This is a genomic window from Seinonella peptonophila (genome assembly GCF_900129355.1).
In the GTDB taxonomy this organism is placed as follows: Bacteria; Bacillota; Bacilli; order Thermoactinomycetales; family Thermoactinomycetaceae; genus Seinonella; species Seinonella peptonophila.
In genome coordinates this window covers 57,672-115,342 of the sequence record NZ_FQVL01000007.1, presented here as the reverse complement: position 1 = coordinate 115,342, position 57,671 = coordinate 57,672, and the positions used below count along the sequence as shown (strand labels likewise).

55 protein-coding genes, 2 tRNA genes and 2 pseudogenes (1 of these 59 only partly in view) are annotated in these 57,671 nt (G+C 39.4%); 16 read left to right on the top strand and 43 right to left on the bottom strand.

Annotation, left to right across the window (positions count from 1 at the left end; genetic code table 11):
- From folP to cysK, 3 genes are all read right to left on the bottom strand, one after another.
- Window positions 1-254, bottom strand: partial view of a dihydropteroate synthase gene (folP, locus tag BUB71_RS12280; protein WP_422785141.1) — the beginning only. The gene continues 589 nt to the left of window position 1, outside the view; only the first 254 of its 843 coding nucleotides appear in the window; the start codon lies at window positions 252-254; its stop codon lies beyond the left edge, outside the window.
- A gap of 358 nt (window positions 255-612) precedes the next feature.
- Window positions 613-762, bottom strand: coding sequence for a hypothetical protein (locus BUB71_RS19620; RefSeq protein ID WP_175552361.1), 150 nt, complete (start codon window positions 760-762; stop codon window positions 613-615).
- Between the two features lie 51 nt (window positions 763-813).
- Window positions 814-1,743 carry a cysteine synthase A gene (cysK, locus tag BUB71_RS12275; protein WP_073155124.1) on the bottom strand — a complete coding sequence of 310 codons (930 nt, stop codon included), beginning with the start codon at window positions 1,741-1,743 and terminating at the stop codon, window positions 814-816.
- Window positions 1,744-2,569: 826 nt separating this feature from the next.
- On the opposite strand from cysK, the gene BUB71_RS19120 reads away from it, so the two are divergent.
- Entirely contained in the window at window positions 2,570-2,944 is a 375-nt protein-coding gene (locus BUB71_RS19120; RefSeq protein WP_139279087.1) for a hypothetical protein, read from the top strand.
- 64 nt (window positions 2,945-3,008) lie between these two features.
- Here BUB71_RS19120 and hslO read toward each other — a convergent pair whose 3' ends face one another.
- The 20 genes from hslO to BUB71_RS12165 all read right to left on the bottom strand — a co-directional run bounded on the left by hslO (window position 3,009) and on the right by BUB71_RS12165 (window position 22,200).
- On the bottom strand, window positions 3,009-3,878 hold the full coding sequence (gene hslO, locus BUB71_RS12260; protein WP_073155121.1) for an Hsp33 family molecular chaperone HslO: 870 nt from the start codon (window positions 3,876-3,878) through the stop codon (window positions 3,009-3,011).
- Window positions 3,871-4,653 (bottom strand): type III pantothenate kinase, encoded by a 783-nt coding sequence (locus tag BUB71_RS12255; protein WP_073155120.1) that lies wholly within the window; start codon window positions 4,651-4,653, stop codon window positions 3,871-3,873. The genes hslO and BUB71_RS12255 overlap by 8 nt, the downstream gene beginning before the upstream one ends.
- Before the next feature lie 66 nt (window positions 4,654-4,719).
- Window positions 4,720-6,687, bottom strand: a complete 1,968-nt coding sequence (gene ftsH / locus BUB71_RS12250; RefSeq protein ID WP_073155119.1) for an ATP-dependent zinc metalloprotease FtsH — start codon at window positions 6,685-6,687, stop codon at window positions 4,720-4,722.
- A gap of 33 nt (window positions 6,688-6,720) precedes the next feature.
- Window positions 6,721-7,263, bottom strand: a complete 543-nt coding sequence (gene hpt / locus BUB71_RS12245) for a hypoxanthine phosphoribosyltransferase (protein WP_073155118.1) — start codon at window positions 7,261-7,263, stop codon at window positions 6,721-6,723.
- A gap of 113 nt (window positions 7,264-7,376) precedes the next feature.
- The gene (gene tilS, locus BUB71_RS12240) at window positions 7,377-8,786 is read right to left on the bottom strand and encodes a tRNA lysidine(34) synthetase TilS (RefSeq protein ID WP_084731513.1); all 1,410 of its coding nucleotides are present in this window, start codon (window positions 8,784-8,786) and stop codon (window positions 7,377-7,379) included.
- Window positions 8,787-8,883: 97 nt separating this feature from the next.
- A complete protein-coding gene (spoIIE, locus tag BUB71_RS12235; RefSeq protein ID WP_073155117.1) occupies window positions 8,884-11,334 on the bottom strand; it encodes a stage II sporulation protein E in 2,451 nt (816 codons plus the stop codon).
- Between the two features lie 403 nt (window positions 11,335-11,737).
- Window positions 11,738-12,232, bottom strand: coding sequence for a ribonuclease FAU-1 family protein (locus tag BUB71_RS12230; protein ID WP_073155116.1), 495 nt, complete (start codon window positions 12,230-12,232; stop codon window positions 11,738-11,740).
- A gap of 300 nt (window positions 12,233-12,532) precedes the next feature.
- Window positions 12,533-12,609 (bottom strand) — tRNA-Met (locus BUB71_RS12225).
- Between the two features lie 4 nt (window positions 12,610-12,613).
- A tRNA-Met gene (locus BUB71_RS12220) sits at window positions 12,614-12,689 on the bottom strand.
- A 114-nt stretch (window positions 12,690-12,803) separates the two neighbouring features.
- Window positions 12,804-13,178 carry an FtsB family cell division protein gene (locus BUB71_RS12215; RefSeq protein ID WP_073155115.1) on the bottom strand — a complete coding sequence of 125 codons (375 nt, stop codon included), beginning with the start codon at window positions 13,176-13,178 and terminating at the stop codon, window positions 12,804-12,806.
- Between the two features lie 5 nt (window positions 13,179-13,183).
- Window positions 13,184-13,681 (bottom strand): spore cortex biosynthesis protein YabQ, encoded by a 498-nt coding sequence (gene yabQ, locus BUB71_RS12210; protein ID WP_073155114.1) that lies wholly within the window; start codon window positions 13,679-13,681, stop codon window positions 13,184-13,186.
- Complete coding sequence (gene yabP, locus BUB71_RS12205; RefSeq protein WP_340148299.1) at window positions 13,678-13,983, bottom strand: sporulation protein YabP; 306 nt, start codon at window positions 13,981-13,983, stop codon at window positions 13,678-13,680. Before yabP ends, yabQ begins: the two co-directional genes overlap by 4 nt.
- A 40-nt stretch (window positions 13,984-14,023) precedes the next feature.
- Window positions 14,024-14,287, bottom strand: a complete 264-nt coding sequence (locus BUB71_RS12200) for an RNA-binding S4 domain-containing protein (protein WP_073155112.1) — start codon at window positions 14,285-14,287, stop codon at window positions 14,024-14,026.
- A 70-nt stretch (window positions 14,288-14,357) separates the two neighbouring features.
- A complete protein-coding gene (gene yabN, locus BUB71_RS12195) occupies window positions 14,358-15,806 on the bottom strand; it encodes a bifunctional methyltransferase/pyrophosphohydrolase YabN (protein ID WP_073155111.1) in 1,449 nt (482 codons plus the stop codon).
- A gap of 361 nt (window positions 15,807-16,167) precedes the next feature.
- The gene (locus BUB71_RS12190; protein ID WP_073155110.1) at window positions 16,168-16,671 is read right to left on the bottom strand and encodes a GNAT family N-acetyltransferase; all 504 of its coding nucleotides are present in this window, start codon (window positions 16,669-16,671) and stop codon (window positions 16,168-16,170) included.
- Window positions 16,649-17,686 (bottom strand): phosphotransferase, encoded by a 1,038-nt coding sequence (locus BUB71_RS12185; protein WP_073155109.1) that lies wholly within the window; start codon window positions 17,684-17,686, stop codon window positions 16,649-16,651. The genes BUB71_RS12190 and BUB71_RS12185 overlap by 23 nt, the downstream gene beginning before the upstream one ends.
- 301 nt (window positions 17,687-17,987) lie before the next feature.
- Window positions 17,988-18,758: a nucleotidyltransferase domain-containing protein gene (locus BUB71_RS12180; protein ID WP_073155108.1), complete on the bottom strand. Its 771-nt coding sequence runs from the start codon at window positions 18,756-18,758 to the stop codon at window positions 17,988-17,990.
- Between the two features lie 842 nt (window positions 18,759-19,600).
- Entirely contained in the window at window positions 19,601-20,347 is a 747-nt protein-coding gene (locus tag BUB71_RS12170; RefSeq protein ID WP_084731507.1) for an MBL fold metallo-hydrolase, read from the bottom strand.
- A gap of 164 nt (window positions 20,348-20,511) precedes the next feature.
- Window positions 20,512-20,688 carry a hypothetical protein gene (locus tag BUB71_RS19615; RefSeq protein ID WP_175552360.1) on the bottom strand — a complete coding sequence of 59 codons (177 nt, stop codon included), beginning with the start codon at window positions 20,686-20,688 and terminating at the stop codon, window positions 20,512-20,514.
- Window positions 20,689-21,300: 612 nt separating this feature from the next.
- Window positions 21,301-22,200, bottom strand: a complete 900-nt coding sequence (locus tag BUB71_RS12165) for an alpha/beta hydrolase (RefSeq protein ID WP_175552359.1) — start codon at window positions 22,198-22,200, stop codon at window positions 21,301-21,303.
- A 604-nt stretch (window positions 22,201-22,804) separates the two neighbouring features.
- On the opposite strand from BUB71_RS12165, the gene BUB71_RS12160 reads away from it, so the two are divergent.
- Complete coding sequence (locus tag BUB71_RS12160; RefSeq protein ID WP_073155105.1) at window positions 22,805-23,485, top strand: CPBP family intramembrane glutamic endopeptidase; 681 nt, start codon at window positions 22,805-22,807, stop codon at window positions 23,483-23,485.
- A 242-nt stretch (window positions 23,486-23,727) separates the two neighbouring features.
- The gene (locus tag BUB71_RS12155) at window positions 23,728-24,351 is read left to right on the top strand and encodes a hypothetical protein (protein ID WP_139279085.1); all 624 of its coding nucleotides are present in this window, start codon (window positions 23,728-23,730) and stop codon (window positions 24,349-24,351) included.
- A gap of 328 nt (window positions 24,352-24,679) precedes the next feature.
- Here the strand turns inward: BUB71_RS12155 and BUB71_RS12150 are convergent, their stop codons facing one another.
- From BUB71_RS12150 to BUB71_RS12145, 3 genes are all read right to left on the bottom strand, one after another.
- Entirely contained in the window at window positions 24,680-25,795 is a 1,116-nt protein-coding gene (locus BUB71_RS12150) for a slipin family protein (protein WP_073155103.1), read from the bottom strand.
- A gap of 167 nt (window positions 25,796-25,962) precedes the next feature.
- Window positions 25,963-26,115: a hypothetical protein gene (locus BUB71_RS19610; protein ID WP_175552358.1), complete on the bottom strand. Its 153-nt coding sequence runs from the start codon at window positions 26,113-26,115 to the stop codon at window positions 25,963-25,965.
- A 411-nt stretch (window positions 26,116-26,526) separates the two neighbouring features.
- Window positions 26,527-27,933 (bottom strand): catalase, encoded by a 1,407-nt coding sequence (locus BUB71_RS12145; RefSeq protein ID WP_084731501.1) that lies wholly within the window; start codon window positions 27,931-27,933, stop codon window positions 26,527-26,529.
- 511 nt (window positions 27,934-28,444) lie between these two features.
- Here BUB71_RS12145 and BUB71_RS12140 point away from each other — a divergent pair.
- The gene (locus BUB71_RS12140; protein WP_073155101.1) at window positions 28,445-28,948 is read left to right on the top strand and encodes an HXXEE domain-containing protein; all 504 of its coding nucleotides are present in this window, start codon (window positions 28,445-28,447) and stop codon (window positions 28,946-28,948) included.
- Between the two features lie 566 nt (window positions 28,949-29,514).
- Here BUB71_RS12140 and BUB71_RS12130 read toward each other — a convergent pair.
- Window positions 29,515-30,069 (bottom strand): dihydrofolate reductase family protein, encoded by a 555-nt coding sequence (locus tag BUB71_RS12130; protein ID WP_073155099.1) that lies wholly within the window; start codon window positions 30,067-30,069, stop codon window positions 29,515-29,517.
- Window positions 30,070-30,376: 307 nt separating this feature from the next.
- Between BUB71_RS12130 and BUB71_RS12125 the strand changes: the two genes are divergently transcribed.
- Window positions 30,377-31,435, top strand: coding sequence for a hypothetical protein (locus BUB71_RS12125; RefSeq protein ID WP_073155098.1), 1,059 nt, complete (start codon window positions 30,377-30,379; stop codon window positions 31,433-31,435).
- A 337-nt stretch (window positions 31,436-31,772) separates the two neighbouring features.
- Here the strand turns inward: BUB71_RS12125 and BUB71_RS12120 are convergent, their stop codons facing one another.
- Together BUB71_RS12120 and BUB71_RS12115 are read right to left on the bottom strand one after the other, a co-directional pair.
- Window positions 31,773-32,996 (bottom strand): MFS transporter, encoded by a 1,224-nt coding sequence (locus BUB71_RS12120; RefSeq protein ID WP_073155097.1) that lies wholly within the window; start codon window positions 32,994-32,996, stop codon window positions 31,773-31,775.
- Window positions 32,997-33,177: 181 nt separating this feature from the next.
- Window positions 33,178-35,769 (bottom strand): hypothetical protein, encoded by a 2,592-nt coding sequence (locus BUB71_RS12115; RefSeq protein ID WP_139279084.1) that lies wholly within the window; start codon window positions 35,767-35,769, stop codon window positions 33,178-33,180.
- Between the two features lie 911 nt (window positions 35,770-36,680).
- Here BUB71_RS12115 and BUB71_RS12110 point away from each other — a divergent pair.
- A complete protein-coding gene (locus BUB71_RS12110) occupies window positions 36,681-37,163 on the top strand; it encodes a hypothetical protein (protein ID WP_073155095.1) in 483 nt (160 codons plus the stop codon).
- Between the two features lie 124 nt (window positions 37,164-37,287).
- On the opposite strand, the gene BUB71_RS12105 is transcribed toward BUB71_RS12110, so the two are convergent.
- On the bottom strand, window positions 37,288-38,289 hold the full coding sequence (locus BUB71_RS12105) for a hypothetical protein (protein WP_073155094.1): 1,002 nt from the start codon (window positions 38,287-38,289) through the stop codon (window positions 37,288-37,290).
- Between the two features lie 381 nt (window positions 38,290-38,670).
- Here BUB71_RS12105 and BUB71_RS12100 point away from each other — a divergent pair, with 381 nt between their 5' ends.
- From BUB71_RS12100 to BUB71_RS12080, 5 genes are all read left to right on the top strand, one after another.
- Entirely contained in the window at window positions 38,671-39,231 is a 561-nt protein-coding gene (locus tag BUB71_RS12100) for a LemA family protein (RefSeq protein ID WP_073155093.1), read from the top strand.
- A gap of 18 nt (window positions 39,232-39,249) precedes the next feature.
- Entirely contained in the window at window positions 39,250-40,131 is an 882-nt protein-coding gene (gene htpX, locus BUB71_RS12095; RefSeq protein WP_073155229.1) for a zinc metalloprotease HtpX, read from the top strand.
- 630 nt (window positions 40,132-40,761) lie between these two features.
- Window positions 40,762-41,109, top strand: coding sequence for a metalloregulator ArsR/SmtB family transcription factor (locus BUB71_RS12090; protein WP_073155092.1), 348 nt, complete (start codon window positions 40,762-40,764; stop codon window positions 41,107-41,109).
- Entirely contained in the window at window positions 41,106-41,582 is a 477-nt protein-coding gene (locus tag BUB71_RS12085) for an SRPBCC family protein (RefSeq protein WP_073155091.1), read from the top strand. The genes BUB71_RS12090 and BUB71_RS12085 overlap by 4 nt, the downstream gene beginning before the upstream one ends.
- Before the next feature lie 237 nt (window positions 41,583-41,819).
- A complete protein-coding gene (locus BUB71_RS12080) occupies window positions 41,820-42,404 on the top strand; it encodes a dihydrofolate reductase family protein (protein WP_073155090.1) in 585 nt (194 codons plus the stop codon).
- A 226-nt stretch (window positions 42,405-42,630) separates the two neighbouring features.
- On the opposite strand, the gene BUB71_RS12075 is transcribed toward BUB71_RS12080, so the two are convergent.
- The 3 genes from BUB71_RS12075 to BUB71_RS12060 form a co-directional block, all read right to left on the bottom strand.
- On the bottom strand, window positions 42,631-43,824 hold the full coding sequence (locus tag BUB71_RS12075) for an acyltransferase family protein (protein ID WP_073155089.1): 1,194 nt from the start codon (window positions 43,822-43,824) through the stop codon (window positions 42,631-42,633).
- Window positions 43,825-44,429: 605 nt separating this feature from the next.
- Window positions 44,430-44,825 (bottom strand): Rid family detoxifying hydrolase, encoded by a 396-nt coding sequence (locus BUB71_RS12065; RefSeq protein WP_073155087.1) that lies wholly within the window; start codon window positions 44,823-44,825, stop codon window positions 44,430-44,432.
- Between the two features lie 74 nt (window positions 44,826-44,899).
- On the bottom strand, window positions 44,900-45,454 hold the full coding sequence (locus tag BUB71_RS12060) for a helix-turn-helix domain-containing protein (protein WP_073155086.1): 555 nt from the start codon (window positions 45,452-45,454) through the stop codon (window positions 44,900-44,902).
- Window positions 45,455-45,725: 271 nt separating this feature from the next.
- Between BUB71_RS12060 and BUB71_RS12055 the strand changes: the two genes are divergently transcribed.
- Complete coding sequence (locus tag BUB71_RS12055; protein ID WP_073155085.1) at window positions 45,726-47,006, top strand: MFS transporter; 1,281 nt, start codon at window positions 45,726-45,728, stop codon at window positions 47,004-47,006.
- 221 nt (window positions 47,007-47,227) lie between these two features.
- Here BUB71_RS12055 and BUB71_RS12050 read toward each other — a convergent pair whose 3' ends face one another.
- Window positions 47,228-48,025, bottom strand: coding sequence for a hypothetical protein (locus BUB71_RS12050; protein ID WP_073155084.1), 798 nt, complete (start codon window positions 48,023-48,025; stop codon window positions 47,228-47,230).
- A gap of 338 nt (window positions 48,026-48,363) precedes the next feature.
- Between BUB71_RS12050 and BUB71_RS12045 the strand changes: the two genes are divergently transcribed.
- Both BUB71_RS12045 and BUB71_RS12040 read left to right on the top strand, forming a co-directional pair.
- A complete protein-coding gene (locus BUB71_RS12045; protein WP_073155083.1) occupies window positions 48,364-48,744 on the top strand; it encodes an NUDIX hydrolase in 381 nt (126 codons plus the stop codon).
- A gap of 71 nt (window positions 48,745-48,815) precedes the next feature.
- Window positions 48,816-49,025, top strand: a complete 210-nt coding sequence (locus tag BUB71_RS12040; RefSeq protein ID WP_245815616.1) for a GntR family transcriptional regulator — start codon at window positions 48,816-48,818, stop codon at window positions 49,023-49,025.
- An 88-nt stretch (window positions 49,026-49,113) separates the two neighbouring features.
- Here BUB71_RS12040 and BUB71_RS12035 read toward each other — a convergent pair whose 3' ends face one another.
- Window positions 49,114-50,430 carry a hypothetical protein gene (locus tag BUB71_RS12035; RefSeq protein ID WP_073155081.1) on the bottom strand — a complete coding sequence of 439 codons (1,317 nt, stop codon included), beginning with the start codon at window positions 50,428-50,430 and terminating at the stop codon, window positions 49,114-49,116.
- A gap of 631 nt (window positions 50,431-51,061) precedes the next feature.
- Here BUB71_RS12035 and BUB71_RS12030 point away from each other — a divergent pair.
- Window positions 51,062-51,307 (top strand): annotated as a pseudogene (locus BUB71_RS12030) (winged helix-turn-helix domain-containing protein); the annotation flags it as partial.
- A gap of 341 nt (window positions 51,308-51,648) precedes the next feature.
- Here BUB71_RS12030 and BUB71_RS20005 read toward each other — a convergent pair.
- From BUB71_RS20005 to BUB71_RS11990, 8 genes and pseudogenes are all read right to left on the bottom strand, one after another.
- Window positions 51,649-51,894 (bottom strand): annotated as a pseudogene (locus tag BUB71_RS20005) (HepT-like ribonuclease domain-containing protein); the annotation flags it as partial.
- 98 nt (window positions 51,895-51,992) lie between these two features.
- Complete coding sequence (locus tag BUB71_RS12020) at window positions 51,993-52,280, bottom strand: nucleotidyltransferase family protein (RefSeq protein WP_245815596.1); 288 nt, start codon at window positions 52,278-52,280, stop codon at window positions 51,993-51,995.
- A 132-nt stretch (window positions 52,281-52,412) separates the two neighbouring features.
- Complete coding sequence (locus BUB71_RS12015) at window positions 52,413-52,541, bottom strand: transposase (RefSeq protein ID WP_245815594.1); 129 nt, start codon at window positions 52,539-52,541, stop codon at window positions 52,413-52,415.
- Between the two features lie 374 nt (window positions 52,542-52,915).
- On the bottom strand, window positions 52,916-53,179 hold the full coding sequence (locus BUB71_RS12010; protein WP_073155080.1) for a hypothetical protein: 264 nt from the start codon (window positions 53,177-53,179) through the stop codon (window positions 52,916-52,918).
- A gap of 303 nt (window positions 53,180-53,482) precedes the next feature.
- Entirely contained in the window at window positions 53,483-54,628 is a 1,146-nt protein-coding gene (gapS4b, locus tag BUB71_RS12005; protein ID WP_073155079.1) for a GapS4b family protein, read from the bottom strand.
- 1 nt (window position 54,629) lies between these two features.
- Window positions 54,630-55,589, bottom strand: coding sequence for a GapS4a family protein (gapS4a, locus tag BUB71_RS12000; RefSeq protein ID WP_073155078.1), 960 nt, complete (start codon window positions 55,587-55,589; stop codon window positions 54,630-54,632).
- A 14-nt stretch (window positions 55,590-55,603) separates the two neighbouring features.
- Window positions 55,604-56,647 carry a nucleoid-associated protein gene (locus BUB71_RS11995; RefSeq protein WP_073155077.1) on the bottom strand — a complete coding sequence of 348 codons (1,044 nt, stop codon included), beginning with the start codon at window positions 56,645-56,647 and terminating at the stop codon, window positions 55,604-55,606.
- Window positions 56,648-56,665: 18 nt separating this feature from the next.
- Window positions 56,666-57,025: a hypothetical protein gene (locus BUB71_RS11990; protein WP_073155076.1), complete on the bottom strand. Its 360-nt coding sequence runs from the start codon at window positions 57,023-57,025 to the stop codon at window positions 56,666-56,668.
- Between the two features lie 321 nt (window positions 57,026-57,346).
- Here BUB71_RS11990 and BUB71_RS11985 point away from each other — a divergent pair, with 321 nt between their 5' ends.
- Window positions 57,347-57,577 (top strand): helix-turn-helix domain-containing protein, encoded by a 231-nt coding sequence (locus tag BUB71_RS11985; RefSeq protein WP_073155075.1) that lies wholly within the window; start codon window positions 57,347-57,349, stop codon window positions 57,575-57,577.
- Window positions 57,578-57,671 lie beyond the last annotated feature (94 nt).

The window sequence follows — 57,671 nt, the reverse complement described above, 5'->3', positions numbered from 1 at the left end:
ACAATCGGAATCACTCTCGCTAACTCTTCGTCTAAGGAGACAGATTGATGCCCCGGACGAGTCGATTCACCGCCTATATCGATGATATCTGCCCCCTCTTTCACCATCTGCATCGCATGTGCCACCGCTGCTTCAGGCGCTAAATACTTTCCACCATCAGAAAAAGAATCAGGTGTTACATTTAATATGCCCATTACCAATGTCCGCTCACCAATTGGTAATTGATATTTCCCTGTTTTGATCACTCGTTGCAATTCCACACACCTACCGAACCATAGAAAAGTTATTCAAGTGCTCTTAATATACCTTATTTCATTCATCATGAAAAACTATTTCTTGGCCTCAGATTTAAAAATTGAAGATTAACTAGATTCATATTTGCACAGCAAAAAACACCTAGCGTAAACATGCTAAGTGTCTATTAGTAGATAAAGTAAAGGTTCCGTCAATATTTCACGCTTCGCCTCCATTTCAGGATGCGTTGATGTCTTCAAGGCGCCATGACTGCTCACTCAGGGCGGTATCAACTTGGCTACCTCGTCATAGTGAGACTTGCAGCGCGTTAGCTGCTTAGCGAAACTTGTGCATGGCGTGTGCAGACAGTACTACTGACTATTCTTCGTTACACAGTCGTGGCTTGGTAGCGCCTAGTAAAATGCGGGTTAAGGAGTATTTTTCCGCCCGCAGCGAAATATTGACTCCACGATTTCTTCTTCTACCCAATTGTACGAACCTCTTCATTTCATCAATTGGATTTTTCATCAGTCTGAAACCTAGCGTAAACATGTTAGATGCTTTAATGGTTTTCTAACATTATTCAGTATCAAACTGATACAAAGGTGTGCTGAGGTAACGTTCACCATTACTTGGGGCTACAGCAAGCACTTTCTTTCCTTCACCCAATCGACGAGCAATCCGAACTGCCGCCGCTACAGCAGCCCCAGTCGATATTCCACCTAAAATCCCCTCTTCACGAGCCAACTTACGCGCCCATTCGAATGCCTCTTCATTATCAATTCCGATTATTTCCTGATAAATTTCTGTATCCAAAATATCGGGTACGAAATTAGCACCAATTCCTTGAATCTTATGTGGTCCAGGTGTGCCGCCTTGCAAGATAGGTGATGCGCTTGGTTCAACAGCGATGATTTGAACATTGGGGATTTTATCTTTTAAGACACGACCAACACCTGTGATCGTTCCACCTGTTCCTACTCCTGCTACAAATGCATCTAATTGGTCGCCAAAATCTTCAACAATCTCTTGCGCAGTTGTTTCAAAATGAATCTTTACATTATCTGGATTTTTAAATTGCTGAGGTAGAAAATAATTGTCATTCTCTTTCGCTAGTTGCTCTGCCTTGGCAACTGCCCCTTTCATTCCCTCTGAACCAGGAGTTAAGTATAATTCCGCTCCATATGCACGTAATAGATTTCTTCTTTCTAAACTCATGGTATCTGGCATAACCAAAATGGTCCGATAGCCCTTTGCTGCTGCTACCAAAGCTAAACCAATTCCCGTATTTCCGCTTGTCGGTTCAACGATTACATCACCGGGTTTTAAGTCACCCCGTTGCTCAGCTTCATGAATCATACTATAAGCAATCCGATCTTTTACACTGCCCCCAGGATTAAAAAACTCAAGCTTTAAATATACATCTGCATCCGATTTCCCAACAATTCGATTTAATCGAACGCTAGGTGTACGGCCAATTAATTCCAATATATTATTTGCGATTGTCATGGAGTGATTCCTCCTATTCCTATTAATCATATAGGATTTTATATATTATCTTATCAATGTCCATCCACAACTGTCAAGCAACTTCTCTCAACAGATCGATCTCTTTTTTTCTTCCCTTTGTCAGTTTCGTTTACACAATTATTTATAACCAGAGTGTAGACAAAGCTCCGTGATCGGCGGCTCGTGATCGTGGCTTACGGCTTTGCTCCGACCCGGGCTTGCAAGGATGTGAATCTGTCCGCGTTCTGACAGCTTTTGTGGTCGGGCAAAACTCGCCTCCTCCGGCATCCGCCTGCGGAGACTTGAACAGTTTGCCCGTAAGGAAAATACCGCTTCAGCTGCCATTCCGCTAAGTTGCGCCCGAAATGGAGCTTTGCCGATTACCTCTCCACTCGTTTAAGGGGTTTTCTTCAAGCTGAATTTATAACGTCGGATGCACGCTTAATTGATTCGATTTCTCTCAGTTGTGAGAGATTACATAAGCATCCCCCGCATTTCATACGTAGGGGGTGGTCAAGCATGATGAAAAATTACAAATATGCAGGCGCAATCCGATCACAAATGTGCTACCTCGTTTGCTCATTGCTTCAAACGGACTTCTTAGTTAAGACCTAGAAATTCTATCCTCCGAACCATCTACTGCTCCTTGTAACTTGCATCATCCTTATCCACATGCTATGTTGAAATCAAGTAGGTAGTTGCCCTTTTCACCTTGTCCAGATTGGAGCATTTACAAGGTGAATTCGCTAGATCCCTAGTGAAGCTACCGAACAGAATCAGATTCCGTTCGTAACTGCCTGTGGCAGCAAACCCGAAAGGGAAAGTCATGTCCAAATCGTCCTTCCTCCGTCCGAGCGCCGCCACCTCAGTGAGCATCGGGACCACCCTCATCGGCCTGCTCATCGGGTTTGACAGCTTCATGATGACGGTCGTCATCGGAGTCCCCGCGCTCTTCGCCCTCTGTGTGCTCTTCGCCGCCGTGCGCATCTCCAAGAAGATGGAGCAGCAGAGCACCGTCGGCGGGCACTTCGCCACGAAGCTGGAGCTGTTCGTCAAGAAGTGGCGTCCGGGCATGGCGCTGCTCGGCTTCTACGCCGGCGCGATCGTCAGCCAGTTCCCCTTCCTGTTCATCCTGTTCGCCATCGGGATCGTCGTCGCCGTGAAGATGCGACCGGCCGACGAGGACAACGCCGAGGACTGACCCTCCCACAACCCCGGGTCACGGCACGCCCCCGCTCTTCGGAGCGGCGGGCGTGTCCGTCATTTTAAGGTTGATCAATCAACTGCAACAACTGTGTTTGATCAAAATGATACTTTTCATTGCAGAAGTGGCAGGTTACCTCTGCATAGCCGATTTCGTCTATAATCGATTGGATTTCTTTCTTCCCTAGACTTCGTAACATATTTGCCACGCTCTCATTCGAACACCGACACGAGAATGTTACTTCTGTTTGTGATAAGAAATTTAGATTTTCGCCAAGTATGTGTTCCAATAGCTTCTCTGGCGAGCCTCCTTGCTGATAAAAATCGGTGATCGACGTGAGCTGACTGATTCGCTCTTCTAAGCGGGAGATCGTCTCATCTGTCGCTTGAGGTAATACTTGAAGTAGATACCCACCAGCTTGTAGAATCTGTTCTCTCTGTACCAAGATACCAAGTCCTACAGAAGAAGGCGTCTGCTCTGATGTGGTAAAATAATAAGTGAAATCCTCAGCCAATTCACCTGAAACAATAGGCGAGCTACCTTGGTAAGGCTCCCGTAAGCCAATATCTTTTGAGATATGGATCATTCCCTGACCTACAGCCGCTGCTACATTTAATTTACCATCTGGATAGTTGGGCACTTCAATCTGTGGCTCATCAACTAATCCGCGAACTTCACCAGCTCCATTGGCATGTACGATCACCTTGCCAAGTGGACCATCACCCTCAACCCTGATTGTCACCACTTCTTGCTCTTCTTTTAAGATCGCACTCCAAATGGCACCCATCGTTAAAGTGCGCCCCAATGCAGCGCTTGCTACAGGGAATGTGAGATGGCGATTGACTGCCTCCTGTACGAGTGAACGTGTTTCCGCAGCAAAAGCACGAACTTCACCGTTTCGAGCAATCGCACGAACAATATAACTAGACATTTTCTTGTTCACCTCTATTTCTTTCATAGATCAGTCGCAACCCTTCTAAAGTAAGCCAAGGCTCGATATAATCAATGGTATCGGCATCCTCTGCTATCAAACGGGCCAACCCACCAGTAGCAACAACAGTTGGCTTCTTTGTCAATGTTTGCTTAATCCGATTGACAACCCCATCTACCGACCCTACATATCCATAATAAAGCCCTGACTGCATCGCATTGATCGTATTCCGACCGACCACTTCTTCTGGCCTAGCTACTTCAACACGGGGCAGCTTTGCCGTGCGTGAGACTAAAGCTTCTAACGAGACATGAATCCCAGGAGCAATAATCCCTCCTCGATAATTCTTATGTTCATCAACAAGACAAAAAGTTGTAGCCGTCCCAAAGTCTACGATAATAACAGGGCCTCCAAATTTTTCGCTGGCAGCGACTGCATTTACAATCCGATCTGCCCCTACATCACGTGGAGAGTCATATAATATATTCATTCCCGTTTTTACACCAGGTTCTAGCACAATCGGGTCAATCGAAAGATATTTTTCTGACCATTTACGAAGTACATAGGTGAGTGGTGGTACGACTGATGAGATCGCAACACCTTTTATATTGCCCCATTTTAAATGAACATCTTGCAGTAAATTTTTGATCAGCATTGCATATTCATCTTCAGTCGCTTCACGATCTGTATGAATGCGCCAATGATAGACCAATTCACGTTCCCGATAAATTCCTAATACAATATTTGTATTGCCTACATCGATTACAAATAGCATAGATACCACCCTTCCTATACATAAAAAATAGCACCCCAGGCCTGGAGTGCCAGATTGTGAACCCAATTAATCGTTATTTTTCTTCTCTTCATGGGTTGACTCACGATCAGAATCGGCTGGCTCTGTATCGTCTGTTGTCTCTTTCACTTCATCGTTGCGATCTTCTTTACCTTTAATATTTACTACTACATCTTCATCTTCTAAGTCGTCTTTTAGCTCACCTGTCTCCAAAAGCTGTTTAATTTGATTTTCATCTAATGTTTCACGCTTCAGCAGTGTTTGAGCCATTAATTCCAACTTATCACGATGCTCTGTCAACAACCTTTTTGCACGATCGTAGCATTCTTGAATCAGCTCTTGCATCTCTTCATCAATCAGCCGTGCAACTTCTTCACTATAGTTCTGCTCATGTCCTAGATCGCGACCGAGGAAAACTTGACCTTGAGAACGACCAAATTGCATCGTTGCCAATCGTTTACTCATTCCATACTCTGTGATCATGGCACGGACAATCGCTGTCGCCTTCTCAAAATCATTACTCGCCCCTGTACTTACTTCACCAAAGACGACATCTTCGGCAACACGACCACCGAGTAAGCCTGTTACGCGATCAAGCAGTTCACTTTTGGTAGCTAAGTAACGATCTTCTTTAGGCAACATCATTGCATAACCGCCAGCTTGCCCACGTGGAACAATGGTTACTTTATGAACTGTATCCGCATTCTCACAATAATATCCAGCTAACACATGACCAGATTCATGATAGGCAACAATCTGCCGTTCTTTCTCAGAGATCACCCGACTTTTCTTTTGAGGTCCAGCAATCACGCGATCAATCGCTTCATCGATCTCTTCCATACCGATCTCTTTCTTATTAAATCGAGCGGCCAAGAGAGCAGCTTCATTCAACAAGTTTTCCAAGTCGGCGCCTGAGAAACCAGTGGTACGTTGAGCGATAACACTCAACTTCACACGCTTGGAGATTGGTTTATTTCGAGCATGAACACGAAGAACTTCTTCGCGTCCTTTCACATCCGGACGATTGACCAAAATTTGACGATCAAAACGACCGGGGCGTAATAATGCAGGGTCGAGAATATCTGGGCGGTTTGTTGCAGCCATGATGATGATTCCAGCATTTGCATCAAAGCCATCCATTTCGACGAGCAATTGGTTCAATGTTTGCTCACGTTCATCGTGACCACCACCGAGTCCAGCGCCACGCTGACGACCTACAGCATCTATCTCATCAATAAAGATAATACATGGTGCATTCTTCTTCGCCTGTTCAAAAAGATCACGAACCCTTGAAGCACCTACACCGACAAACATTTCTACAAAGTCCGATCCACTAATGGAGAAGAAAGGTACCTTTGCCTCTCCAGCGACTGCGCGTGCAAGTAAAGTTTTACCTGTACCAGGAGGACCCACAAGCAAGACACCTTTTGGAATCCGCGCACCAATCGCTGCAAATCGTCGATTATCTTTTAGGAAATCAACTACCTCTACAAGCTCTGCCTTCTCTTCATCAGCACCTGCTACATCATCAAAGGTGACTCGTTTCTTATCTTCATTATAGAGCTTCGCTTTGCTTTTACCAAAGTTCATCACTCTGCTTCCGCCGCCCTGCGCTTGGTTAAGCAGGAAGAAGAACAAGAGTAAAATGATCACAAAAGGTATGATCGATGTAAAAAATGTTAGCCAAACGGAGTCACTCTTCTGTTTCTCAAAAGTTACCTTCGTTGTTTTTGCATGATCCAAGTCTTGAACGACAGTACTTCCTTCATACATCGGTCCTTGGGTGACAAATGATCTCTCAGGCTTTCCTTTGTATTTACCCTCAATATGATAAGTATTTCCCTCAGCACGAACCGTCACTTCTGCAATCTTGCCAGCTTGTAACTGCTGTCTATATTGAGTATAAGTAAGCTGCGAAGTCTCTGTTCCCGAGTTCGCCACCATATTTACAACCCCAAGGGTTACAAGGATGAGAATGATATATAGTATCCCGTTCCTGAGGAAGAAGTGTTTCATCCTTGGCCTCCTCTCAGTTCACATAAAAATATTTTACCCTATATGATAGACTTCCTTTTTTAAGACACCAATATAAGGTAAATTCCTATATTGTTCATCATAATCCAATCCAAAGCCGACAATAAACTCATTCGGTACTTCAAACCCTACATAATTCGCCTCTATATCAGCAGTGCGACAGATCGATTTATCCAGTAGCGCTACTGTTTTGACAGATGCAGGGTTTCGCTGTTCCAACAGGTCGACTAAATGTCGCAGTGTTAAGCCAGTATCAATGATATCTTCTACAATGAGTACATGACGCCCTTCAATCGATATATCCAAATCTTTCATAATGCGTACAACCCCAGAAGATTTCGCGGAACTTCCATAGCTGGTAACGGACATAAAATCGATTTCTAATGGTATTTCAATCTGTTGGATCAGAGCGGACAGGAAAGGAACAGCTCCTTTTAAGATACAAATACATAATGGCTTTTTGCCATGGTATTCCTCTGCAAGTTGCGCCCCTAATTCTGCCAATCTCTCCTCAATTTGCTGCTTGGTGAATAAGACTTTCTCAATATCTCGATTCATGGTATGCCTGCTACCAAAGTACATAGAACTGTTTTTCATTTAGGGCGTATAGTACCACTATCCACAAGAAGTGACCGAAATATACCTTCCTATGTATCTCAAGTAACAGTTCGTCACCTACCCTTCCCATACTTACGCCAAGTTAGATAGAGATAGCGCCTTGTTTTGGAGGAAGGCGCTGCAATTTTGGAGCAACGCACACCTGGCACCCAAATGACTTCATCTTCAAAGGTGACGATGGGTTGCTGATCCCGGTTGGCTGCGGGAATTTTAGCCTCCATCAGCAAATCTTTTAAACGTTTTCTCCCTTTCATCCCTTGACAATACATACGGTCTCCAGGTCGACGACTACGCACAAAAAGCGATCCACACATTTGATCTGCATCAAAGACCGCTTGGGTATTATCTTCGGTCCTATACGGCAGTGTAGCAAGCAGCTTCACTTCTAATTCACCATCAAATTCTGGTAACTTTGTAACACCAGGGATCAAAATTTTTTTCATCGTATGATCCTGATGGTGCTTAGCACTTTGCATTGATATCAAACAGGATTCATACTCTCTGTAAGCGACTAAACCATGTGGGAGGGAGATTTTTACCGATGGAAGATGGTGATGAAGAACTTTTCTCACCTGTTCTACCATTTCCAGCGATACTTCGCTTGTTCCGTTTTTCACAAGACAATTTAATATTAGTTTAACTACTCTTCTTTGTAAAGCAACGGGTAGGTGAAGAAATGATTCTACATGAATCCGATATGTATATGCACCCTGTTGCTTCACATGTTTTTTCATCGCTTCGGCCACTAAGGATTGCCACATTTCTTCTTCTGTTTGAGCTAACTGACTTAACTGTATAAATGCTTCTTTTACACGTGGATTATACGTTAGTAGTAACGGAACAAGCTCTTTACGAATCCGATTTCGAGTATAGTGCAACGATTCATTGCTTGAATCAAATCTTGGAAAAAGCTTCTGCTCATCGCAATACGCTTCAATTAGTTGCCTTTGTATGGCGAGTAATGGGCGAACAATTGTAAGTTCCTGCCATGTATATGTCCAATGAATTCCACTTAGACCTTGAATGCCTGTTCCACGAAGCAGACGCATCAATAATGTTTCTACTTGGTCATCCGCATGATGAGCAAGAGCTAGTTTTGTAATGTTAAGTTGCTTTGCTACTTTTCGAAACTGTTCATAGCGAAGTTCACGTGCTACTGCCTGCAAATTCCCCTTTTTCTGTTTCACCTCCATTGAAACATCAATTCTGACTGTGTGACAGGGAATCTGCCGTTGCTGACAAAATTGGGTTACATATCGGGCATCCTGATCGCTCTCCTCACCCCGCAAAGAGTGATTGACATGTATGACAAAGAGGCTCCACTGACCAATTTCGCGCAACTGGTGGAGCCCGTGTAACAATGCGATGGAGTCGGGTCCACCGGATACACCGACCAGAACCCGCTCCCCCTCATCTATAAGCGAATATTCACGAATCGCTGTCTGTAAACGATCGAGAAACAATCATTTTCTTCCCTTCAGTGAGTAGACTCGATCAACCCAAATACACAGTTAAGATGATGATATTTTATACCATTTCCCTTCATAGAACAAGCACTTATTAAGAAAGTGCTACTTGTGTTCTTTCCAATCTAGCCATACCAGGTAATCGAATGGTTGACCATTCTGGCGTATACCGTTCCAGTTTTGAGACAATTACTGTCATATCATCATGAATCGCACCCTGATGATATCGAACCACGGCTTCGAGCAAGCAATCAGCAAAGTCTTGAGGATCACGAGTCTCAATTTCAGAAATCATTCGTGTCATAAAGGCATCTTTATTCAGAACATGCCTCGGGGCATCATAAACGCCATCTGTCATCATAATTAATAAATCACCTGAACGCAAACGCATCTCTACCGGCTCTACCTGAATATGGCTCAAGATCCCGATCGGCGGGCTCTCGCTGGAAACCATAAATACTTCTTTGCCCCGTTTAATAAACCCTGGTGTCGAACCAATCTTCATAAAGCGACCAGCCGCTGTATGCAAATCTACTAAAGCCAAGTCAATAGTTGCAAAAATTTCATCAGCTGAGCGCAAACTTAATATGGAATTGACCGTTTCAACGGCAGTCTCTTCTTTCATCCCCGCTTGCAGGAGCCTCTTCAACAGTTTGAGCGCTGCACTACTTTCTTCCTGCGCACGCTGGCCATTTCCCATACCGTCACTTAGAGCAACTGCATATTTCCCCGTTCCTAGATTCATATAGCAATAACTATCACCAGAAATATAGCGTCCACCTTTCGCTGCATGGGCAACTCCTGTCTTTAATGTGTAACGCTGTTCCGAACCTAGCGTAATTAATGATCCGCTCGAATGTCCTTTGATGACTTTCCGATAAACAGCAATCGGCTCTCCTAAAATCTCAGTTAATAAAGGAGCTATCAATTTTCTACACTCATCAAAAGCATCCCGATGAGGCATAGTTACCTCAATTTCAACTCTTCCCTCCTCTAAGTTGATCACATCAACACGTTGAATGGAAAGTCCAAGTTCTTCTAATGATTCATGGATCTGCTCCTCCTGTGCCGTCAATACCTTTGTCTCATGCCGAATCTCAGTGGATAACCGTTCCATCACCTCAGACATACCCATCAACTGCGTCCCAACCATCCTTTTTGTCTCTTTTAACTGTTCTTTCCATAAATGCTGTTCCCGTTCCCTTTGATATTGGATGCGAACTTCTTGTAATACTTTTTCTGAATGAATACAGTAGCGTGACCAGTGACTTGGCACTCCTTCTGCATCCGCTTCTACCCATGCCATTAATCCTGTGATTTCCTGATACGTGCGCATCAGATTTTGGTCCCAACAGTGCCGATATCGTTTACAACCAAAGCAACTTTCTTCCATCACACCTTGAACAAAGTGATGTAGTTGCTCCTCGTCCTCTCTCTTTTTTTTCCCCGAATCTTCACGAAAGCTAACTGCTAACTCACTGAATAATTCGGCAAAATGATCTACTTTTGCCGCAGTTACATCACGTAATCGCCGCACATAATCCTGATGCAACGTTTGGTTCTCTGGGGTTCCAGGTACATAGCGAGCAAATGCGTGAACCCAGGAACTCGGAGTGAGTAGGAATAAACCTAACGCAATGCTTGTCTCACATAGGGACAACAACAACTGATCTGTCCCCATTTGAAAGAGGGATAAAATAGTGGAACCCAGCAAAAAACCAATCATGGAACCAAAACGTTTTCCTTCTTGAAATAAGCCTGCCATAAGTCCAGCAAAGGTTAACAAACCCATTTGAATCATCGATTTTGGATCGGATAAACAAATTGTCATTCCAATGACAACGCCAATTGATGCTCCTAACATCCCTCCACCTACAAATGCAAATAGACAAATTAGATATCTTGATATGATATTGACAATGGATAACTGTTCGATTTGCCATTCCAGCATCCCTGTGATAACAGAACCTAATAGGATAATCAAACAAATAATTTCATCAGGACGAAGAAAAACCCGTTTCTTTCGCATGGTAAAAATCGGTAGAGAGTGAACAAAAATAAATGTTAAAATCACACTTAGTAATAAATCAACACCTGCTAACATAAGTTGATAAACAGTCCAACCCTCATACCAACTCCATCCACATTGCCCTATGATGCTGCTGATTGCGACTAATAATGGAGCTAAATGAATCTGGTCCTTATGAAACCAAAGAAAGATTCGATGAAATAAGACAAAGAGAATGAGAAAAACGGATATCTTCGCTACATGCATCCAATCGACTGTTGCACTACCCATGACCAAAAACAACATCACTGATGGCCATTGTTTCTTTGCCAAATACATGACAACTGCTAAATATGCAATCGCAAAAGGAGAGACGCTCTCTAAAATGGTTGCTCGTCCGAGTAAAAACCCCATAAGTAGTACTGGAAGATTATATACTTGGATCAGGCGATTCATTTTGTTACTACATACATGCTGTAGCCTTAGCCACCATTCTCCTCGCCCCCGTTTCTTTTTTGGTTGAATCGCTTCCAACATTGCCACCCTCTCTTTTATTATCTAAAACCAAACGGGTCGATTCGAACTCTTTTGATTCGGCTTCGAACAAAGAGAAGATTTTATATCAATTTATGCTTAATCCGCATTCTGGCCCTCTTCAAGAAGATCGACTCCGTAGGTGTGAACATCATTATAACGAGTGTGCCAGGAAAAGTTTGTCATAATTACTTATGTATGAAAAAAAAGATTCGACAGATCAAAAGTATGGTCATCACTTTAGATACCTATAAAACGAACATATAGACCCTCCTTTTTCACTAGAGAAATCACATACTTTCCGTCTGACTCTGTCGGATCAGTCTGTAAAAACTGAGATAACGACAAACGTTTGTATGAAATTCCAACATCTGGCATTCTATTCATACGCATAAAAAAACAGTCATCACTTTTTGTGAGATGACTGTGTTTCTCCATGAATCATATACATATTCGCATCATGGATAAATGCGGGTATTAATTTTCTTTGGGATTGAAGTTGAATCATATGATCAAGTGTTCTTAAAGCATGAATTTGTTGTCTTCTCTTTAAAACACCTTTTTCCAATGCGTCTGCAAACTCATCAATATCGATTAATTGATAGCTGTGATCAGGACGGACAATGAGGTCGAATAATAAATCAACCATTACATAGCGCAATCGACCCACTTGTTTCATTTCCATCACATCACAATAATAATAAAGAAATTCCCCTGAACGTCGAAATACTTTCGATATGGTATAACCTTTACGTACAAAATAGTAGGTTAAGAAAATCCGCTTCCCATCTGGATTGGGATATTGAGTGGAAAAACAGTTACGACCACGCCAATCCCGGACCTGTTCAGTATACGTTTTATTGATCGTTGTAAATTTCACTTTTTTGATTGAAACATTCACATGACCACTCCTATACCCCAATAAAACATTTCTATTATAAGCTACATTGCTTCGGATCATGCTTTTATGAAAATGATAAGAAAACAACTAAATATTGATCAAAAGGGCTATCCCCAGTATATGGCTCAATCAAGTTTGGTTTGTAGTCATGTTCGAATCAAGATTGAACTGATTCAGTCAAATCTGATTTTTTATGTAGTTTATGATAAGTTCTGCATAATAAAGTGAAAACGCATCATTTGGCAAACAAAAAAGCGAAGGCGAGCTCAGATCACAGAGCCTTCCTCGCCTTCGCCTGTTTGGTAGCGGTGAAGGGCCTCGAACCCCTGACCTTACGGGTATGAACCGTACGCTCTAGCCTACTGAGCTACACCGCCATATTGGTTGCGGGGACAGGATTTGAACCTGCGACCTTCGGGTTATGAGCCCGACGGGCTACCAATTGCCCCACCCCGCGACAATGTAAAACTTTGCGAACAAGAAATATTATATTACCATCATTTATGAAAGTCAAGGAAAAATATCATTATATGAAACAAAAAACCAACTCTCACAAAAAAGTAGAGTTGGTTTAATCTTTTGGTACTTTGTAATTTTGCTCTCCTTGTTTGCTATAACCCAAACGATGGGCTAATTCCAGTAGATACTGAGGGGAGTGGAGATCCCGCACTTGATCTTTCAACTGTTTTGTCTCTGCTTGCACCACGCGCAACTCTCCTTGCTTTGCTAATAACTTTTCTTCTTGATCCCATATTCGGATTTGCTGTACGGTTAGCTCAAACAAAAACCAAATGACAAAGAGGGACATGATGGATAACCAAAAAATTCGTCGACGCTTGACAAGTGGGTGTAATCGATCAGATTTCCTGACTTGCCCTTTTGCTTCCACGGATCGATCCTTCATTTGTCCTCGAAATGTTAATATTTTATCAGCGGAACGATTCATTTCTATCACTTCTCTTTATTTGGATTGGATCGTAACTTGTTCAGCCATGTTTGGAAGCGAGTCATAATTGGCCGAAACATCCATCGCAACGGCATAGAAGCTACACCAAAGATGCGTTTTAGCATCTGAACCAAAAAGATGAGTGGAACCCAGAAGAGATAATAACACAACTGCATAAATCCTGTGATCAGAATTTCGATCAAACGAATCAACAAACAAAGCGGTCGATTTAACCATAATCGAAAATATCGATAATATAGGAGAAAACCAACGATGATTGCAATAAAAATATAAAACCGTAACTCTCCCCAATTACTCCAAAAAAGTAAAGCAAAAATCAAAAATGCTGAGCCAAGCCAGTAGAACAAGTCGACTAAGGAAGTCACCCAATCTGTGAGACAGAGTCGTTCTTTTACTAGTTGATACAAATCAAGCACAAGCCCCAACAACAAACCTGAACTTAACATGACTGAGATCGTCATGATCTGTGTATCTAGACTCACCGAAATAACCGACCTAAAAGCCCTTTACCAGTACCTGTACGATCCATATTTACATCAAGGTAGCTGATATGGATAATCTGTCCCTCAATTGCAACATGACCCTGATCAAGATCAAGTGATTGTAGATGTAAGTCTTGCCCACGTACACCCATATACCCATATTCGGTTTGTAATAAAAACTCTTCACTATCAAAACTCTCAACGCGAGTAATTCCTGTCACAACAAGTGTGTTGCGGTTGGTCATTGTCAATTCATGTTGTTTACCATAGTTTTCATCTACCATATCATGTACCTCCGTCAAATGAGACTCCCTAGTACATGATATGGACAGACTGTCTGCTTTATGACGAAGAGAGTGCCTCTTCTTTTACAAGTCGATACATCTGTTCAGCTTCTTCTTTACGAATCTTCTCTAAAAGCTGCTGAACCTCAATAGTTAGTACCTTTTGACCAAAGCGAATTGCAACCTGATCTCCAACAGAAAGCTGATGGCCCGCCCCGACAATCCGATCATTTACTGAGACTCGACCTTGATCACAAAACTCCTTTGCCACTGTCCTACGTTTAATCAGACGAGATACTTTTAAAAACTTATCAATTCTCATATTTGATCACATCACATTCTGGTAATAATGTTCGTTATTTATCGCAGTAATCCTCCTAAAATATGGTAAATCATTCTCTCTGTTTTGCCTGATCCCACCATTGATCAAGCTGTGCCAATGTTGCTTCTGTTAGATCAAGACCACGTTGCTCAGCGCTTCGTTCCACAAAAGCAAACCGCTCCCGAAACTTATCATTCACCCGATGCAATGCTACCTCTGGATCAATGTGAAGAAAACGAGCCAGATTTACTAATGTAAAGAGCAAATCGCCCCACTCTTCTTCTTGACTTTCCTTTGTAGTTGCAGTGAGCAACTCCTGCCACTCTTCCATTACCTTCTCTTGCACATCGTTTACATTTTCCCAATCAAACCCAACCTTACTCACTTTCTTTTGTATTTGATATGCAACCATTAATGATGGCATACCTGTTGGGATATCTGCTAAGATTGATTTTGGAATAGACCCTTTTTCGCTTTGTTTTACCTTTTCCCAGGTTATCAACACATCATCTGCCGTTTCAGCACACTCTGAGGAAAATACATGTGGATGCCGACGGATCAACTTTTCACTCAATGTCTGAATCACATCATAAATGGTGAACTCATCTGACTCAGAAGCGATCTGCGCATGAAATAAAACTTGTAGTAAAACATCGCCTAACTCTTCTTCCATCGAAGTTAAGTCTTCTTGTTCAACTGCGGATAAGAACTCATATGCCTCTTCTAATAGATAAGGTCTTAATGATTGATGTGTTTGTTTACGATCCCAAGGGCATCCATCTGGACTGCGTAAATGAGCAAACAATTGAACCAGTGTTTCAAAACGGCGCGTCAAACTCCATGCTTCTGTATGTGGAGGTAGATATAGAGAGGTAAGATTGTGGAATCGATCCCAATGATCAAGCTCAGCTAAAGAAACGACCTGGATTAACTCCTGCCCCTCTACTCCAAGCGCATCAACAATTGTTATCGGCGTGTCATCTGGATAAACTTCCATCAGTGTTAGCTTTACTTCAGATGCTGTCTGTTGATCATATACTTGTCCAATTAACTGATGGAGATTGGGTTGCAATTGATTCACTTGTAAATTGTCACCATTCAAAATAGAAAAGCCTTCAATTGGGTCGATATGTAAACGTGTAAATGCTGTATCGAGAAAGCTCTCGCTTCCTTTGATCTCTACCTCTATCCCAGCTTCCTCTGCTTGTTGTAGTAACTCTTTTACTGTCTGCTCGGCAACCAGCGGATGACCAGGCACAGCATAGAGGATCTCTTTTTGCTCCTTCACCTGTTGAATGAGGAATTGAACAATCTCCTTATAGACTTCAGAAAAAGAAGAATGTCGTTCATATATGAAATCAAATGACTTTAATTCTATTCCCTGTTCTTTTAACCATAAAACGACAGGATGTTGCTCCGTCCTTACCCAAGTCGGTAGACCTGATTGCAACAAACGATAGCATCCCACTGATAGAGCATCTGGATCACCCGAACCCAAACCAACAATCCATAACTTCATGATATTTCCTCCTTCTTTCCTTTCATTTTCCCGCAAATGGGCAATAAAAACCAACATAAAATGGCATAAAAAAAGAGCCCTTGGGGCTCACCAACTTGTAGACAAAGTCATTTGATCGCGGTTCTCGGCGATGTTCCGCGACCGGGTCCTCCAGGATGTGGGCCTTCGCTTCTGTTAGCCTTCACAATCGGGCAAAACTCGACTTCTTCGACATGTGCCTGAGGAGACTCGAACAGTTTTCCCAAGAAGAAAATGCCGCTTCAGTTGTCATTGAACTATGTTGCGCCCGAAATAAAGCTTTGCCGATTATCTCTACACTCACTCGTTAGTGTTTCTCGTCAGTCTGAAGAGCCTTATTGACTCAATCCTTTAAAAAGAGAACCATCAACACTCCGTCTACATACGCTTCACCAATTTTCAATGATTTCTTCTCATATCCATAGGATATAAATCCACACTGAAGATAAAGAGATTTGGCTGGATTTGAATTTGCAACTGTTAATAGAATTTGTTCAACTCCAGCTACTTTTTTCACTCGACTAATGAGATGCTCTAGTAAAGCCCGACCGATTCCTTTTCGTCGTGCTTCTGGGACTACATACACACCATAAATGTGTGACTTATGTTGTAACTTGGCTGGCTCTTCCCGTTTCCAACTCATGGCACCAACTAGTTCTCCATTTTCAAAAGCTCCCAAAAACCAAGACAGATCTGTTGGCTTGATCCGTACTGTCATCTCCATATATTTTTGATCATCCAATTCCTCTATTGTCGGGATAAAAGCTTCAGGATGCTCTTGAACGGACCGAAGTCGCAACGACCAGTACTCCTTTAAATCTTCTTCAGTTAAGACTCTTATCTGCATCCAGACCATTCCTTTCAAGTGGCGGGAGACTCGGCGGAGCAGGAAGACCTAATGCATCTGCAACCCAATGCAGAGCGGGGCCAAGTTGCATATATTGAATAGCCCGTAATCGAGGTAAAAAATCGATAGGTTCTTTTCCTGCTCTTGCTGCAAAGAACCCAGCAGTAAATGCAGCGGCTGCCTCGATGGAGCTTTGTGAAAAAACAACCCCATTGTTCTGCATAATCCCAGTATATTCAGTCAATAATATGGACGGAAAAGGCCCACTCTGCCCCCATATACTGGGCAGAAAAAAAGCAATATCCAACATAAGAGGTCCCATACAAGTAGTGGCCCAATCAAATAGAATCAATTTTTGCTCCAGGAATCGTAGATTATCTGAACGTAAATCACAATGAATCAATCCCCACGGTTGATTGATATCAAATACTCTTTCTTCAGCTTCTATCAGGTGATCAATTACATGATCAAACCAAGTGATTATTTCATCTCTTTTCCCAGGAAATAAAGCAAACAAAAGCTCACGTTCCGCTTTTGTTTCTTTCAACATTCTCCATTGAAAAGCAAATGTTGCTACATCCATCTTCTCTAACTTTGCTTTCTCTTGTAAACCAAGTAGATGAAACTGTGCGACTCCCTCCATAGCATTTCTCGCTAAGGCTTCCGTCCATGGTGGAACTTCTACAGCATGACCCATATCCTCAAGTAAAAGTAAATGCCAATCAGATTGCTTTACAGAGCCTATATATGCAGGGGAAAACGCTTGAACAGCTTTCACCTCTTGATATAAAATCTCTTCCTTTTTCACACCTTTCCAGTTGACAGAGGTTGAACCTTTCCCTGCTCCTTTTACAAAAATAGTTCGACCATCCTGCAAATAGAGACGAAAGGTCGCGCTTGGTCCAAATCCACCATATACGATTTCAGTTTTCTTAACCACAGAGCCTAATATACTTTCCATCTCACGGCTTACGCAGCGAGGAATATCTGACCAATTCGGTTTAGGCTCTAACATCTCTCTTCCTTTCTCAAAATTCTATTTTCACTGGTGAAATCTCCAAAAAAATTTATCCCAAGTTGTCATGTATGATCATATTTAAGTTTTCAATCAATAATCAAGGAACCTCACTTTACAAGCAGTGAGGAAAATGTGCTTAGATGAAAACCAAGCGTAACAGGGAGCTACCAGAGCATGCTTCGTTTGCATCGCTAAGCTGAGGTAGAGCCGCAGTTAAGATCAAGAATCTACCACCTCTTCAAATGGTAATTTTTCAAATACAAAAGTTAATCCCTTTCGTATTTGACTAACATCTCAATCAGGCATTCTTCAAAGCTAAGCCTGTCTGGTTTATTTCAATTAATAAATGATTGATTTTGTGATAGTCGGGTTTTTTAGGGAGTTCTGATTTCTCAAATGCCTGTTTTAACTGCTGATCATAGTAATCCACCATCTCTAGCGCCTCTTCAAATGTATAACGACCATTCCGACAATCGAGTAATAATTGACGATTGGGACGGTAAGTACAAAAATCCCCTGTCTCTAAAATTTCAATTGCACTTGTTAATAAACGTATACTATGCATAAAAAATTTCGTATCATAGCCAAATTGTTGGATCACATCTTGTCTCCCTGTCTGATGCTCTTTTTTTGTCTTCAGTTTCTGAATTTGTGAGAAAGCATATCCCCCAAATTTCACCTTGATCTGTTTTGACAAAAATAGGTGACGATGATCAATCAGACGCTTCCCTAATGGCGTAACTTTTATATAATCGTCTTTCCTAACGAAAAGAATCTCAATATTATTTGGCACCCCTTGCATCGCATCTTTTACAAATTTATTAATATGAATAATAGTGATGTCCAGATCATCTTTTGTATTTCGAAAGTTCTTCCCACCACTCTTATGGTATTCATTAAAAGCATCTAATCCTAAATAATATTCAATCGGTGGGATACAGACCCCTTTATAATCTCGATCAGATGTTTCAACATTTGTTCCATATGCATAGCTTCCCGTCAGCGTTAGCAGGATCGTCCGCTCCTCTAACCAAGCTAGATGACTATCTATGATATTCAATCTTTCCATCGATTCACCTCCTCATTATTTACCCATATTTTGTAATGAAGTAGAAGATTTCTTTACTCTGTTCGTTTTATTATATAGAATTATTTAAACGAACAAACTTAGAAAGGTTTTCGATAATGGAGAACTTCATGAACCAAATGATGCACTCAGAATATGGCATTTATATACTAGCAATTTTATTTTTCTTATATACAAGATTTCGATTGAGAAATTCTTATTGGCAAAAATATTTTATCAATGTCCTACTAACAATTACGTTACCATTAGGGGGTTTTGTTAGCTATTTCTTCCAAGACTATACATTGGGAATCGCCATGCACTGCCTCTATATTCTACAATGGATCCTATTTAAAGATTTTCGAAATCCCTTTCGAATGTCTCGCAACCAGTAACCCTATATATCCTCTTTTTTCGCATAGACTACCAAAGCCATCTATCAATGAGTTTTCCCACTAATAGATGGCTAATTGATAGAGTTTTACTAAAGCTGAGCTTGCTAGAATAAATAAATCTGAACCATACCAACTGATCGATACCCATCAAATTGAACCTTTTATCTAGGTGTCATAATTGATGTAAACAGTACGGCCCCCATAGTTAAAGCAATAATTAAAATCAGAAGTAAACATCCAAATTTAAACAACCTTAACATATCTAAACCCCTTTATCCTAAAGCGCTTGTTCACTGCATCTAGCCCATGTCACGGCATTTAAAACACTCTACTTTCGCTGGTGCAATCGATACACGCTTGATTGATGAGCATATTATACCGAATACAATTCTTTCCTTTAGTTATTAAATGTTATTTCTCCATATTACTAAAATTGGCTACATGTTTCACTCACTTAGCCATTGTGATTGACCAACCCAATTCTGCTACGTCGCAAATTCCTTCGAAACGCTGTATTGCTTCCTTTTTTACTTGCATGGGATCCATGCTAGGGAATAAATGGGTTAACAGCAAGTGTTTTGCTTCGATTTGTGCTGCTGCTTCTGCTGCCAATCCTGCGGTAAGGTGACCGCTTAGATGCTCAGGTCGATTTGCCTCTAAAAAAGTTGCTTCACAGATAAATAAATCGGGCTCTATGGACATTCGCTTCCAGTCAGTCTGTGGCCCTGCGTCTGCACCATAAAGAATTTTAGTTTTACCATTTGAGATTTGCATTGCATAACAGGGAATCCCATGATCTGTCTGATAAAAATGAAAATCAAAAGGTCCAATTTTTTGAGAAGAGTCGGATTGAATTGGGTTTAGATCAATCCATGTTTTATATGATAACTGTTTATACCATTTTGCTGGGCTGGAAGGAGCCCATACAGGAAGCGCTTTTTTTCTCCAACCGTTTTTCATGGCTAACATGATTGCATACTGCAACACAAAAAAATCGGCTATATGATCGTGATGAAGATGCGATAAAATCACAGCATCAAGCTGATATGGTTCTATATAATTAGCAAGCTGTGCCAAAACGCCACTGCCACAGTCAATCAGAACACGATATGAGTCTTCTTCTAAAAGATACCCAGGAGTAGCACCATTTTCTCCTGGGTATGGTGACTGATACCCAAGTACTGTCCATTTCATCATCTAATCCCACTTTCTAAATAGAAAATGATTATATGAAGTCTAGCAAATTATCTCAATGTACCTCGGTTTGATCAAACACGTAGCTCTCTTATCCTCACTTTCAATCTAAACAATTGACTTATGTTCATAAATAACTCACTTCTTTATGTACTTTCACTTTTTGTTTAACGCTCTCTATTTTCTTGCTCCGGCGTGATAGCGTCCGTTGCATCTTCTAATGCTTCCCCTTCTGATTTTGTTGGCTTCTTTGTTGTGGACTCATATCCTTCCTGAACCACTTCTACCACGGCCTCAGTGGCCTTCTCTCTCAATATATCTTTGAAATAATCTTTGAGTCCCATATTTGCATATCTCCTTTCTCAAATAAGCTTTAAGATAAATAACAACATGAAATTAACCAATATTCATTTACAACTAGCAAAATGTTACATAGTTAACCAATTATATTTAATGATACCCTGAATATTCAAATTTAAACACAAAATATTAGATCAATCTCCTTCTCTCATAATGCCGTATTATTGCATGAACATAAGAACCTCCGTTATTTGAACGGAGGTTTCAGCTTGTGGACAAAGTATAAGTCGCCTTCATTTCTGTGAGTCAAGCTTTATGCACTCCGTGTTATTGAAAAAAAGATGGATGCCTCCAGTTCAGGCTGCATAGAAGTATTCAAGGCGCCACGACTGCTCGCTCAGGGTGGTATCAACTCGGCTATCGCGTCATAGTGAGACTTGCAGCGTTAGCTGCTTAGCGAAACTTGTGCACGGCGTGCGCAGACAGTACTACCATCTATTCTTCGCTACACAGTCGTGGCTTGGTAGTGCCTGAAAGTCGGGCTAGATTGCAAAGCATTTCCTCCTTTAAACATGCTTTATTTTCCATGATTTTTAACCAAAATATTGGTTTTTCTTCAGTCTGGAACCTCCGTTATTTGAACGGAGGTTTTCTTCTCACTGTTTATGATCGCCATCCACATGTAGAGCGTTTAAGATCCCTGGTAATGCTTTGTGTAATTCTTGTTTCCAGTATGGCCAACTGTGGTTTCCACTATAAAAATGAGAAGCAACAGGTATATGCAATTGATTGAGTTTCTCCACTAATCCATGCGCTTGTCGATTTACTTCTTGTTCAATCAAGTCAAATTGATTCCCTACTTTTAGAGGGCTTCCAAAACCAGTTCCACTGGAGACATACAGGTAATGAAGTTGTGATAATTTTTCTGCTTGATCATAAGGATTATTTCGCTTCCAGATCTCTTTTTGAGCGGGAACCTGTGGGTCTCCCCAGACTCGTTTCCAGTCATTGATGCTCTTCCATTTTGAAATACAACCGAGACCTGGATAGTCAGGGCCTGTTAGACTATTGTTATATCGATGAAGAATATCTACGTTTCCACTAAATGATGCAGCAGCCTGAAACATCTTTGGATGATTCGCTGCTAGTTTTAAAGCACCTAATCCACCCATAGAGAGTCCAGCTATTGCACGATTTTCATTCGCCTTATAGCCAGATTCGAGGATTTCCCGAACATCTTTTGTTAAGTAGGTCTCCCAAGCAGGTTTCCCCAATTTTCCATCGTTCCACCAATCAGAATAGGCACTGCAATCGCTTGTCTCAGGCATGACAACGATCAAGTCAAGATTTTTTGTCAGTGACGCTACATCAGTATTTTTAAGCCAATCTACCTGGTTACCTCCCCCACCATGTAAAAGCCATAATGTCGGCCATTTCTGATCACTTGTTTTTGACCAACTCTTGGGAAGTAAAAGCAGGACTTTTTTTGTCCCTTCAACAGATGGGCTTGATATGGTTAGCTCAAGTGTCCGATCATCACGCCATTTCTCACTCATCACTTTGCCACCGTTTGCGGCTGCCTCGACTTTTGTCGTTGAAAGTGAGATAAATGTAGATAAAGCCAGCATACATGTCAATACAACAATGAACCCGATCCTCATTGAAAGTAAATTATTCTTCAGATTATGATTAACTATTCGAATCATCGACTTACATTACGGAAATAGCCATCTGTCCTTATGATCTAGAACCGACTGAATGATAACTTCTCACTTTAGCTTAATGGATATTTCCCGTAATCATGTGCCCCCTTCTAAATCATTTTCTTTGAATTCGTTTCGAAGCTAAGTTTTTTTCATTCATAGTGAGAGAAAAGAAACTTTCCATTTGACATACTAAAATTTGAGGAAATTCGAACTGTGCAGGTAGGTTGTGTGGGTGATCGATCGATTGTGTTGATTCTTATTTAATTTGCAATTGATATCATATTATAGTACAAGTCAATCATACAATAATTTGTCAATTATGATTAGACTTTTTGCACAAATGACCTGGTACTAATTAGGTTTTATCGCTAGATACGCTTATGGAAAGACTGTTAAAAAATAGGTACATTGACAGCTTTCAATCTTTACTATTAAAATCTAAGGGATGATTCCTATGATTCAGTTTATTCTTATACATATCTTGTTTTTATATTTACTTATCATTGAACCTTGGTGGGGAAAAAAGAGTTATCAAAAATTTATTTTCCAAGTAAAACAAACTCCTACAAAACGCTTTGCTTTATATATAAGGTGGGGGGCAATACTCTGGGGTATTACACTCTACTTTTTTATGATCAGTTATCTTTACCAAATAAAAATTGATTGGTGGCATTCTTTCGATGGATTCCCTCTTTATTTAGTGATTGGTTCGATAGTAGGGTCATTCGTTCCTATTCTCTTGGCTTTCATCAATGAGCCGTTTCGCAAAAGAATGGTTTTACAACTAGAGCTCTATCAAGATTTTCTTCCCGCAACCACAAAAGATAAGTGGGGATGGGCATTTTTATCATTTTCAGCAGGATTCTGCGAAGAGTTGCTCTTTCGGGTCTATTTGCTGTACTTATTCCTTGATTATTGGCACATCCCAATCTGGCTAGCCATTCTCTTTTCTACCATCATTTTTGGGATGGCACATTGGTATCAAGGATGGCGAGGTGTCATCGTAACAAGTATGCTCGGTTTTTTACTCGCTGTCATTTTCGTTTGGACAAAGTCGATTGTAGTCTGTATGATACTGCATTTTTTAATCGATATTCGTTTATTAGCATTCCTAAAGAAAAGTCGTCATTCATAATCAATGAATTGATCTGATATGAATATTCGGTATATAAATTAATTCTAAAGGTATGGAGTATAAAACATTAGATTTCCGAACGAAAACGTTTCTTGTACTTTAAACGCTATACTTCATGTATTGAATATAATCCCAGTTTTATATCTTCTAGCACAATTATCTTTTTTCATGATATGATAATTTTATCGAACCATTCAGGTGCTTCATCCGAGAAGCCACCTGCCTTTTAAGGTAGGAAGTGAATGGTGCTCAAGCAAGGAGTGCACATGACCCACTCGAACCAGCAGCTCAGCAAGTCCGACATGATCAGGAACCTGGAGCTGACCCTCTTCCTCATCGCCGCCGGGGTGCTGGAGCTGCCGAGCGACGTCTCGTCGAAGATGCAGGAGGTCTCGCAGAACCAGTCCTCCACGACGAAGCAGCTCGCCACGGAGAAGACCGACGGCGACAAGATCGACCTGGACGCCATCGGTCACCTGTTCATCATCCTGCTGCAGAGCGACATGCTGAAGCTGACGGACAACCAGGTCGCCGCCATCCAGGCCGAGCTGCCGCCGCAGGAAACCGAGGCGAGCCGGCTGATCACGCTGCTCTCCCTCCTCGCCAAGCTGGACGTCAGCGTCAGCAAGGAGAAGAAGCAGGAGTCCCTCAGGAACCTGAACCGCGCGAGGGAGATCATCTCCGAGATCAAGAAGTCCCCCGCGTCGAAGGCGATCGCTGGCCAGCTCGACACGATCGGCGGGATCCTGGTGGACCTCCGGAAGGGCCTTCAGGGGCAGGGCACGTACGCCCCGCAGGGGAAGCGGGCCTCCCTTCAGGCGAACCTGCTCGCCGCGATCGTGATGCTGCTGAACGAGCACCACTGACCCACCCATGACACCCTCCTTTCACACGGGGTGTCGGAACTGGCGCTTTACGGAGTGCCAGGCTCCGGAGGTAATTTGCATAATATTAGGAATAATATCAAACTCCACTTGACCTACTGCCCTATCATACCAGATCTACCTAACAGCGGAATTTTCATGCTAACTGAATCCACTGATCCCCAATCGATAAGGCGGAATCGGTCTATACTTTTCAATATGTGAGAAAAAGATGGTGACAAAGCGAGACCAGCACGTGATCGTGCTTCACGGCAACGCTCCGATCCAGGCCTTCTAGGAAGTAGAGCTGTCGTGTTCTATCACCCTTCATTTATTTATGATTTGTATTTCTCGCGACCAATTGATTCAGCTGTTCCAGTAGATTATTTTCACCTGTTAGAGAGATATTACCTATTTTCTCACAGATTTTTTCTAAAAATTCTAGTTCCTTTAACCTATAGAGCGTTTGATTCTCTTCCATTAACTTAGCCGTATTTAGTAAACTTCGAGTAGAGGCAGTCTCTTCTCTTCTGGTAATAACATTCGCTTGGGCTTGTTTCTCTGCGATCAGGACGGTGTTTAAAATTTCTTTCATATCACCAGGTAAAATCACATCCTTTACCCCTGCAAAGATAAACTCCACTCCATACTCATTGTTTTTCTCCTGTAGCTTTTGCAAAACATATTGACCTACTTCTTGCTTTTTAAGCAACAAATCATCGAGCTTCATGATTCCAACATACTCTCTTAAAATCAGTTGCAGTGCAATATAAATCTGTTCTTCAAACGACTTAATCTGCATGACTTTCAGTGGATCTGTAATCCGATAATGACAAACGAAGTTAAGTCTCATGGAAACCTTATCTGCTGTCATCATCTCTTGTCCAGTCATATCGATCTGCTGTTGTCTCAAATCGATTTTTTGCACAGTTACTTGAATCGGGCTTCTCCAAAAAGAGTATATGCCTGGTTCTAGTATCTTCTGTACCACATTGTCAAAGTAAAGAATACCTTGTTCATGGCTCAACACATGAAAGTGTGTCACATGTTCAAACATCAATGGATGACTATAGACGGAAAGATCGATCTTAGGATCAATCTCAGGATTTCTCTTGTCTACCATGATAAATTCATGCTTTTTCAATACATTCCAAAAAGCATATTTGCCTGCTGTTAATACATCTACAAGCTTTCCATCTTCAAAATGAATAGCAATCTCATAATCTTGAACATCCAAAATCGTTAGTTCTTTTCCTAGCTCCTCATCTTCTAAAAAGAGATTGATATTTTTACCTGCACCATCAAAAGGCTGATTAACATCTGCTTTCACAACGCTATATTTCACAAAAGGATTATAAAAATACTTCCCTGGTTGCAGACACTTCATATAGTTTCCATCTTTAAAAAGAAGTCCTCTTTCATCATTTTGGATCTTTACTCTTAACATGTTTCCACCCCAAAAAATTAGAACCTTTCTAGAAACCCTTTCCAAAATATTAGCGGAGTGTAACTTGAGGACAAGTTTCAGACAATTGTTACCAGACAGATCCATCTCAAACATAGACCAAGGAACCCTGATCAAGTCTAAAAAAGAGCTTGTCCGTAAGAACTGCCTTATCTTGCCCGATATCCGTTCACTGCAAAGCCTCTATCTTGGTGCACCTGCCAACAAGCAACAGGTGCTAAAGGAATATCTAGAAAGGTTACATCTAGTAGTTTTAATGTGGTTTCCAAAGAACCATTAAGGAATCGAACCTTAAAATCCATTTTCGAATGCTCTACCACTGAGCTAATCACCGATTGGGCGATAGAGGAATTGAACCTCTGACCGTTCGAATAATTGTGAGTTCACCTTTCAGGCATACCTTTGGTTCAGAGAACAAAGGCACCGCTAGACCTTTCTGAGATCTGAAGCATATGAAAGAGAACTTTTTCAATTATATACTAAACAAATAAAATTGAATAGAAATCAATTCGACATGATAGAATCATTCCTTATATAATGAGTTTAAATAAAATAAATAATCTGTTTATTATTAAAGCAACTGATGTCATATCCAAGTTAGAAAGCACAGGGAATTATATATAAGATATATTGATATATTCTGTTGTTTTTACTGATAAAGACATCTTCTAACTGAATATCATAAAGTGATAGAAACCCAATATGATCGCCAACTATCTTCCTCTTTCTTTCATGCCAATTTGATAGGCAACACGTTCCCCTAGTTCCTGTGAGGAGTGATAGAGATATTCTAAAACAATCGTTCGGATCTCGTGGGAAATTCCAGCAAGATCTCGCGCAAGATTTTGGATGAGATGTTTTTGTCCTAACATATCCAATGAATCAAAATACTGACCTGCTTGTGTGAAATTATCTTGTTTGGGGATATCACTGCGAGTAAGGCGACCTTTTACACGATTGCCATACCCACTTGTTACAAGATCAGCGGGGGTCCAATTTTTCTGTTGATTAATTGGTATTTTTCGGAAATCAGACCCAAGCCTACGACGTTGAGAATCCCAATATATATTAGCACGTCCTTGTAACATCTTATCAGCTGATAACTCTGCACCCTCTAATAGATTCGATGGTGAAAAAGCAATTTTTTCTACTTGTTCCATATAGTTTTCCGGATTACTATTTAACACCATTTGACCAACAAGCATGAAAGGATACTGTTGTTCATCCCAGACCTTCGTATCATCAAGTGGATCATAGGGGAGTTGAGCTTCGTCTACAGGATTCATAAGCTGTACATATAATTGATATTCTATAGGATTTCCTCTTTGTATGGTCTGATATAAATCTTTTCCAGCAATATCTGGATCCTTCCCACTCCAATATGCAGCTTCCTTATAGTCAATATATTGAATACCAGCACATGGAATCCAATGATACTTTACATATGTAACCTCATTTTGTGCATTTCGCCACACATAAGTATTCACACCATGACCTGGAATGTGTCGTAAGCTCTTGGCTGTACCTGCATCTGAATACAATCGAACCACAAAATGAGTAGACTCAGGTGCTCTTGCTACAAAACTCCAGAAACGCTCGGGATCGATCAGATTATTTTTTGGTGAAGGTAAAAAAGCTTTGATCGACTCAGGAAACCGAATGGCATCTCGAACCAAAAATACAGGAAGATGATTACATATCAAATCAAAGATACCTTCATCTGTATAAAACTTTGTGGCAAATCCACGTACATTTCGTGAGGTATCTGGTGTCCCTTTTGTACTTACGGCAAGTGAAAATCTAACTGCAACGGGGACTTGCTCGCCAGGATGTTGTAAGAAACAGAGCTTTGTAAACTCAGTCATAGGGTTAATGGTATAAAAATAACCAAAAGCACCATAACCTTTCACATGAACAGGACGTTCCAATATTTTTTCATGAATGAACGTTTCAAGTGTTTCATGTAAAATATTATCCTGCTCAAGCACAGGACCTCTTTTCCCCACAGTTTGGGAATGCAAAGAAGCGGGAGCATCTTGTTCCCACTTTTCAGGGTGAGAAACATCTTTAAGACCTTTATCTTTTGCTGAATACTTTTTCACAAAATATCTTCCCTTCATGATCAAAGCATGATTTATCGATTTTTAGATGCTTTTCTTATTTTCCCAGCTTGTAAATAAAGTCGTGTGATCTGCTCGTAATCGTGGTTCACAGCGAATCCCCGATCTGGTCTTACAAACATGTGTCTGCTGTCACATTCTGTCAGCTTTCTTGACCCGGCAAAACTCTCCTCTCTGGTGTACGCTTAGCGGAGACTCGAACCGTTTGCCCGATGAGAAACTACTGCTTCAGCGCCATTCCACTAGTTGTTTGTCTGATATGGAATTTTGCCGTCCCTTCTCACTCGTCATAGGGTTTATTTAGCAATGTTGCATGTTTTTGTTGAATGTTAGAGTCCTTGTTCAAATTATGTTTAAAGCAATTTAAATATGATTGTAATCAACATATTACTCACTACATTATTCGCTCATTCTTCGGCCATCCATAAGTTGGTTTTGAGCAAGTCATGTATAATGGAGTGACAATCTAGCTGTTATCATTCGATACAGGCGATACGAGGTGAGAGATACAATGTTTGATATATCTTTCTGGCAACTCCAATGGCTGTTCCCTATTTTGACTACCTTACATAATTTAGAAGAAGCGATCTGGCTGCCAAAGTGGTCACAACAAGCAGGAAAATGGCATGCTAAAGTAGGAAAACAAGAATTTCGGTTTGCTGTGATCGTTTTGACAGCACTTGCCTATCTACTCACCTTTCTTAGTTGGTCTTATGGGCCTGAAAGTATTTGGGTCTATTTAAATTGCGGATATATGTTAGCAATGTTGATAAATGTTTTTTTTCCTCACTTACTGGCAACCATTGTTATGCGACAATATTGTCCAGGTATAGGAACAGGGATTGCATTCAATTTGCCTATCAATTTCTTATTGTTATATTTAGCCTTTCAAGACAAGTGGATTACCCATAACAAATTTATGATCATTTCTCCTATTACTGTGTTGGTACTTTTATTATCTTTACCTATTCTTTTCTTCATTGGCAAAAAAGTCTTTAGCCAGAATGCTATCTAAAATCTGATCATGACCCCCTGGTCATGATGGTGATTTAGATAGCCCATATGGGTAATTCTTGAGATGCTGAGATAGTCGTAAAAAGATACTTTTGTGCAAAAAAGCCCACCAAGTAATCACTTCAGCAGAAATATTGTTACACGGCGCCTATTGGGGCCTTAGAAGTAACTGATCCTGTATCTGGTGACGCTTGGCTTGCCAGTCAGATCTAATCGATCAGCAAAGTTTTAAACATCCTCTGTCTTATGATGACTCTTCCAACTGATATCGCAACCAGACATACGCATAATAGATGGCTTAATGATGCTACAGCGAAAATAAAAGGCTCAAGATTCTCACAAAGTTCATATGACTTCTCTGATACTACATTCACAATTCAAACTCGAACGTATGGCGGACAAAGAAAAGACTTTTATAGATATGTTTATTAAATTGATTTATCATCAAAAAATTATTCTCTATATAAAAAATAAGCTGCCCGAAATTGGACAACCCGAAAGAAATGCTGTAATTGTGAACGCATCCATGCTTTAAAGAATGTCAATTACCATTGGGCGTATTACATTTTATTTCTTATTCGAACGATAGATGAGTTGCACAACGCCAGAGGAAAACTTTCTTGTATCAAGCAATTTCAAATTTAACCGTTGTTTCATATCAATAAACAATGGTTTTCCTTCTCCTAACACAACAGGATGCACAGATAATCTAAATTCATCAACAAGCCCTAAATTGATGAAAGTTGTAATGAGACTTGCTCCCCCATAAAGCCAAATGTCTTTACCAGGCTTATTCTTTAATTGATTTACTTCCTCAACAACATGATGATTGATGAATTTCACCTTATCATCTGTCGCTTTTCGTGTCCTGGAAAACACATATTTCTCTTTACTATGAACCAAATCCCAAATTTCTTTTTCGGCATCATTCTGTTCAATTCCTGGAGTAAATTGACCCCATAAATCATAGCTCTTTCTTCCATACAAGATCGTATCAATTTGATTTAAGAAATGAATAAACCCCATTTCAGCGTCCATAATGCACCAATCAACTTCTCCATTCTTTCCCTCAATAAAACCATCTAAAGTAATTGCTAAATCTAAAATGATTTTTCGTTCCATGATGAGTTGCTCCTTTCGTTGTTCTACGATCCATTATGAAGCTTAAATATGTCAACTAGTGTCATATTCGTAACAAAAATTCACATGCTACAACTAAGAACATTCCCAAAGTGGTAATTTAATGGATACCTCTCACTTCTCATTCTCTACTAATTCAATAAGCAATATTTAAAAAACGCTTCAATTGTGCGCTGGTTAGAATTGCTAAAATGAGGTTTTCAGTTTGATAAATTGATTTTGCTATTGTTTTTATACATTATTGTGTCTATTCTATCAATATAAAGCTATTTTTTAAGAGGTGACTTTTTTGCCATTTGAAATGAATGATAGTGACCCTAAAACCCCAAGGATAAACTATGATTTGTTAGACAAGTTGTTAAAAAAACGCCCTCATTTGTTATCTTCCGAACAGTTCGAACAAGCTGTAGCTGATTATGAACAAGTGGTTGATTGGATTGTTCAATTTAGTAAAGATCCCTCATTCCTACAACCCTATCAATTAGAGATACTCAGTACAGCATTGACTAAACTATATGGAACCAATTATGGAAACTTTGACCACGATGATTATGAAGCTGAATTGGAGATTATGCAACAAAATGACTGGCAACAGATTTTCACAGACTTAGAAGCCCGCAAGCCCCATTCTAATGAATTTTTAGATACCTTTAAGCCAATAATTATGCAAGCGCATAAGAAACTTGCTAGTGGGCTAGGTGCAGAAAATCCCGATTGGCATATGAATTGGAAAAATCTTGCATCGGCAATCAAAAAAAAGGTAACCTCCCATTCCTTTGATTATGAGAGTGAACAAGATATTTTCCCATTTATGGCCTGCGTTTCTAAGTTTCTTGTAAATTCAGATTCCCTTTCATCATTTATTGATCAAAAGTATTATCCAATAATAGAAAGTTTTCATGGACTTCATGAAAATATTTCAAATCCTTACTCTGAAGGGAGATCTAGTCCAGAAAACCTAGAAAATTGTTATCGTGAATGTGAGAATGCTGTATCTTTAGAAGCAAAATTTATTCTCAAAGAAATAAATGAAATAAAGGATACTGAAACAAAACATAGAAGATCCCTTTTGGGCAAACTGTTTAGAACTCGTAATTCGAAATATAGGAAAGAATACCTTTCCACAGCTCCATTTGAAACCTGGGATAAATTTTGTGAATTGGTTGAAGGTCATCGTAATCCGCCATTACTTCATCACGCAACAAATCAAATCCTTGGTATAGACACAGTAACTCAAGCAAATGAGTGGAAATTTGGTAAATTAAATTTTGATCGTTATCCTGATCTGGATTTTGCACGTAGCATTCTCGAGCGAAGAAAAGAAAATGATAGAGATAAGAGTCAATAGAATAGTTTTTACTTTAAAATCATTTAGCTGAGTTATCTTTATTGATGTCTAAATTATCAGACCATTCATCAAAAAGAACGCCCAGATGGGCGACTCTTTACAAAGAACGCTGGAAAACAATGCGTTGCTTTGTTTGGATGAACTACTTTCGGAAACGCATTTCCGACATGAACGTTACATCCAACATGATAAGCCTTAATTTAGGCTTGTTTTATGCTGAGTTTTGGAACTTTCGGGGTCAATTCGTTCAAGGAGGACTTGCTGTACACGTCATCTTTAGTTGTAGTTGTTTTACCCTTTATGCGATTATTCTTCAATTAGCGCAGTCTCATTGAGGCTACTTTTCAGCAGTAAATCTTTGCTTCTTCTGCCACGCCGTATAGACGATGGCGAGTATGAGCAATGGAAGCGGTGAAATCCAGATCAGATTATCACCGATGAACGGACGAAGCAGACCTAGGAACGCGCCGACGATCTGTCCGATCTTGATGCCTGATTCATAGAATGCAGCAACACCTCGTCCGGTGAGCCCTGCCTCCATGTAACCGAGCTGGGAAGCACTTACCCTTCCCATCCCGATCGCCAGACCGAGTAGGACTACGCCCACGACACTAAGTGTGAGTCCGCCGATGAAGAAGCAGCCCATACTTCCACCAGCAGCAACGTAGCTCAAGAGCGAAACGACCCAGTCATTCTTCCGCTCTGCGGTTCGTACAGGTACCGCCCCTGCAAAAGCACAGGTTAAGTAGTATAGGGTGAGTACCCAATCTGCTCCTGCCTCCAGTGAGAACTGAAGGTAGTTAATCAGAATGGTGTTGCCTGCGATAATACAGGCATAGGGCCAAATCACCCTGATTGCCCGAGTGTCGAACAGCTGATGCCAGAAGCCGAGGGGCGTGAACGACTTCCGATTGCTTGTAACCTCTTCATTCATCTCCTGAGGGAGCTTGACGAAGAGCAGCAGGAAGATGCCGATTAGTGCAGTGGTAACGGCGATCAGGTTCCACCGGTACATGTCATCAGACAGTACCAGATTGATGGCATATCCGGCTCCCGCTCCGCCGAGGTAGCAATAGCCTCCGTAGAAGGAGACACCTCGTCGATGAAGATTGGGATCTGAGTTAAGGCTCATGCGACAGATCGTCGCAATTGCTGTGAACCCGAGGAAATGTGACGCTGTGTAGATGCTGTACCCAGCCAGCAGCCACTGTGGTGTGGTCGCGTTTGCGATGATGATGACGCTACCGGCCATGACGCTCATCATGGCAACTGCGAATCGCTTGGCGTTGACCCAGTTGATAATGCCCCCACTGAGAACGGTTGCAAGCTCTCCGAAAAGGTAGTACGCGAGTACGATCAGCGGGAGCCATCCTCCTCCCAAAGACTGCTCGAGGAATCGGTTGACTCCCTGAGCCATCCAGGAACCGTGGAAGGCAAGCAGCATGGCTACTGTGTCGGCCAGAAAAACCTTTCGGTTCATCCAGCGGTGGCGTGTCTTCATTGCACGAAGACGCTGTTTGATGTTGGGATGAGGTAATCCCATCTCCTTACCGAATTGCATGTTGCTCCTCCTAGAGCATTGAACGAACCAACCCATCTCATGTCCCAGAAAAACCGACCAGTTTCCAATTCTTTGTTGTGAATGGATCGCTCCAGGACCTGGATTACAACCTGAACAGTTGGTTGTAAGATGGGCTTATTGGACTTATTCAAATATAACATAATATTAGATGATTATTTTATTATTTTCCTTTAGTCGCTTCACGTGATGACGGTCTGATTACATCTGAAGGAACATAGGGCTCTTCGTGGAGCTGTCTTCTTTCTATTGCTACTTTGGACTCTTGTTTTGGAAAAAGCTGTTTATCTGCAAATTCATAACCCAAATTATATAAATTTTTCTTCAAAGATTCAGTGCCCTCTTTTTCGTGCTTCTGATAACGATCATTAAACCCTCGAAAAAAGTCCCGAATTGCAGCTATTTGATTTTGTTTTACGGCTTCTTGAAATTCAAGTGGAATTTGAGAATCGGTCGATTGATGAGACATTTCCGTTACTGTTATTTTCGTTGTGGAAACTGTACCTTTTGAATGAAAAAAGCGATTCCCCTCGTCATAGATTTTTGATAAGTTCGTATCTCCTAAAATACGAAAATCGAGTGGATCATCGGTTCTACCACCCTTTAAGAAGACCACTAGTAGATCTGCCCTATCTTTTTCAACTATTTGCTCTAAAATGTCTGGAATCAGATGCAGATTATGACTTGCTTGTTTAGCAAAAAGATGACCCTGTAGTGTTGCCATCTGAAATGCACTGTTATCACCATTAATAATATTTGCGTTTGCATAATCTTCTTTAGTAACTACAAAAAATTGCATAAACCTTTTGATAAAAGAACTGATTAGACCTTCGAAATATGATTCAACATTACTATTTAAATCTGTTGGAACATCTAGTCTCTTTTGAAAAGGGATCGTTTTCCCCTCTCTAATCTCCGTTTCATTTGTAAATAAATATTCGTCATAATCAGTATTTCCAGCTAGCTTTTTACCTACTAAAAAGCATTCTTTAAAGCATTCGTCCATTTTATACTTAGCCCGGTTATATAATTCTGAAGTGATGAGAGATCCGATCCCTAATTCATCCATAACACCAAAACAAACAGCTAATAATCCATATCCATTGTTATTTGCAATGAGTGCTTTCATATACTCCCCAGTGGTCATTTGTGTTTTTTGACCAAAGACTTTGATCCCCCTTTTATCTTGCACAATGTTTAAGGGTACATCAAAATTCAGCTTTTCCCTTTTTTTTAATGTCGGAATCCTAAACCATTCATCTACTACTGGCTGTGCGTTTGTAGATAATCGTTGAATAATATTTGGTCGTAACCTTTTATTCACACGTCCTCCAAATGTGTATCCTAAAGCGAACATAGCCAAAATCTCTGGAGATACTTCTAGATTTTTATCAACAGGAATTAAACTTCTCAAAATCTTTTCTTGTCCACCTGTTTTATCATTTACCTCATATCCTCGATAAAAAGCTTCGATGGCTTCCAAATTCTGATCTTTTACTGCTTGAGCAAAATCAGGGTGTATATCGGGGGAGCTTGCTTCTTCAGATAGTGCTAGTGATTGACTAGCATTCATAAACTCTTCATGGAGCAGTGCTTCGTCTCGATTAAAAAATTGTTTACCTGCTTCATAAATGGTTTTTAGCGTCTGATCAGACAACTCACTAGACGTACTTGCTTCATTTCTTCCTCCTCTAAAAAATAGGTACAACAGATCTCCTCGATTTGCCTGAATAATTTTATCAAGTACAGGATAACAAGCTTGTAAGACTAATTCTTTTTGTCTCTGTTCGTAACCAATTTTGTAAAATTCTCTCCAATCGTTCGTAGAGGTAAAATAAGTAGTGTCATACATCCCCACTTCACTCGTACGCCCTTGCTCACGATCATCATAACCACGAAAATAGGATCTGATAGATGATAATTGCCTTTTTCTCACGGCATCCCTAAAAAAGGATGAAATGTCTGAAACAGGTGCAAACTGTGGGAAATCGTTTGCTGAAAAGGGGTTAAACACAGAATAAATATCTTGTGGACTTGGATTAAAAAAGTGTCTCCCTGCTTGAGAGATTTTAGAAAATAGAGGATTGGACTGATCAGGACCTGTTTTTCCTCCCTGATAAAAAATCTCCCATGGATTTTTAGCCTCCATTACCATCACTTTAGAAAGTACTTCAGGAAAAAAATGCACAATACTCGCTTCTGCAAACACAAGAGAATCACCTCGTGGCTTATAATCGACCAATTGTTTGTGCAAATTTAGTTCACTACCTAGTTGTAATACTATTTCCTCATCTCGTCGATTTTCTATAAAAGCACAGGTAAAATGATAAAAAAATGAATGGAGTCGCTCTTCGATGACCTCGTCAGATTCACGAGTAAAGTAGGCTTTTGTTGGATTTTGTAATGGGTTGTTATAGATTGGTATTGTTTTACCTGTTCTTTCGTTTGACTGATCTGTAAAAAAATCATTTGCTCGAAGTTGTTTTCCAGCTATGATTCGTCCCAATTGCCAAGCTTCAAGAAAACATACATCTTCATTAAGCAGTGCTCGTTTTAAAAAGTAGTTGAAGAGTTCGGAACTCCCTATATTTAAATGTAATTGTTGTATCACCCCAAAGCAAACCGCTAACAAAGCATACCCATTATCTTTTTTTGCGAGCAGTTTCAGATAATCCAATGCAGTAATCGATGTCTGTTCTCCTTGCCCATGATGATCCCGCCATGGAATGACAACATGATAATTTAACCCTGTCAACACCATCCAACCTTTCTCTAGTGAAACGAACACTTTTTTTTCAATTCATCTTTATCCTATTCATAACATGAATTGAAGAGGATTATAAAGCAATTGGATGAGCTATGTACGAATAAGAAAGAGTCTTTTGAGCAGTAAATTCATCATAGTATAATCGCTAGTTACCTTTTACCATCATTCCCGCAAATCACATAACATAAAATTAATATATTTATAAATGAATTGAATTTAACCAATAATATTGTTTTATGTTCCTTTCAAATATCAATCTACTCCTAATATAATAAAATATAGAGGAGTGATTCATACAATGAAGACTATCTATCCAAATTCGTCCAAGAGTACTCCCGCTTCTACAAGCGGTGAGGTGAATGGGACGTGGTTCGGTATCCCTTTTGTGGGAATGCTTAGAACCACTTTTTTTGTTAGAATAGTTGTAGCTCTTTGAAAACTGAAGATATGGGGTTGTTGCTGGAAAGGGTCAGTAACGTAAAATCTTCAACCACCCAGCTCACCGAAGTTGCGAAAACCAAGCGAAAGTAGGGAGCATAGCAGAGCATACTTTGTTTTCACCGCTGGGACGGCGGGTAGAGCCTGCTAAGATAACTGGACGTTGGTCTGGTGTTCGCAGGAACCTACCACCTCTGTAGGTGGTAGTAGTTCAACTTATTATGGTTGAAGCAGTACCATCCCCAGACAATCCCGAATCAGATGAGTGAGAAGGTGCATTTATCAATTGCTGGGTACGTTCAAATAGTCAAAAATCAGCATTAATGGAAGCTCGTAAATACATTCATATAGAAGGTTGAAAAATCGTACAAATTGAGGATCAGCAGCTTGTAAATCGTGAGCGATATGAAGGGTCGGAAGAGTTAGAACGGTATGATAAAGCGGTCAATGAAGGCATCGCGATGATCATTTATTCTTGGTCATACAAAATCGCTCCCACCATCGATAATGCCGAAGAATTAGATGAAAATGATTACATAGAAATAAAGCCTGGAAAGTATACAGGACTTCACTGGAATGATGGATCCATTTTCTTAGATGAAGAACCTTTTGGAATGTTGATCCAATCCATTATGAAGCAATATCCTTCATTTGAATATTCCTCAAACAATGATATAGATCATAAAACTTGGAGAAAGATTATAACTGAATTCAATCGAATCTTATTAATTTTAAAGAATAAACCCAATATCCAACAAATTAATTCCCATATAGGATTTGGATTTGATGATTCTCAAACACAGTTTGCTAAAAACTTAAACCAGAACATTTCTGATATGATTCAGCTCATACAATCATTGATCAATTGGATTGAAAAAACATTAGAGAATAATGAATTTATTTCAATCTTAGGAGTACCTACACAGATGTTTGATGAGGATTAAATTAAAAATAGCCTTTATAGAGGCTAAAGCTGCTGACATAGCAAGATGGTCAGCAACTTTTGTATTAGATTCTTTTTTTTTTGAGAACTTGCAAAATCACTCAGGCAAGACCTACTCTATATTATTAACGATCACGTCCATCTGGCTTGCTAGGGGTCGATAAACCACGATGTAAGTCTGAACTAAAGAAACTCTTTACCTGATTCGATATTTTTTTTGGTTTAAATATTTGCTGTATTCTTGGCACTGTTGCTCTGACGGAAGCCTTCATCTTTTCAAGATATCTAGCCTTGACAACCCCTACCAAGTAAGATCTTTGTCCTGTTTTTGGAAGCTGTTTGATCCATTCTCTCGATTCTTTTCTATCTTTTGGATCTATAGATATTGTAGTTGAAAGTTGTGGGCTATGTTCTTCTACATGTTGTCGTAGCTGATCAGCTGATTTATTTGGCAATTGTGTTTCATATATAACCGTTGTATGAGTGGGTCCTTTATCAGATTTTCTCCAATTCGAGACCCCAATTGCTCGAACTTCTCCTATTTGTTTATCATCAAGAGCCGTTTTTCTTTTGACCCCATCCCGCACATTTTCTGCCAAATTAAATTGAGGCGGGTCTGTACCTGGAATGGGCTGCAATGCCGCTCCGATACATTGAAATTCATTTTCAACAGCTGTATTTTTCCCCATTAGACCATAGTTATCCTTACCATCATTCGTTCTCAATATAGAAGATGGATTTAATAGACCCTTTTGGCCAATGCTTTCTAATAATTTCCATTCCTCTGGGGATAAATTATATTCATCTTTTTTCATTTGATTTGTTTCTAGCCAATCTAATGGATAAAAATCTTTGGGTGACATTTCCCCAATCTCAACATTGATATTTCCTTCTACATCCGGTTGCCCAATCTGATGATAGTATAGCTTTAAAGGGGCTTTTGTTTTCGAATCACGATCACGGTATTTATTGGGGTTTTTCTCCATCATCTGTGCCCAAAGTTTGCTTAATGCCGCATCCTGTTCTGGGCTGATCCATTCCCGCCGCGCCGCCTCATCTTCTCTTATATTTGGCAATGAACTTACTAATGAAATTCTGCCTTTTAATGGTTTATAACCCGATTTCATCTCATTCACCCTCTCCATTTTTTTATTCAATAGATATTATAAATCAAATATAAATTGGAAAACGAAATTTCAAATGATTATTTATCATATTTGCATTTCCTTGATGAATAGAATCAGTTAGATAAACAAAAAACGTCTAAATAGGTCTGAAAAGACGTATCCACTGAACTTAGGATACTTTATACCGACAGAGTAGTTCAAAGCTATTAGGTTGAGAGATCAACCATTTGATTCAAAAGTGATCCGTTTTCTTGTTTTCTCTACTAGACATTTCCTTTCTGATTTGTTCATCTACTTAGCATATCTTTGTAAATAAAAATAGACAAATATAAAATAGAAGTCTACATATACTAGCACTGAATGATTAAGGAGGAGTCAGTTATGTTCGGACTAATAATTGTAATTGCCATCATTGTGATTGTTGGGCTTTTTTGGATGTTAACGTACAATTCACTTGTGAAGTTAAGAAACTGGATTGAGGAAGCTTGGGCGCAAATCGAAGTGCAATTGAAACGGCGATATGATTTAATCCCTAATCTCGTGGAGACTGTAAAGGGTTATTCAAAACACGAACAGGAAACACTACAAAAAGTCATTGAAACACGTAACCAAATAGGCTCACCTACTTTGGATGTTTCGAGAAATGAGCAGATGCAGGCAAATGATGCTCTATCTGGTGCACTCCGTCAAGTATTTGCGCTCTCCGAAAGCTACCCTGACTTAAAAGCAAATCAACAATTCAATCAACTACAAGAAGAATTAGTAGGTACTGAAAATAAAATTGCTTATTCCAGACAACTCTATAACAAGACTGTTTTAGACTATAACAACAAGATCCAAACCGTTCCAAGTAATCTTGTAGCTTCAGTACACAAATTCACAAAGCAAAACATGCTAACCACTGCGAAAGAAGAGCAAGAACCCATTAAAGTTCAATTTTAAGAGCGAGGGATTCAAATGATACTACATAAACAGATTCAACAAAATAAATGGAAGACTGTTTTACTTGTAGGTCTGTTTGTAGTATTCTTACTCCTGGTTGGTTCAATTGTTACTTATACTCAAACAGGTGACTGGCTTTCTGGTCTTATCATTGCTGGAGTAATTGGACTGATCTACTCTATTATTATGATTGCCTCCAGCACGAAGATCGTGATGTCCATGAATGGCGCGATCGAAGTAACTGAGCCGCAGCAATATGCTTTCTTATGGCATACAATTGAAAATTTATCCATGGTTGCTCGAATTCCTCGACCCAAAATATATCTCATTGATGATCCCAGTCCAAACGCTTTTGCGACAGGGATCTCTCCAGAAAATGCAGCTGTTGCTGTTACAACAGGATTGCTGGAGATCCTGAATCGTGAAGAAATAGAGGGCGTCATCGCGCATGAAATTGCCCATATTAAAAATTATGATATTCGTCTGACTACTATTGTCCTAGCATTGGTATCTGTAGTTGCACTCTTAAGTAGTATAGGCAGTAGGTTTATGTTTTTCTCGAGTGGTAACAATCGTAACGATCAAAAACAAAATCCGATCTTGCTGATTGTCTCATTACTGCTCCTCATTCTCTCCCCAATCATCGCGACCTATATTCAATTAGCCATCTCCAGAAATCGCGAATATTTAGCGGATGCATCAGGAGCAGAATTATGTAGAAATCCATTAGCCCTAGCTTCTGCACTTCGAAAAATAGCAGGGATTGATCTACCCGTTCGCTCAGCTAATCCTTCTTCCGCCATGCTCTATTTCTCTGATCCGTTCAAAAAAAAGATACAAACTCTTTTTTCAACTCATCCACCAGTAGAAGAACGCATTTCACGTTTGGAGCAAATGTAATACGTAGATGAGATGAAGCTACATCAGTGGATTAATAAAGGTGGGCAAACTCTTCCTAGAATATGGAAAAGAACATCGAATGAATAGCTTGAGTAAGTTAGAATTTCCCTCATAGCGGCATGCCTTATTCAAAAATCCGAGTTTGATTATATGAACACAATTGAATAAATAAAATAAGCAATTTATCATGTGGATGTAGGATATAAGATGTTTTTCTACTCCTTATCTAGCGAAATGGGATCTGAATGCAGATGTTTATAAAAAAACGAACATATGTTATTGTAGTTCGGTCGGTAAAATGATATATTACGATTATGAATAAAGTTATATAAAGGACATTGGTTCATTTAGCCTTTTGTTATTATTTTTTAAAATTTTCGAGATGGAAAAAAATCGATATTTCCGAATTACAGAAAGTTTATGATCAATAGTTGAACCACTAAAATTGCCGAAATCCCGATTGACGATACACAACACTTGTTCAAACAGCGAACACATTATACTCAATAGGTATGAGATGGATTTAGAGTGATTTTTAATTAAGCAACCACTTAATTAAATCGATTCTTTATTAACTTATTTCGATTCGTTTATTAGAGCTGAAAGGAGCGAATTGTATTTTAATAACCAATGGATCTATTTACTGCACTTGCGGATCAGACAAGGCGCCAAATTTTAGAGATGCTTGCACAAAATAAAGAATTATCAGCTTCAGAAATCTATGCTCATTTCACAATCAGCCCTCAAGCAATTTCTCAACATTTAAAGGTACTTCGTGAGGTGAAATTGGTGTATGTGGAAAGAAGAGCTCAGCTACGAATCTATCGTATTAACACAGAGGCAATGATTGAATTGGAAAGTTGGTTTCAAAAAATGAGACATTATTGGATCCATCGCTTAGATGCTTTGGATGAAGTGTTAGCAGCAGAATGGAAGGAAATTCAAAAAAATAAAACGAGTGAGGATGACGTGCCATGACAAATGATCACACACAAGAATTAACGTTGACTCGTGTTTTCAATCAACCGCGAGAAGTTGTATTTAAAGGTTGGACGAACCCACGACTCTTTGCACAATGGTGGGGGCCTGATGGATATGGAAATAAAATCTATAAACTGGAACCATATCCAGGTGGAGCTATTTATCTTGATATGCTGGCTCCTGATGGTACTGCCTACCCATATCAAGGTGAATTTCATGAAGTGGATGAACCTGAAAAGTTGGTCTTTTCAGGGGGCTCTTTTTTAGACGAAGAAGGTAAACCTCAGATTAAAGTGCGTTATACACTGTTATTTGAAGAGTACGACACTCAGACAAAGCTTACTTTGCAGATATCAGTTTTAAAGTCTGTTCCAGAGTTACTCAGTGCCATTAAAGGAATAACACCAGGAATGAATCAAAGTTTGAATCGGCTTTCCAGTGTACTTACGTCCTCAGAGACGTCGGAGTAAAGCATATGTCTGCAAAGACCCATGCAACTTCAAGCGATGTTATGAACAAAATTAGAAGCTAACTCATTGCTTCAGTGGTTTATGACTCGATGAATGTTTCTACAGCAAAGGTGTGTTTCTGACTGGTACAGTTATCTGTGTGTTATTAAGCATTCCTTACTGATCGAATCATTCAAGCAAGAAAAAGGGCTGAACTAGGATTTGGTTATAACATACAGTGAGAATTGAGGAGAATAGATGGGGAAATTGATTGCAAACTTAAGCAGCACATTAGATGGTATCTTCACAGGGCCAAAAGGCGATGAAAATAACATGGTGAGTTGGGCAATGCCTGGTATTATGGATTCGAATAATGATAATTTGGCCATGTTCCAAAATGCCGACGCGATCTTGATGGGGCGTGTTAACTATGAGGGCTTAGCTAGTTATTGGCCTTATCAAAAGGACGATGATTGGAAAGATTGGGCAGATGCTATGAATCAGACACAAAAGTATGTAGCATCTAATAAACTTACAGAAGTGAAATGGGGAGACTACAGTGATACCATTACGTTATTGAATTCTGATGTAATGGAAAATGTAGCGAAATTGAAAAGTGAAATCAAGAATGAAATGATTGTTTCTGCGAGCGCAAAGCTTGTTCAGAGTTTGCTCAAAGCTGGATTAGTAGATGAACTACAAATACTTATTCATCCAATTATATTAGGTAGTGGCAAACGTTACTTCGAAAATATTTCAACACAGCATAATATGAAATTAGTCTCTACCAAAGTGTATAAAACAAGTGGTTCTATTAAATTGCGATATGAGATGGTTAACTAAGATTTTTGTATATGTCGCTCTTGAAACGACATTGCCTACTCCTTTGCACCGAAAAACAGAGGAGTGGGCAATGAAACTTTTGTTCGATTACAAGGAAATCATGGAGTCAATATCTCAGTAGGGAGCAACTTTCAAGGCGCCTTGAAGACAGCTACACATCCTAAAAAGGAGTCGAAGCGTGAAAGATTGACAGAACCACTACCTTTTTCTACAAACTGAGCAACGATTACCAATGCTCCATCTTACTTCGATTGGAATATTGGGACGTTTTGTATGGCCATAGCGATTGCCATAAATCAGCTAGTTTCCTGCCTGTTTTGATCGCAGGAACTTCGATATAAAGATAGGTAATATGCGCCATCCAAATGGAGCTGAACAAACATAATGGAATCGCGATCCAGAGTGTAATAAAGGAAGTGAAGGTATGTAAGATAACACCGAAAATAATGAGATGATATAAATAGAGACTATATGAAATTTTCCCTAAAAATAGAAATGGTTTCTGTAATAGTAGCCTTGAGGCACGCTTGGATGAAATGGCAATCATGATAAAGATTACGCCACCGATTGTAATAAATAGATCGTTATAAAGGTATTCTTTTGCGAATTGAAATTGATAAAAGGACCATTTGAATATATATAGAGTAAAGCCAACACTAAAAAGTAACCACTTCCACTCTTTTTTCAACCTTCTGAACCATTTGCTGATCACGATTTGGTGTTTTGCCAACATGGCACCAACCATAAAGATGAAAATATAGTGTAATGTTTTAAAGTAATCATTTGGAAATCCTAAAATTTGCGCACTATCAGCATGCCAAATTGTTCCAAAATAGTATAGAATTAATCCAATCACAAGATTCCATTGCCATTTCACTCGTAGAATAAGTAACATGATTGCGGGAAAAAGAAGCGAGATACGCATTTCATGAACAAGCGTCCAAAAAACAGGATTATAAACATAGTTTTCATAACTACCGATCATAATCAAGTGGTTAATCAATTGATTGATCGAAGTTTCAGTCTTCCACATCGTGTTAAACCATGAACTAAGTTGTGGAATGGAGTTTGCAAAAAAGATCGTTTTACATATAAGAGCAAAACCAACAGCGAAAATATAGGGAATATAGATCCGACAAAATCTTTTCATTAGATAGGAAGGATACGAAAAAGGTTTATTCGTAATGAAAGGTAACGAAAGAACAAATCCGCTGATTAGAAAAAATAGAATCACTGATTCATGCCCTGACCACACAATATGTAAAGGTGAATATTTGAAAAGATTTTCTATCCAATATGCTTTTTGACCATACGTTTCAACAGTGAAATTAGTGAAAAGGATAAACATATGACCGATAACAACAATCAATGCTGCAATCCCTCTCAATGAATCCAGCTCGTACAATCTAGATGAATTCATATTCAGCTCCTTAGAAAGATTTTTAATTTCCACTTAATGTATTCATTTATGTAATAAAAATCAAGGGGTAGTCTTCAAGCACTTGACAAATTTGAGAGATGTTGTAGTCAGATTAGGGACCTGGATCGCTTTCAAATAAAGCTCTCGGAGCCTTATTTAACATAAAAAAACCCGTCTACTCTTTTATGTAGACAGGTTTTTAGATGATAAAAAAAGATATCTCAAGCAACTGTGATAAGCCCCATGACCTTCCACAAATGCTGTTCGAGTTGCTTCAATTGTTTATCTCCAACTTCAATCGATATCAATCATCCTCAACTCGTACAAATGACATACATTCTCTAGTAAGTGGATGATCATATGTATTCTATAACCATTGTACTTCCTCGATCAGAAGGTCAATGTGTAACAAGTCGATGCCTGCATATTTAATGCCGATTTTACTTCTTCAAGTATTGATTCTTGAGTTCCTTGTATTCAACGGATTTTTGAGGGTAACCAAGGGCAAGTCCAAATTCCTTGGCATAGGCTGGGTTCATAGCATGATGATCTATGATGCACTCATCAAATGTATGGTGTACCAAGTGTACGATCGCATTCATAGTTTACGATAATTGGGATGGATAGACAGCGATCATTTCAATTTCCACTTCCCCGCCTCTGACCAAATCTCCCATTGGAACTAAGGATCGCGCAGGATAAGGATGGTTAAAATACTCCCGATATAATTTGTCTATTTTCGAGTAGCTGTCCATGTCATGTAGAAAAATAGTTACCTTTATTACGTCATCTACTGTTAAACCTGCAGCTTCGATAATGGCAAGAGCATTTTGGAGTGCCTGCTTTGTTTGTTCAAGTGTTCCACCCTCAATGAGTTTACCAGTGATGGGGTGGAGAGGAAGTTGCCCCGACACATAAAGCCAACCATTTGCAATTATCGCTTGAGAAAACGCGCCCACTGGCAGTGGTGCATGATTGGTTTCGATAGGCTTTCTAATCATTCTTTGTTCCTACCCTTCATTTAAAATAGAGATTGTACTACAAGTAATTTTAGAACCAGCTTTCTAATCATTTTCTAACTGGGGTAGTATATCACCATGCTTATTCTGACAATCGTATCTCCAGAATTACCATAAATATGAGGTTTATCCGCTCTGAATCGTATGGAATCACCAGTTTTTACTGTGTATTCCTCACTATTTATGCAGATTGTGAGTTCACCCTCAAACACTGTTAGAAATTCCTGTGTTCCTTCCCTATGAGGTTCAGCACTTAAAATCCCTCCCCTGTCGATTTCCACTGTATACATTTCAAAACGCCTCTTATCATCAAAAGGAAAAAATGGATAAAGCCTATACTTCCTATTATCTTCAGTTAGTTCTTGAATCTCCTTCTTAGAAATAATGACCGTATCTGGCTGCGGTTCATTGATGAGGTAAGTAAAGGAAACTTTTAGTCCATTTGCTATTTTCCATACCGTACTTATGGATGGGTTAGATTCTCCACGTTCAATTTGACCTAGCATTGTTTTACTTACTCCTGTCATTCCTGCAACCTTATCGAGACTCAATTTCTTCTGTTCTCGCAAGCTTTTAAGGTTTTTAGAAAGAATAAAATTGATGTTTTCCAAGAAATAACCACACCTTTCTTATTGGACGTTAACCAGCACAAATTGTATAATGATAGAGATCGTGCTATACAACGGTCATTTTATGTAATTATAACATACAAGAGGTTTATACCAATGTCTTAATTCCATTTTTTTCTATGTTTTATAGACTACTTTTTACATCTGGTCCGAATGCTACCATGGCTACTTCAAATTTCTTATCACAACGATTGATAAAAAATGAAATTGATTCACTTGATTCATCTTATTTTTATAAAAAGGGGACTTTTACATGCGTAAATATTACTCTTCTTTACTCGGAACTCCATCACGCTCTATTTATTGGATCGTCGTTGGAATTACATTCCTCACGTTATTGGTTTCAGCAGGCATACGTTCTACTCCCGGTGTTCTCATTGTTCCTTTTGAACAGTCATTTGGCTGGACCCGTGCAGAAGTGACATTTCCCATAGCGATTAATTTAGCTCTATATGGTCTTTGTGGTCCTTTTGCGGCTGCGTTTATGAAACGATATGGAGTAAAGCGAATCATGATCATTGCCCTTTCTTTGCTAGTCATAGGTACAAGTCTATCGACATGGTTGAAAATGATATGGCAGATGACAGTATTATGGGGTTTTATAGTGGGTATCGGAGCTGGATTAACTTCTTCTGTACTGGGGGCTGTTGTAGCTAATCGGTGGTTTAAAGAGAAACGGGGATTTATTATAGGTGTATTTACTGCGAGTGGAGCCACAGGACAGCTTGTCTTTCTCCCCCTATTTGCAAAAATTGTATCCTCTTACGGTTGGCAAATGGTTGTATGGGTTACAGCACTATTTGCTATGATTGTCGTTTTACTTGTAGGGCTGTTTATGCGCGATAAACCTAGTGATGCAGGGATTTTGCCATATGGTGAAACAGAGTCGTTGAAAACCGAATCTACTCCTCATACAAATCCTTTTCTATCTGCGATAAAGGGACTCAAGATCGGGATTCGCTCCAAAGATTTTTGGTTGCTCATGGGAAGCTTCTTTGTTTGTGGATTGTCTACCAATGGACTCATAGGAACTCATCTCATTCCTGCTTGTATGGAACATGGGATTACAGAAGTAACGGCAGCTAGTATGTTGGCTTTTATGGGCATTTTTGACATTGTAGGAACAACGCTCTCAGGCTGGCTTTCAGATCGCTGGAATAACCGCTGGTTATTATTTTGGTATTATGGATTGCGTGGAATTTCGCTTGTCTTTCTTCCCTATGCGTTGGGCTCTACATTTCTAGGACTAGCGATTTTCGTTGTATTTTATGGACTGGATTGGGTGGCGACAGTGCCTCCGACCATTCGTTTGTGTAATGATGTCTTCGGGAAGCAAAGTGGAATTGTGTTTGGCTGGGTCTGGGCCTCCCATCAGCTTGGAGCGGCGACGGCAGCTTTTGGTAGTGGTATCATACGTACATGGTTTGGAACCTATACTTTTATATTTATTGTCGCAGGCATCCTTTGTGTGACAGCAGCTGGTTTTGTTCTTCAAATAAATAAACGAAATAAATCGATTATTCCATCAGTATAATGAATTTACTTCAACCACTCCCCACACATGAATGAATCAGTTGGTATTCTTTTGGATGATAAATAATAAAAACAGATAGGCTGCCCTATCTGTTTTGGCCTGGTATTTCCAGACTTCAATTAGTTGAAGCACTAATTGCATTTATATTTTAGTTGATACTGATGATTTCCTGTCGTTTGTGCAGTCAGCTAGAGCTGGCGGGCAGGACGCATTCAGCTCCGCTAGGCGGCCTTAGCGATCCGCAAGTACCTCTTCACGAGGTCCTTCTCGGGCCACCTCCTCCTGAGGTAGGCAAGCCAGTAAGACCTCTCGTCGGACTTCAGCACCTTCCCACCGTAGTGGGACGTGATGGCGTCCATGTTGGCTACCATCTCCTGGTGGTTCACAGGAGTGGGATATGGCAGGACGAACTCCTCGTCCTCGGCCGGGCGGAACTGACCTTCAGGGACGTTCAGTCCCCACCATGCCATCTTGGTGCAGATTTCCGGATCGTTGATCTGAGGCGTAGCCCAGACCCTGGCCGAAGCCGGCTTGTGGAAGAACTCGTCTCCCGTCGTGATCTTTTTGGTGTTGTCGTCGAACGGGTGATTCCAGCCCTTCAGTTCAAGGTACTGGAGAGCCCAGACGCGGGTTTCGTGTTCTCCCGGGGTCGGGTCGGTCTTGTTGTACATGCCGATCTCCGGGATGACATCGTTGCCCCCGACGTACCGCCCGATCTTGGGAAGCATGATCGGGTAGTCGATCCCTTTCACCGTGCCGGCAGGGATCTTGAGAACACCCCAGGTCGTCGCGAGGTCGTCCAGCAGGTACGACGAGTACTGGATGTACCAGTCAGGCTTGACAGCCCAGTGACCGATCTCGTGGAGAGAGTGCCACCAGGTGCCGTATGACTTGTTCCGCTCGGCAGGGAACGGAACACCGATCTGGGCGCAGAGCTGGAGCAGCTCGATCTGACGGTGATCCAGCTCCTGAGGATTGGAGAACGCCGGGAACATCTCCATGAGAGTAAAACGCTTCATGTTCCTTCCTCTGTCTGCTTCTACAGGTCGCTCCAAGATATCTGATCTTGGATTTCTCCCATTCTTTCAAGGGAGAAAAATAGGTGTTGCGACGATGACTTCCTCATAATAAAGGTCAGATTTATAAATATCAATATTCAGTATATAAATTAAATTTTTAATAAATCTATAATTTAATGCTATTATTATATAATAAAATGTTATTAGTCACTTTTTTGATATATAAGGAGTATGTAAATAATATTTTTTTGTATTATTTTATCACTTGGACGCGTCTTATATTTCTTATTGTAAATTCAAAGAATATACAATAAATCGGAATTATTTTCCATGGTTGAGTGTTAACTTATTTATCCTTCGTAAAAGTCATCGATCGCCGTATATGCCGACACACGAATCACAAGTTAGAAGAGTCGATTGAAAATACAATCATACTTGAAGTGAACGAAGAAAGTGGATTGAATGTCCAAGTAACAGGTTGTGTCGGCATCTATACTGATCTAAACCATATCATTGCCTATTCTGATGGAGAAGTTCGACAACAGTTCTCAATCTGTTTTGCCTGCATGATTACTGGCGGAGAGCTATCCGTAAGTTCCGAATCCACTCAACTGTGTTTTTTTACACAAAATGAACTGGCTGAAGTCGATATACACCCAGCACAACGTATCCGTATTAAAGATTATTTTGCCCAAGCAGAAAAAGCGTTTATCCGATAACTTACGTTCAATGTGTGGTGATACGATGACACAACAATCAAAAATCGATGAGATATCCGATAAAATTGGATATGATCCAAAGGTTATATAATGCTGGACAGCGACTTCCAGCAGTACGTATATTAGCTGAAGAAATGAATGTAAGTCGCGCGACCATTCGAACGGCATTACTTCGACTGCAAGCGAAGAATTTGATTGAGATGATTCCTAGAGGAGACGCATCAACCATTTTAGTCATTAGTGACATCAAGCGTCTCTCTCGCTGGTTATCAACTGGTTGATAAATTTGGGGATGAATTTCAGTTAACAGGTGCAAATAAGGAAATTTAGAAAAAGCCGATTCCTAATCAAGAAACGGCTTTATTTATTTTAAAATTCTCTTCCTCTAGATTTTCCAACAACTTGATCAATTTTATCTTTTGGTGTAAATCTAATCTTCGCTCTAGCCTTCTTCGCACCCAACTGCAATAGTTGCTTCCCGAGCTGACCTGTGGCCAAAAAGGCTGCTTTGCGCTGGGATTCCCCAGATTCCATCGCAGCGATGCGGCTCTGCTGCCAATTGGATTTCACTTTTTCTTGCACGTTGGCAAAATTTCCGCGTGTTTGGCCAATAAACTCATTAAGTTGCATGACACGATCCATTTTCTGATCCAGCATTCGCTCTCGTAAGCGATCGAGGCCAGGTCCGACGTAAAGGCGCGGGGTTTGTCCGTTGCGCGCCATCTGCAAACTCGCCGCTCGACCGTCGAGTGGCATATCGATCAGCTGATCAAACTTTGTCTTTCCCACTGCCCGCTGTTGCTCTTGCAAGTCTTGCAATTCTTCCAGCGTTTTGTCCACATGATCAGCACTCAAGATGTAATAGTTGCCGCGCGGATCTTTGATCGGACCCAAATATTCACGCTCGCTCTCCACCAGAGCCAGCTGTTGCTCCAAATATGAATCAATCACCCGATCTTGCGTCCACACACGTGCATCTTCCCCAAGCTCGTTCAACACGAAGCCACGCTCTTGTAACTCCGCCAGCTTTAGCTGCGTCTCTACCGGCAACAGCGCGGTGTTTTCATTGAGAGCACCTCCAAACCCTTGTATCGTGCCCGCACCGGCGAAATTACTCTTTTGGCTCACCATGCCAAACACTGCTCGTTGTCTGCCACGCCGCTGTGTTATCTGCTCGTTCAACTTCGCCGTTGACAAATCGATCGCCTGTGCAACGATCGCTGGCAGTTTGTCGCGCACTTTTGTCACTTTTGATTCATGCGACGGAGGCTCTTGCTTCGGAATGATCATCGTCATCGGGCTGCCTACAGGGCACGGTGGTACACCACCTATTTCACCAAAACATTCTTGAAGCTTGGCGCGCTTCTCCTTGGATAATTTCGGATCTTGTGAATCGACATAGGCACGGAAATGCACATATGTTGTCTGTTTCGTCTGCAACAATGTCTCCCCATGCGCATTGGTTTGCTCGTTAGTAATCGTATGAATCGGGCCATTGGTAACTTCTTTTTTGCCTACTTCTCGGTTCTCCTCGTTGAGAACCGCCAAATACTTTTCGCATCCTTCTAAAAACTTCGTGTGTTGTTCTGGATCCCCGAATTGGTAATCCTGCCCCGTCTGCACAAAATACGTCTGTCCACGCCGATCTGGAAATTCGGTCACTTCTAACTCGTGGAAAACGGCCACACTGTCGCCTCCTCTATGATGTTCATTTCACCGCTTTTATTGCTCAAAGCTACGAGGCTTATCCTTCCGGCAACTCAATCTGTCACCTCGTATTCACCACATACGTCTAGTCCCGCTCCCTGCGCACACTTGGCTTCAACTTATGCAAAACGCATAAACCACCATTAATTATAATAAAAAGCAGGCATTTTGCACCTAATTTCAGTAAACAAGATGTACGATAAATTTCAAAACTACTGCAAAACAAACGTTAGAGATTACCACTCTTGAAGCTCATCAAAGAAGCATTAAAACTCATATAAACGTGATGTATGGAACTTTTGCCTATTAAACTCTCGTTAGCTGCTGTTTACGTTCGGATAGTATTTGGTACAAGATTCGGTGTTCCTCTCAACGATCCCCTTTGATTCCTTAATAGCATGATTATTGGCGGCGAGCTATCCGTAAGTTCAGAATCCACTCAACTGCGTTTTTTTACACAAAGTGAACTGGCTGAAGTCGATATGCATCCAGCACAACGTATCCGTATTAAAGATTATTTTGCCCAAGCAGAAAAAGCGTTTATCCGATAACTTACGTTCAATGTGTGGTAATACGATGACACAACAATCAAAAACTCGACGAGGTAGTAAATAAAATTGAAGCTGATATTATCCAAGGAGTATTTGCTGCTGGACAACGCCTTCCAGCAGAGCGTATATTAGCTGAAGAAATGAATGTAAGTCGCACGACCATTCGAACGGCATTACTTCGACTTCAAACGAAGAATTTGATTGAGATTGCTCCTAAAGGAGGCGCCTTTGTACGTTCAAAACTGATGATCCCTAAAAAAGACGTGAAGAAAATCCTCGTTACCATGCAAGTTCGTAATGTTTGAAAAAACTTCTTACATAATTCATGACTATCTTGACATTTTCCATGGAGCAATGCTTGTAAACCATAACCCTCAATTTCAATAATCAATTGTGTCACGATTGGTTGCTAGTTAATCCAGATCTCAAAGTTTTGTATTTGAAAATAGCAATCAATAAAACACAAAAAAATACTTGCTATACAAGGGTAGGCTGGTGCTGACAACAGGATTTGAACCTGTGACCCCATCGTTACGAGTGAGTTGACACACAAAATACTACAATTATCCTGACATTGAATATTGTGATCCAATTATCTTTGAAATAGCAATGGACGGTTCAACAAAAATAATACATATTTAAAAATTCAATCATTTTTTACCTTTACTAAAATATTTTCGATCAGTGGTTTTGTTTCTCTGAAATCTTGAGATACAATTTCCCAAATAATTTGCTCATCAATGCCAAAGTATTCGTGTATCAGAATGTTTCTTAGACCAATCATGCTCTTCCATGGAACCTGCGGATATTTTTGCCTAATCTCTTCTGGTATATACTTTGACGCCTCTCCGATCACTTCAAGATTACGGACAACTGCATCAATGACTAATTGATTCTCTTCAAATTATTCATAACTTAAATCAGTTATATAGCTTTCGATTTTATTCATACAATTGGTTATATCTTCTAAAAAAAGAACAAAATTTCTTTTCATAGATAAATAACCTCATTTAAAATAGCTTCTCGTAATTGAGGTTTTAATGCTTTAGTCGTGACTAAATCAACATTTTTACCCAATTCTCTTTCCAAATGTTCTTTAAGCTCAACAAAGCGCAATCCAATTGGCTTAGAAAACTCAACCAATAAATCAATATCACTTTTTTCCGTCTGTTCACCTCGTACATAGGAACCAAAATAGCCTATTTTCTTCACCCCATATGAATCTCTTAAAAAAAGCTTCATTTTCTTTAGACTGTCATTCAAATTATTTACTAACACAACCCCCACCACCGTTTCGATCCATACTCTTTCAAGTGTATTATACCTTAATTAATCTCCTTGACCACTCCCCATGCGTAAACGCGGGAGATTCTTGGGTAATCTCTCGCAATCTAGAGAAATTGACCAAGCTCAGACCGTGAGCCCCACGGCGACTAATCTCATACCTTCATGCAAGATGTTAATGGCTGCGTTCATGTCTCGATCATGATGCTTGTTACATTCTGGACATGTCCATTCTCTTAGATTTAAATCCTTCACGTTCTTGTGATGTATCCGCAAGCGGTGAGCTTACAGTAAGCTTTGAATCAACTCAGCTGCGTTTTTTTACACAAAAAGAACTGGATGAAATTGAAATGCGCCCAGCACAACGTATCAGTATTAAAGAATACTTAGCCAAGTAGAATAAGCGTTTATTCGTTAACTTTCAATCAATGTGAGGTGATATAAGGAACCAATCTGTTAATTCAAAGTGAGTGTGCTGAACCCTAAACATTTCTTTAGTGGTTCAGTTTTTATTTTTACCCCTACTCCATTGCAATGTAATAACTGCAAGCCTCTTGGTATAAATGGGTGAATTATTTGATCAAACACAATCATGACCACCCTTTTTATGTGTGGTGGTCATGATTGGATCATATCATCTTCCAATGATCTCCTTCATTTTTAAAAACACGTAGTACATCCACATCGAGCAGAAAATCAGCCTCAATTAAGCCTGAGTAAGGAACTTCTTCAAACTGATGATCCCTACAAAAGACGTGAAGAAAATCCTCGTTACCATGTAAGTTTCGTAATGTTTGAAAAAACTTCTTCCGTAATTCATGACTATCTTGACATTTTCCATGGAGCAATGCTTGTAAACCATAACCCTCAATTTCAATAATCAATTGTTTCACGATTGGTTGCTAGCAATCCAGATCTCAAAGTTTTGTAATTGAAACTAGTAAACAATAAAACACAAAAACCCCTGATTCACAAGGGTTTAGCTGGTGCTGACAACAGGATTTGAACCTGCGACCCCATCATTACGAGTGAGTTCAGGGTGGTGTTGAGTGAGTTTTGATGAGGTGCGGGGAAGTCCGTTGAGGCGTGTTGAATTAAGGGGTTGGAGAGTTTGGATTTAATTTGAGTTTGTTTGGGATTTAGTTGGGCTGGTTGAGTTGACACACTTAGTGACACACCATCTCTACAACAGCATTCTATGTTTGGGGTAGATTACGCTCCTTCTTTTCATTCTCTTTGTACAACATATATTTTTTGGATTTAAAATCATCGAATCTATTCCGTAGTTCCTTTTCAACCTTTTTTTTGTTTTCCTGTGAATTAGGATTAACTTTCAAGATCTTGAATTCAAATTCTGATTGCTTAGTAAATGACTTGGATTTCATTTGAAAGCCGTAATCTATCTTACATATCCCTTTTGATCCTGAATAATCATACTCATAATCAGCTTCGATACTTGTAACTACTAAACAATCGTGGTAGTTTGGATTCTTCAAAAACATCGTATCATGTAGACCTTGACCCTTAATTATTAAGTTTTTAACTCGATTTTTCATCCATTCAATATCATCAGGAATTTCCCCTTTAGAATCTACATTTAATTCTATATTGGTGATTTCTTTAAAAGTAAACACCTCTATAGGATCATCACTATGCAAACTTAATAAAAATTCAATTCTCCCTTGATTTGTAAAATCACCAAAAATAATCTTTTGAACACGTTCATTCTTATCAATAAAACACTGATCTTTTAAATAGGAAATTACACGATTCAATATTTTATCATTTAGTTCTTTTGTTTCGTTTGCTGTAGATTCCATACTTATTTCAAGAATATTTTTATCTGTTTTTTTCAATAGTATCCTTGCTTCATGTATGCTTTTTAAAGTCGACCAATCCTTCGTTGGATCTTCCCTTTCAATTTTATATTCTAATGCTAATTCATTCTTATTATTTTTATTTAATGCCACAAATCGGGTAGGTTGAATTACTCTAAAATTATTAACTCGCTCAGAAATCATTTCCTGATATGGAATCTGATATCTTTTAAATGCATCAAATAGATTTGTTGATGCGTCCCAGTTTACTCTTCTATTGACTCTTTTTACTTTGCTCTCTTTAGTAGTCTGACGGTTCATTAAATCTTCAAATTCTTCAGGACTAAGTATACTGGTACATATTATTGGAACTGATACTTCTTTTTCTGCATCACAAATAAAAACCCCACGATTAGAGAGAAATTGTTTTAAGTCATATTTAGTTAGTAACGAGGATGTAATTAATGGTCGTATAGATTCACCATATGGTAAAATAGTTTCCACTTGTACATTTTTATTATCCAATTTAATCAGCTCCCAACAATCCGATATCTTCCAAATAAGAAGAGACATAAACATCCTTAATAAATTTTTGATCTCTATACTGTTGTTTAACCTTACTTACTGTGTGATTATGCTTGATATAACTATAATCAGGGTATAGGATCGTTTTTTCACTAGCCCATCCTTCAGTCAAATTGTGTGATAGACCAACCAATCGTTTTAAACTTTGTTCAGAAAAACAATCATTAATGAATAGTAATAGTATTGAAACTTGATTTTCGACATCAACTCTTACTGGTAGTATCGTTGAGTTTATATACTGGACAGGTAAAATATCCCCACTAGAAACCTTATTTAGAGGACTAGAATTATAGCCAGTTGAAGGGTAAACAAATTTGACCTCATCAGTGTTATATTTATTTCTTGCGTAATTTCTAGCGTAGTTAATTGTGTTTAAAAGAAAGGTAGCCCTTTTATTATCCACCAAATATATAGAATTAAAACTCAAGTTACTATTGGGTCTAAAATTTGTTATCTTTTCAATAACACTGCCGTACTTTTCATCTTTGTTACTGGATAACCAGAAAAGAACTCCAGTGGTATTCACATCTTTAATATAATTTGATGTATTCAAGCTGCTTTTGTATTCAATATCTTGTTCGAAACATTCTATTGCATGCGCAAGGTCTTTCAAATACTCCTTAAATTTAGTAGTGGGATTTTTTAGAGGATAAGGTTTAGTTGTATGTTTAACAGAAATTACAATATCCTCTCGTCTATAATCTACTAAGGGACAATCATATGAGTAATAGAAGTCAATTCCATGTCTGGTTTTCGGAGATTTCCCGATTTTATGTAAATCTCCATCAAAGCAGTCTATACCCAATCCTTTTTGGAAAGAACTCCAACCAATCAGTTCAAGCAATCCTTCAACAATTTTCTCTCCAAACTCTCCTGAGTTTTTGGAATCTTCTCCAGCCATTTTAAATCCCCTTTTTATTCTTCATTTTTATAAAAAAGTTTATAAAACCACATTTGTTTCCTTTCGTCATATCCTTTTTCAATTAGCTCTGGTTCTGCATTACTAATTCTAATTTCAACTCCGTCATCAAGATTTATTTTATTATCAACTTTCTTTCTCATCTTTTGAACTGTATTCTGAGTAACTATAAAAGAATCATCAATCGAAATTCTTTCTTCTTCATAATAATTCTTTCTGAAATTATCAAATCCTTCTACTTCATCTTGTTTTTTGATAACTTCAGTTTTAAAATCTTCAATATCAAAATGATCATTCTCCATAAGATATTGAAGCCCCTTATTTCTCATGATTATTTTCTCTTTCTTTTCTAAATTATTAACGTGACCATTATTACAATACTCATTAAACATACTTATGAAGTGGTTAGTTTTGAAGTCGCTATTTTGTATGTAATCTAATTTCAGAAATTCATCCTTCCAATATTGCGCCTCTTTTGCATTGGAATTATCAACAACACTAACTTGAAAACCAATCGACGAACCTATATTGAAGATTAAACAACCCTTATCTAATTTGTTTATATTTATTCCTTTCTCATACCCTAATGTAAACTCGTTATACCTTTCATTAACTTTTAAATAGATATCCTTATTTTCCGTTTTGAATATACCTATTGTATCTACTTTCTGTTTATCAACTATACAATCTTTAAAGTACACCATATAAAACTCTCCGCTTTTAATTTGCGGATGAGTTGAAACACTATAAAGATGTTTTAGTATATTTACTGAGCATCCATGAAATTTGTCAGGATCATCAAAAATCTCTTTAGTATAAGCGTAAACTTCATTCAATTTAATATTCGTTTCATGAGTGAATTTATAAATTGGCTCTTTTTTCCTAAAAGGGGATAGCAAATATTTCAATAAAACATCTTTAGTATCATTGTCTATTGAATCTTGTACAGAATCTGCAATAATTAATTTTTCATTCCTCATACGGTTTCCAACTTTATGTATAACCAAATTTTCAAGCTTTAATTCTGTAAAATCTAACATTTGTGATCCCCCTCTTAGCTAATCATCTAATACTATATCAAAATAATTCTCAATTGATCTTTCGATTGTCTTTTTTACATCTTGATCTATCTCATTACGTATCGGATGAAGACTAACTAAGTACTGTAATAATTCTTTTGGAGACAAACTCTCAACAATTTTTATGTACTGTCTTCTTACTTTATCCAAAACATTTTTTTGTGCTTCTTCTTCAGAAAAATAGATCTCCTCTTGCGTTAATATTACTGTTCCTATTTGATCAATATTTTGTATAAAATATTGTACCATATTACATTCATTTTCTACCATTCTTAATACTCTGCCCTTGCAAACAATTGAGGTCCCTGTAGCTGCAAAATATACGATCTTTCCTACCATTTTCTCTCTCCTCACAAAAGAACATATATTCTGTGTTACGTTTTATTATCCCATATGTAAACGACCATTTCAAAAGCAACTAAATAATTAAAAGCATCTAAGAACAATATTCCGATATAAATATGAGAATACATTGGAGGACTAAATAGAAAAGAAAAGATAAAAATCATATTAATTGAGAATTGTTCAGAGGTATGATTTATACTCAACAACACAAATAGATAAGATAAAGACTAGTATACCTTGAAAAAACCGAAACAGAATAAATATATTGACTATTCTTTTTATATTGATATAATTCAGGTTTGGAGGTGGTCTGCTATGGAAAGGAGATTATTACGCATCACTGAGGTCTCTAAGATTTTGGATGTGAAAGTAGATCGCGTCTACACAATGGCTCGTGAAGGGTTGTTGCTTGTTGTTCGGTTAGGTCGTCAAATTCGGGTTGATAAAATTAAATTAAATCAGTGGATCGATAATGGCGAACAAGCTCTTCCTGGAGTATGGAAACGAACCTCTAAGCAAGTAATTAGACGAAGAAAGCCAAAATAAACCAAGCAATTGCCGTTTTTATAGTAGTTACCAAATTTCCTTTTTCACTGTCTATTTCAATACCTCTTTTTTAAAGCTTCTTTTTATCAAGCTG

Coding starts and splice junctions, on each gene's coding strand:
- BUB71_RS19120 (WP_139279087.1), top strand. CDS start 2,570: ATGTCCAAATCGTCCTTCCTCCGTCCGAGCGCCGCCACCTCAGTGAGC.
- BUB71_RS12040 (WP_245815616.1), top strand. CDS start 48,816: ATGATCCAAAGGTTATATAATGCTGGACAGCGACTTCCAGCAGTACGT.
- BUB71_RS12110 (WP_073155095.1), top strand. CDS start 36,681: ATGATCATTTATTCTTGGTCATACAAAATCGCTCCCACCATCGATAAT.
- yabN (WP_073155111.1), bottom strand. CDS start 15,806: ATGAAGTTATGGATTGTTGGTTTGGGTTCGGGTGATCCAGATGCTCTA.
- BUB71_RS12150 (WP_073155103.1), bottom strand. CDS start 25,795: ATGTTAAGAGTAAAGATCCAAAATGATGAAAGAGGACTTCTTTTTAAA.
- BUB71_RS19615 (WP_175552360.1), bottom strand. CDS start 20,688: ATGGGACTCAAAGATTATTTCAAAGATATATTGAGAGAGAAGGCCACT.
- BUB71_RS12185 (WP_073155109.1), bottom strand. CDS start 17,686: ATGTTAGAGCCTAAACCGAATTGGTCAGATATTCCTCGCTGCGTAAGC.
- BUB71_RS12080 (WP_073155090.1), top strand. CDS start 41,820: ATGGGGAAATTGATTGCAAACTTAAGCAGCACATTAGATGGTATCTTC.
- BUB71_RS12180 (WP_073155108.1), bottom strand. CDS start 18,758: ATGGAAAGATTGAATATCATAGATAGTCATCTAGCTTGGTTAGAGGAG.
- BUB71_RS12130 (WP_073155099.1), bottom strand. CDS start 30,069: ATGGAACGAAAAATCATTTTAGATTTAGCAATTACTTTAGATGGTTTT.
- BUB71_RS12140 (WP_073155101.1), top strand. CDS start 28,445: ATGTTTGATATATCTTTCTGGCAACTCCAATGGCTGTTCCCTATTTTG.
- BUB71_RS12105 (WP_073155094.1), bottom strand. CDS start 38,289: ATGAAATCGGGTTATAAACCATTAAAAGGCAGAATTTCATTAGTAAGT.
- BUB71_RS19610 (WP_175552358.1), bottom strand. CDS start 26,115: ATGGATTTTAAGGTTCGATTCCTTAATGGTTCTTTGGAAACCACATTA.
- spoIIE (WP_073155117.1), bottom strand. CDS start 11,334: ATGTTGGAAGCGATTCAACCAAAAAAGAAACGGGGGCGAGGAGAATGG.
- BUB71_RS12100 (WP_073155093.1), top strand. CDS start 38,671: ATGTTCGGACTAATAATTGTAATTGCCATCATTGTGATTGTTGGGCTT.
- BUB71_RS12145 (WP_084731501.1), bottom strand. CDS start 27,933: ATGAAGGGAAGATATTTTGTGAAAAAGTATTCAGCAAAAGATAAAGGT.
- BUB71_RS12065 (WP_073155087.1), bottom strand. CDS start 44,825: ATGATTAGAAAGCCTATCGAAACCAATCATGCACCACTGCCAGTGGGC.
- BUB71_RS12055 (WP_073155085.1), top strand. CDS start 45,726: ATGCGTAAATATTACTCTTCTTTACTCGGAACTCCATCACGCTCTATT.
- BUB71_RS12050 (WP_073155084.1), bottom strand. CDS start 48,025: ATGAAGCGTTTTACTCTCATGGAGATGTTCCCGGCGTTCTCCAATCCT.
- cysK (WP_073155124.1), bottom strand. CDS start 1,743: ATGACAATCGCAAATAATATATTGGAATTAATTGGCCGTACACCTAGC.
- BUB71_RS12085 (WP_073155091.1), top strand. CDS start 41,106: ATGACAAATGATCACACACAAGAATTAACGTTGACTCGTGTTTTCAAT.
- BUB71_RS12165 (WP_175552359.1), bottom strand. CDS start 22,200: ATGAGTGAGAAATGGCGTGATGATCGGACACTTGAGCTAACCATATCA.
- BUB71_RS11985 (WP_073155075.1), top strand. CDS start 57,347: ATGGAAAGGAGATTATTACGCATCACTGAGGTCTCTAAGATTTTGGAT.
- BUB71_RS12090 (WP_073155092.1), top strand. CDS start 40,762: ATGGATCTATTTACTGCACTTGCGGATCAGACAAGGCGCCAAATTTTA.
- BUB71_RS12200 (WP_073155112.1), bottom strand. CDS start 14,287: ATGAGAATTGATAAGTTTTTAAAAGTATCTCGTCTGATTAAACGTAGG.
- BUB71_RS12255 (WP_073155120.1), bottom strand. CDS start 4,653: ATGCTATTTGTAATCGATGTAGGCAATACAAATATTGTATTAGGAATT.
- BUB71_RS12075 (WP_073155089.1), bottom strand. CDS start 43,824: ATGAATTCATCTAGATTGTACGAGCTGGATTCATTGAGAGGGATTGCA.
- BUB71_RS12215 (WP_073155115.1), bottom strand. CDS start 13,178: ATGAATCGTTCCGCTGATAAAATATTAACATTTCGAGGACAAATGAAG.
- hpt (WP_073155118.1), bottom strand. CDS start 7,263: ATGAATCGAGATATTGAGAAAGTCTTATTCACCAAGCAGCAAATTGAG.
- BUB71_RS12160 (WP_073155105.1), top strand. CDS start 22,805: ATGATTCAGTTTATTCTTATACATATCTTGTTTTTATATTTACTTATC.
- BUB71_RS12190 (WP_073155110.1), bottom strand. CDS start 16,671: ATGCAGATAAGAGTCTTAACTGAAGAAGATTTAAAGGAGTACTGGTCG.
- BUB71_RS19620 (WP_175552361.1), bottom strand. CDS start 762: ATGAAAAATCCAATTGATGAAATGAAGAGGTTCGTACAATTGGGTAGA.
- BUB71_RS11995 (WP_073155077.1), bottom strand. CDS start 56,647: ATGTTAGATTTTACAGAATTAAAGCTTGAAAATTTGGTTATACATAAA.
- BUB71_RS12170 (WP_084731507.1), bottom strand. CDS start 20,347: ATGATGAAATGGACAGTACTTGGGTATCAGTCACCATACCCAGGAGAA.
- BUB71_RS12155 (WP_139279085.1), top strand. CDS start 23,728: ATGGTGCTCAAGCAAGGAGTGCACATGACCCACTCGAACCAGCAGCTC.
- gapS4a (WP_073155078.1), bottom strand. CDS start 55,589: ATGGCTGGAGAAGATTCCAAAAACTCAGGAGAGTTTGGAGAGAAAATT.
- BUB71_RS11990 (WP_073155076.1), bottom strand. CDS start 57,025: ATGGTAGGAAAGATCGTATATTTTGCAGCTACAGGGACCTCAATTGTT.
- ftsH (WP_073155119.1), bottom strand. CDS start 6,687: ATGAAACACTTCTTCCTCAGGAACGGGATACTATATATCATTCTCATC.
- hslO (WP_073155121.1), bottom strand. CDS start 3,878: ATGTCTAGTTATATTGTTCGTGCGATTGCTCGAAACGGTGAAGTTCGT.
- BUB71_RS12120 (WP_073155097.1), bottom strand. CDS start 32,996: ATGCAATTCGGTAAGGAGATGGGATTACCTCATCCCAACATCAAACAG.